Origin of the sequence: Actinobaculum suis (genome assembly GCF_900102025.1) — a bacterium.
GTDB classification, from domain to species: domain Bacteria; phylum Actinomycetota; class Actinomycetes; order Actinomycetales; family Actinomycetaceae; genus Actinobaculum; species Actinobaculum suis.
Map to the genome: position 1 here is coordinate 1 of NZ_FNAU01000013.1, position 57,671 is coordinate 57,671.

A 57,671-nucleotide genomic window follows, 5' to 3' on the forward strand; every position below is an offset into this window, starting at 1 on the left:
AAGGCTACTCGGAATCGGATCCAGTTCACTAACGATGTAGCAGCGGTCAAGGCCTTATGGTTGATGATCGGTCATATCGAGGACCGGCGGGCCAGAAAACGCGAGAAACAAGCAGCTAAGCTGAGAAAGGGCAAACCCCGGGTCACTACCGGGTACATTGAAGGAGCACGAGCTAGTGGCTGGGGACAGGCAATCAACCAAATGATGGTAGCCTATCCCGAGCGCTTTGAAAAATATCAATAACCATCCCCCATACACAAAAATCTTGACACTCCCGTGTCCAATGGCGTATGGAACTTAGTAGCTACTTATTTCCGAAGTGTGCGCGAAACGCCCTGCGCTCATCCTCTGACGTGGTCTTCACAGAGAGAAAGCGTAGACGCAAGTAGCAAAGCTACCGGCGAGGAGTAATGGATCTCCTCGCCGGCGATAGTCAACACGGAATTACGTGCAAATCAGACCCATTTACGCAAGGACTTGATATCGAATAGGACTACAATGAATCCAACGAGCGCTAACACGCCAAGCAAGGGTCCATAAAACTTGAGTACATATATGTATGAAATATCCCGAAGTTTCGCGTAAATCCACGTCAACGAAAAGATAAGAACAACCTCTATGCCAAGTCCCAGGAAAGCTGATTTCCACCTCAACGGCCGTCGTTTACGATCGTGTTTTTCAGTCATGGTTCCTCCCCTCACGTTCGGACGAGCCTACTTACCTGCCGATGCATCGAACTCCGTACCACGCAAGTGAAACGGCTAGGTTGATGCCTCCGCTACGCAAGGCCGCTCGGCCCCCGAATTGTATGAAAGCGTTGGAGTTATAGGTTTTGAAATTTCCAACTGCCCCAATTGGGATATATCCAGGGTAAAGTGCAGGGTTGAGGAAGCTGTATCGACGAATGTTGGTTTTCGGTACTGATTTTGGTGGGTATAGGGAGCAAGACCGGGTGCAGGAAACTCGTCACAGAGTGGGTATTGTTAGGCCACCCCGGATTTTACGGCAGTGATAGCCAGTTCTGTACGACTCTGGCAGCGGGTAATCTCCAGCAGTTCGCTCACGTACGACCGCACTGTAGTCTCTGCTAGGCCGAGTTCGCGAGCAATATTTTTATTGGGCATGCCCTCCAGTAGGAGAGTGAAGATGGGCTCGAGGCGCGAAGGTAGATTTTCTACGGCAGCTACAAAATCGGCGTATTTTTTACGGTTCTCCAATGATCCTTGGTAGACCTCAGATAGTAGTTGTGTGGGAATTGCGGCCACTACGTTCTTTCCTTGCTTAGCACGTCGAATAGCGTATAAAACCTCTTCGGGATCCGAATCTTTGGTAAGGAATCCGTTTACGCCGGCTTTTAGAGCTCGGTCGAGAGCATCTTCTTCTAGGAAGGCTGTGAGTATCACGATCGGCAACTCTGGATGTAGGGCGCGAACGGCGCGTGCGGTTTCAATTCCATCCATCCCAGGCATGTCCACATCGAGAAGTAACACATCAACCATTTGTGGCTGCAGAAGCTCGAGCGCTTGCTTCCCGCTTGCCGCTGCCCACGAAACGCTGATGCCCTCAAGAGTGTTCAAAAATAGAGAGAAACTAATGCGGACGAGCTGGTCGTCATCTACAAGTGCAACCCTAATTTTGCTGCTCATTGCACCTCTCTTCCGACTCTAGTCTTCCGACTCTTGGTTCGTTCGGCTTTAACATACGGCTTACTTGTCACCGGGAATTGTGACGTGTGTGAACCATTGATTTGTTGGAGTGGTTCCCACGGCAAACTCTCCCCCTTGAGATTCCACACGCACCTTCAAGTTTGCTAGCCCGAAGCCACCACCAATATCGGGGGTAGATCCCTCGCTACATATGTCATTACTCATCAGAATCGTGAGTTCGCGGCTAGGCTCATTGAATCCTATGACGAGCCTAGCCTGACTGTTTTCAGGTGAATACTTTAGGACGTTGGATGCGCATTCGCGAAGCATGAAGTTTCCCGTCGCTAGCTGCCCGGTACTTAGTAGGCTCTCATCCAAATTAGGCATGGAGATTCGCAAGGTAATGTGCCGCGTGAGAAGCATTCCCTGGATTTGCTCAATAACGGTTGCCATAGGTTCCGTCTGGTCGGGTATGTTCATCGTTGCGATAAGTGCGCGGATGCGGCGCGAAGCATTGCGGGCAATATCTATTTGCACTTGAGATGCTTCTGCAAATTCGGGGTGGCGGATAGCAAAATCGCGAGCCAGCAGAATGATGTGGGCGAGGTCCTTCGCCGTGTTGTCGTGCAATTCCTGGGCAAGGGCGCGGCTCTTTGCAGCGCTCGTTTCCTGCGCTTTCCGAGCCGTATTTTCGGCATAAATCCGACGCTGTTTCTGCCACTTTAACGCCAGACTGAGGGCGAGTACTGTTACGCCTAGGAGCAGGGAGCTAGAAGTTTGTGGTTCGGAATCAGGTGTCTGTAGGAATATCGTTGTTTCGACGGCGAATAGAACGAAAATAGCAGCCACGACCCACGCCCGCATAACCCAGATGGCTATGGCCAGATAGATCGCCAAATCAAGCATTCTCTCCCCACGTAAACTGAGGAGTTGACCGAGAAGGAAGATCGAAATAAAAACTAGCTCAAAGCGCGGTGATTTGGCTGAGAGCGCCAACGATCCGGCGAGTAGCATCGCCAAAATAACCCGTGGCGCCGAAAATGCCGCCATTCCAGTACTTGTGCTGTAAATATCAAAGAAAAGCAAGAACAAAGTTACTATCGCGTGTGCACGTGCGGAGGCAGGCGATGTAGGCTTTGCCAATTTCCCGACCATGTCCACATTGTTGCACGATCGCGCCAAATGTGCATCTAAGGTTTAAATGGATGCGCAAGGCAGAAGTAAGGGCTGCAGTATTGGCGGTGCTGCGGTGCTGCGGTGCTGCGGTGTTGGCGGCGTTGCGGTCGTTTTTGCGGTCGGTGTTGCTGGAGGTGTTGCATGCGGCGGGTTAGTCGAAGGAAATGGGGATACCGTATTCGTGCCAGCGTGCGGGGTGGTTGAGAATCTCCGCGAAGCCGGCTAGGCAGCCGCCGCGGGAAGCGGCGAAATCCCCGAAGGCACTGGTTTCGATCTGCACGTCCTCCCAGCGCCGGCCAAGTACACGGTACTCAATTTCGGCCTTCATAATTATTTCAAGCCGGTGGTAGAGGCGCGCGAAATTCCCGCCCAAAACTACCAGGCGCAAATCCAATAGGTTCAAAACGTTGGCGATCGTCGTACCTAAAGCTTGGGCGCAAGCATCGATAGCGGCACGGGCGCCCGGATCACCCGCATCGAAAAGACGCGACAGCTTCGCCAGGCTCATTTCCTTTCCGCCTTCCGTGCCCGCCGCATAGCCAGCATTCCGCACAATCGAATCAAAACCTGCATACTGTTCCAAACAACCATTGGAACCGCAACGGCATTTCGGGCCGGAACGGTCTACGCACATGTGGCCGATTTCGCCGGCCCAACCGTGGTCGCCAGAAAAGAGCTGACCCTCGAAAAAGATCGCCGCACCCACGCCGACCTCCGCGGAAACGTACAAGAAACTCGAGTAGCCGGCGCGCACGCCGGGGCGGGAAAAGAACACCGAAAAAGCGGCCGCATCTGCCTCATTAATCACCCGGAAATGCCCCGCATCAAACCCTGGAAAATCCAGCAAAACACCTGCGTCCACATTCTGCCAACCCAGGTTTGGTGCGGTAACGATCGTGCGCCTATCCGTATCTACCAGCCCGGGCACGCACAACACCGTGCTTAGCAACTGCCCGGCCGGCAACTTGCTCGCTTCTTCGCCCGCTAGCCGAGAAATCCAGGCCAATACCACCGCCGGATCCGAACCGCGTGAATCAGACCGTTCGAGGCGCGATGTGAGCACATTTCCCGCCAAGTCGAGGGCGTAAATCGCTACGTATTCCAGGTTGATTTCCAAGGCCAGCACGATGTTCTTGCCCGGCTGGGCGGCTAGTGGCGCTGCCGGCCGCCCCACCTGTGGCCGCACCGGTTCCAACTCCTCAATCATGCCTGCCGAAATCAACTCGTCAGTAAGGCGGGAAACCGTTGCCCGCGTGAGTCCGGTACTTTGTGCCAACTTCGCGCGGGAAAGGCCAGTAGCAGTTTCCGGGGCGGGTAAATTGGAGGGCCCTGCGGGAGCTTCATCAGGGGTTTCGTTAGTGCCCGCTACGGGGGTGGGTAAATCGGGTGAACCTTCGGGAGTCTCGTGGGGAGTTTCGTGGGGAGACGCTAGGGGAGCCGCGTTGGGAGATTCGTTAGTGCCCGTTACCGGTGCGGCGCTCGCCTTGGCTGCTTCGCGTAACTCGGAGGCTTCCTCCGGTAGTGTCGCGTGAGCCTCTCCGGCCGAAGGCACAGAAGTAATAGTGGGATCGGCAGTAGCAGAACCGGCCGCGAGGATATTACAAAGAATGAGACGCAAATTGTCTTGACGAATCGACGTCGCATTCTTGCCGGGTTTCATGCTGTGATCCTTTCCAGGCCTCGCACACTGTACATATGTATGACTTCTAGATATGTGACTTCTAGATGAAAAAACCGCCGTAGACAGGCTCACCGAGCCGTCAGTATTTCAGCATAAACGAAAAGAACTAAGACCATCCAATTACCTGCCACAATAGGACGTGGCGGCAAACCTTTTGTAGCGGAGAATACTGCGGCGGGCACCTTGGTAACGATATAGCGGGCGCCTTGGTAACTGTGGCCAGCCGCGCCCTGATTTCAGCTCCGCATGGCATTGAAAAACGCGGCTCAATTGGTTAGTTTTACTTAAGAACAAAGTCCCGTTGCGGGGTAGTCTGCCGCGTGTTGGCTTGCCGGTTTGCTGCACTGTTGGGGTGCCGTACTACCCCGGTTGCCAGCTCACCGGCTTGTCAGCTTGCCGGCGGCCGTCCTATCGGTTTGCGCGGTGCGTGCTATGTATTTGCGCGCACCAAGTAAACAGCGCCTAGCAAGTGGTGCCTGCCAAACGGCACCACGCAAACGGCACCTAGCAAAGGCGCCTAGTGAACGGCGTCAGGTAAGCGGCGTCAGGCAAGCGGCACGTTGTATACAGCACGTTGTAAACAGCGAACAGCGTAGCCGCAGGTGCCCTCGCATGCGGTACGGCCCGAAGGAGCGCCATGCAAGAAGCCAAACATTCCAAACAATCCCCGCAACTAGTGGCCGGGGTTGATTCTTCCACGCAGTCCACCAAGATTCTGATTGTGGACGCCCGCACGGGTGCCACGGTTCGCGAAGGCCGGGCCGCGCATCCGACCGGTACGGAGGTAGACCCGCAGGCCTGGCTCACCGCTTTCCGCGAGGCCGCTGCCCAGGCGGGCGGTCTGGCCGATATTAGCGGCCTTTCCATAGCCGGCCAACAACATGGCATGGTGCTTTTGGACGCCGCGGGCGAAGTAATCCGCCCCGCCCAATTATGGAATGACACGAAGTCAGCGGCCGCTGCGCGCGCTCTTACCGCCGAGCTGGGCGCCGAATTTTGGGCCCAAGCTGTGGGTTCCGTGCCGGTTGCCTCGCTCACGGTAACGAAACTGCGCTGGATTGCCGATAACGAACCAGAAAACGCGGCCCGCATCGCCGCGATCTGCCTCCCGCACGATTGGCTCACCTGGAAACTGCGCGGCACCACCGATATTCGCGCTCTCACCACAGACCGTTCGGACGCTTCCGGCACCGGTTACATGGATTGTGAAACTGACGAATACCGGTATGACATCCTCGCCCACGCCCTGCGGATTACCGAAGCCCAAGCCCGGCAGCTCGTGTTGCCGCGCATCGCCGCCCCCTACGAATCCGTGGGGTGCGTACATCCACAGTTTTTGGGGGAGAAAAGCACAGCTACGGCGTCGGGAACTGAACCGGCGCCGAAAGCTGAAGCTACGGCGTCGGGAACTGAGGCGAACTTGCCGGGAACTGCTCAGCCGAAAACCAGTGTGCCGGTGTTGCTGGGCCCGGGGGCTGGCGATAATGCGGGGGCGGCTTTGGGGCTGAATTTGCGGCCCGGGCAGGCATCGATTTCGATCGGAACTTCCGGGGTGGTGGCAGCGATTGCCGAACATCCGGTGCGTGACGCGCATTCCGGGGTCACCGGTTTTGCGGACGCGAACGGAGCATGGTTGCCGCTCGCCTGCACGCTCAATGGCGCGCTGATTCAGGATTACTTCTGCGAACTTTTGGGCGTGAGTTTCGAGCGTTTGGGGGAGTTGGCGGAGCAGGCCGCGCCCGGTGCCGGTGGGGTCACGTTGGTTCCTTATTTTGCGGGGGAGCGTACGCCCAATTTGCCGCGCGCTACCGCGAGTTTGCATGGTCTTACCCCAGATTCGACGACGCCGCACAACTTCGCCCGGGCCGCCTACGAAGGTCTGGCATGTTTGCTCCGCGGGGCTTTGGAAGCTTTGCGGGATGGCGGTTTGCATATCGAGCGGGCGATGCTGATTGGCGGGGCCACCCGCTCGGCAGTTTTGGCGCAGATCATGGCGGACGTGTTACAGATTCCTTTGGATATACCCCGCCCGGGTGAATATGTGGCGCGCGGGGCGGCTCGCCAGGCCGCGCTGGTATGCGGGTTCGACGTGAGCGCTCCCGGCTGGGAACCGGAGATCACGGAAACTATTACGCCCGGTCCGGCAAACCCGGCTTGGCCGCGCTACCAAAAACTCGCTGCCGCTATTGCCCACGCGCAGGCGGAGTAACACGCGCAGGCGGAGCAATTGGCGCAGGTGGAGCAATAGGCGCAGGCGGAGCAATAGGTACCTGGCGGAGCAATATGCGCAGGCGGAAGAGTAGGCGCGCTCCCCTCCGCGAAGCCGTATCGCCGGCGCTATGGCCCGCACTCGCGGGCAGGCGGTGGCGAGCAGCAGGCTCTTAAACGGTTCCAGCCGGTAAACGGGTAGTGCCTGCGTGCTGGTAATGGGTAATTGCATATGGATGCGAGGTAGGGGCCGGTTTAGTCCGAACTAAACCGGCCCCTACCTGTCGTTGTGTGTAACCGCGAAGAGCTTGGCTAGCCGTTCAGCGTTTGCCTAGTAGCAAGCCCAGCGCGTTGAGCGGCGGCTTCTTCGATTTCTTCGAGACTCTTGCCGCGAGTTTCAGGAACACGCAAGCGCACGAATGCCACGCCCAGTGCACACACCACGGTAATGGTTAGTGGCATAAACACGCTATGTTTTAGTTGCCTCGACATAAAACGGTAGAAAACAATCTCAGGCGTGAGACTAGGAATATGCGTGTGCGCCCGATCGTTTAAAAATTCTGCGCGGCGGGACGATTCGCCCGAAGAATCTTGTAGAAATGCCCCGTTCGTGGGTTGGATGAGAAGCCGTTCGGCCATTTACGAATTCCGGGGCTATCCTCTTTGAACACGTGGAGTAAGAGCGATAGGCAGACTGCGTCGAAGTTATTGGGACTAGACTTCGCCACGAGCGCATGTTATCGTTAACATTACCACGGATCAAAGATGATCTTCGCAGTAGGTGGGCAGTATGTCGGCTCGCCTCTTAAATTTCTATGGGAGGCTTCAATGGCGAAACTGCATGTAGATCCTAAATATGTGAACGCTACCATTAACGAGCTAATTTGGGGGTCGTTTACTGAGCACTTAGGCCGATGCATTTATGGAGGGCTTTTCCAGCCCGATCACAAAACTGCGGATGAGAAAGGCCTGCGTCAGGATGTGATTGATGAAATTAACGAACTCGGGATAAGTCTAGTGCGCTATCCAGGCGGGAACTTTGTTTCAAACTACAACTGGAAGGACGGTATTGGACCAAAGGAAGATCGCCCGCGAAGGCTTGAGTTTGCCTGGGCAACCATCGAGCCCAATCAGTTTGGTATTGACGAGTTTATTGACTGGGCTCGAAAGGCAAACGTTGAGCCTATGATCGCCGTAAATCTTGGTACGGGCACTCCCAAGGAAGCGGCGGAACTTGTCGAGTACTGCAACCATCCGGGTGGGACGTACTGGAGCGATCTTCGGCGAAAGAACGGCCATGAGGAGCCATACGGCATCAAGTACTGGTGTCTTGGGAATGAAATGGAGGGAGATTGGCAAGCCGGGCATCTTAGCGCTGAGAACTATGCGGACAAGGCGCTCGAAGCTGCGAAGATGATGAGATGGGTTGACCGAGACATTAAGCTCGTCGCCTGCGGTAGTTCCTACCATGTACTTCCTGAATACCTGGAGTGGGATAGGATTGTTCTGAATAAGCTTTATTCGCAAATTGACTATCTTTCCACTCATTTTTATGCCTCGCGTGGAGGGAGCGAGGCTTCTGAATTTATCTACGCATGGCACGCTCTAGACGAGCATCTCAGTAATTCCGAGGCTGTTCTCGATTTCGTGAAGGGGAAGCGAGGCGAGACAAAAGACATTCCGGTATGTCTCGACGAATGGAACGTCTGGAACTTCTCTGATCTCAAGATTGATGGACCAGATGATCTGCTTGGTGCTACAGAGTTGGAGGTTACATCAGCGGAAAGGTGGGAGGAAGCCCCGCCTATTCTGCAGGAAAAATACACGCTTCTAGATGCATTGACGTTTGCAGGTTTAGGGATGACCCTGATCAACCATGCAGACCGCGTAGAGATTGCATGTCTAGCCCAGTTGGTAAATGCTATCGCTCCAATTACTACGAGCGAGGAGGGTGGAATCCTACGGCAAGCGATCTGGTATCCGCTCCGTGAGTTTACGCAGCGTGGACGCGGAGAGGTGCTGGATTACAGGCTGGAATGTACGAAAGTTACGGTCAATGAACGGGAAATTCCAACTGTGTATGCAGCAGTAGTGCGAAATCCGGAGACTCGCGAATTGACTATCTTCGTATTGAACGCAAATCTTGACGAATCTGTTCCGCTTGAAATACAAGTAAGTGGGCACGATTTCAAGATTACGGGCGTGCGTAGGCTAGAAGGCGAAAAGCTAAATAGTGTTAATACGTTTGAGAATCCAAACGAAATCTCTATGAAGGAAATGGGCTCTCGCGATCAATCTGGTGTGGATTTGCCGCCGGCGTCCTTCTCGGTTGTAACTGTGGGGGTAGCAGAATGAGCGAGACCAAACCAGGCCCAGAAGCGAAAATATACGGTTTCAAGGGTGAGATTAAAACTTGGAACCGGATAGCATACGGCGCTGGCGATATGGCTGTCAATATTACCTGGGCCGCGCTGGGAATGTTTATTGTATTCTTCTATACCGATGTAGCTTTCATTCCCGCGACGGCTGTTGGAACTCTGATGCTACTCGGCAGGGTTTTTGATGGCATTACAGATGTAATTGTGGGAGCTCTGGTAGATAAAACCGATACCAGGTGGGGGAAAGCAAGGCCTTGGGTCTTGTTCGGCGCGATCCCGTTTGCAGCGTTTTCCACCTTACTCTTCGCAGTTCCGAATACGTCTGTTTCGGGGAAACTGCTATATGCGTATGTAACTTATCTCCTGATGACTCTTGCATTCACTGCGGTCTGTATTCCATATGGAACCATTAATACACTGATGACGCGTGACATCAACGAAAGAGCAAAATTGAACGTTTACAGAATGTTCATGGCTCAAATCGGGTTCTTGCTAGTAACTACTGTCACTCTGCCGCTGGTGAAGCGGCTGGGGAACGATCAGCGTGCGTGGGTTATTGCGTTTGCTATATTGACGAGTTTATCTGTCATTCTATTCTGGTTCACAGTCGCCGGCACCCGGGAAATCAGAGCGGCTCGAGACGAAGGGCAAGAGAACTTACCCCTTAAAACTAGACTGAAAGCAATGTTCGCTAATAAGTACTGGATTTTAGCGACAGTTTTCTTCCTTGTGTTTAGTGTGGGTTACGCGTTAAATCAATCTGCTTTGGTTTACTACTGTAAGTGGATATTGGGGAATGAACAACTCGTGTCTGTACTCACGTGGGCATTCCTGGTTCCGGTTATGGTTGGATTTCTATTTTTGCCGCAACTTATTAGGCGTTACGGTAAAACGAAGCTAATGATGGTGGGGGTCGTCATTTCATTGATAGGTCTTATCGTGATGGCGGTTGCCCCTGCGAGCTTCACTGTTGCCGTGACCGCTCAGATTCTCAAGGGGTTGGGGCAAGTCCCACTACTGGGGATTGTGTGGGCTCTTTTCCCGGACACGATCGAATACGGAGAATGGAAAACCGGTATTCGATCTGAAGGCTTGCTATACAGCTCGGGAAGTTTTGCGCAGAAGCTTGGTATTGGAATCGGAACCGCCCTGATGAGCTGGATCTTAGGCATGGGCGGATACGATGGGGCGGCTTCTGTACAGACCGATGGTGCTATAAGCGCGATTTTATGGTCGTTTATTTACATACCGATGATCATGTTTGTCCTACAGGCAGTAATCTTGTACTTCTACGATATTGACAAGAAGCTTCCAACAATTATGAAGGAGTTGAGCGAGAGGCAGTAACGCAATCCTATCCACATTTTCCGACTGTAGAATGGTGAAATGCTTTCGCCATTTAGTGTTTCTCCCGCAAGGAGTAACCAGGCTACGGATTTTAGTAACCACACCCCAACTGCCCGATTACGGTTAGTCGTGGCGCATGGAAACGGGGAATAGGGGAGCTCTTTAGCGAGCTAGGGATCTATGTTTATCAGCCCTGTTCGCATAGAGCTCCCCAAATTCGTCTTCTGCTCCGCAACCCGAGGTGCCATTCGGGGCTACCATTAGCACATCTAGGCGTTGCTGGGTCAGACCTTCTTACGGGCGGTGGACTGCCGTACTACAAGATTTGCAGGGATCGGTGTGACATCTGGGTCCTTTCCTTCTAACAAAGCGAGGGTGGCTTCGAGGACGCGATGACCGAGCTCCGTGAAGTCTTGAGTAATAGTGGTGAGGGCCGGGCTGTAGAATTCAGATTCAGGCACATTATCGAAACCGATCACGGAAATGTCCCCAGGCACATCAATGCCAGTGGCTAGAAAAGCCGCTAGTAGCCCGAGTGCCATTTGGTCATTAGCGGAAAAAACAGCGGTAGGACGGTCTTCCGGAGCGAGCGAAGAAATCCAAACGCCAGTATCGTAACCGGCGCGGGGACTCCAGTCACCTTCGATAATGCGCGGAGTAATGCTAGCAGTTTCGCATTCCGCAATTGCGGCTTTTCTACGCCACTGTGCGTCGGTCCAGTTATGCGGTCCGGCCAAAAGGAGAATATCAGTATGGCCCAGCTGAATGAGGTGGCGGATGGCTGTGCGGGCTCCGCTACCCTGGTCTACCGAAACACTTGGTAGATTAGGTACGGAATCCACGGGTGGCCCAACCATAATGATCGGCGTATCGGTGTCGAGATGACCGGCGTAGCGCGATAACGATTCGCGGGCGCCGATAACGATAATGGCCGCGACCGCTCCGTTCAAAAGATCGTCAATGGATGCGGCAAATTCTTCCTCTGCGGCTTCTCGAATCGACGCGATGAGAACCGCATATCCGTGAGATCTAGCTACTTCCGAAATAGTCGCGAGCGTACGAGAAGGTCCATACAAGAAAGAACCAACGGCAATAACGCCGATCGTTCTAGACTGCGCCGTAACTAAAGCTCGGGCAGCCAGATTAGGGCGGTAGCCAAGTTGTTCAATGGCAGCCTCGACCTTTTGTCGGGTGGTTGGGCGCACACCTTCAAAACCATTGATAACTCGGGAAACTGTCTGATGGGAGACTCCGGCAACCTTAGCAACTTCGGCCATGGAAGGCCGCCGGTGTTTCCGCATTTGTGTCTCCTACTGGATCTAGCCCTCAAGTTCCTGCTCCAGAAACCAAAGGAAATATTTGTTATGGAAGTACAGCATCTGGATAGTAGCTACATGTAACTACCCTTTGAAACTTACGATATTCCAGGTAGCTGTATGCCGTGAACCGGGCCCGAGCTGTACGAGTCCAATTTTACTATTGAACGCATTTGCCGGGCATGTCATTGCCTCAATAGCAATTCCGGTCCGATCGGGGAAGCCTGGCTTGCCAAGATCCGCCGTAAAAACTTGCACCCATGGTAATGCACTGACATCCCAGGACACCTGACAACCCTGACCATGTGGGTCTATGATGCGGGCGCTTGCGATGGCCGGTGCGTTGCGATCAGGGGTACCGGGCTTAGCTTTTGAACTATTTTCGAGTGCAGCTGCGGCCGTTTCCGAGCCGTTGGCAAACAGAGCGGTAAAGGCGTGGTCGATCTTGGAACCTCCTAGGGCTTTGCCAGCACGGAAATCAAAGGCTCCGCCAGCAAAACTTGCCGCATCATGCAGAGCCCGTGGCAAAAGCCGGTCCGGGGTAGTTTCTAGAACCTGGCTGGCTGGAAGTTCCAACTTCCAATCGTCTACCGTCCCCGTACCGCCGCGCACGTACGGATGTGTAGCAATTCCATAAGGAACAGCCTTGGTCCCAATATTGGTGGCCGTAACTTGCCACGTAAGGCCGGAAGTCGCATCGAGTGTGAAAGTTGCTAGTAGCTCCAAAGCGGAAGGATAAGCCTCTTGCGCGGAGACCACTGCCCGCCAGACCATATGGCTTTTCGCCGGATTCACAACCGCGCTGTTAGTTGGGGTACCAGTAGGAGAGGTGTCAGCAGGCGTTGCCGTAGCACCGCGATCGCCGCCCGGTTCTACGAATCCACGTAGCTCATAGTTACCACTAATCTCCATGAGTTCCCAGTTCAGCCAGCAAGCTAGGCCGTGGCTGGCGTTATTGCGTTCTGGTTCGTTGATTGCCGCCTGGTAGTGCTGGCCGGCAAATTCGTAGCGGCCGGCATCGATACGGTTTGGCCACGGGGCCAAGATGGCGCCATGAAAAGCGGGCGGCACTAAATCAAGCGGCACGGGCACAATCAAATCCCGTTCCCCATAGCAAAGCTCGCGCAAAGTGGCGCCTACGCTCCCAACCGTGGTTTTATACTCCCCAGCAAAAATCGTGGCCGCACTCCCGCCGGCAGGTATACCAACCGAGGCTTGCCGCATAGGGCCGGCAACGGCCGGCGAAATGAAACCGGCTGAATCGTGCGCTGTACGCTCCGTAGTGGCCGAATTACCAGCGTCCACAACGGCTGGATTGCCTCCTCCGGACGCGGAATTACGAGAACCGGCGTGCGGCGTCGGACCTTGAATGTGCATGGAGCCTCCTGGCGCTGATTTGGGCACAAATGTGCCTCCATTCTTTCACGCGAAGCACCATGAGTGTGTAGCAAGAGCGAGTTGCCTATGCCTCGAAACCATATGCTCCTAAATGCTGTCTCACCGCAGCTCGCCCGGCACAGCTCGGTGTAGAAGATGGCCGTTTGGTTGGAGTGAAAGCTTTGGGCCACTACGGCAGGAAAACCTGAGGTAATTCCAAGGGCAGCTTTCGCGAAATCTCCGCGCCGTAAAACCGGTTTTCGTGGTGCTCAAAATCTATTCTAGTGTTAGCGCTGCGCAAATCGGACGGAAATGAGCGCTTGCATTTTTCTAGATCCTGGTGCATCATCGGTTAAAACCGAGGTGTGAGCGCTAACAAACAGGCGGGTGTGCGGGATTAAAAATCCTGCATAGTGCCCCGCCAGCCGCGATTTCTAATCGAATCGCTGGTAAGCGCAGTTTCACGTGGCCTGCCGCCAGGCAATAACCACGCCAAGAGGGGTGTATGCGCAACGGTCTATTGCGCCGGCCCTGGATTTTAGAACGCGGGAACTCGAAGGGGAGTTTCAGGGAGTTTCAATGGTGAAAGAAATACAAAGGCCTGGCCCGGCCGCAGAAATTAGCGCCGGGCAAGCCTCGCTGGGAATCGAATTTGGTTCCACCCGAATTAAAGCCTGCATTGTAAGCCAAAGTGGCACGCCACTGGCCACCGGTGCCCATGAATGGGAAAACGAAATAGTTGACGGGCACTGGAGTTACCCGTTAGCCAGCGTACAAACCGGTATGCAAGCTGCATATGCGGATCTATTGGCCAGTTGTGAGGAACGTTATGGGGTGGCCCCGCGAAGTTTTGCCGGGATCGGTGTTTCGGCGATGATGCACGGCTATCTTGCTTTCGACGCTGCCGGCGAACTGCTGGTGCCTTTCCGTACTTGGCGCGATACAACGACGGCGCAGGCCGCGGCAGCGCTGACCGAAAGATTCGGGGTGAATATCCCGATGCGGTGGTCGGTGGCACATCTCTATCAAGCAATGTTGGACGGTGAAGAACACGTTTCCCGCATTGACTTCCTAACCACATTGGCCGGTTACGTGCACTGGCAACTCACGGGCCGCAAGGTACTCGGGGTGGGAGACGCTTCCGGAATGTTTCCGATCGCGGCAAACGGCGCCGGCTACGATCCAAAGCTATTAGCAAGCTTCCAGGAGCTGATAACAGACCTTGCTGGTAGCGCGCCGGTAACAGTGCCACGCAAGCCCCTGGGCGAGTTACTTCCGCAAGTTCTGTTGGCTGGGGAGGAAGCCGGCCGGCTTACTGCCTCAGGAGCTGCCTTCCTGGATCCGAGTGGCACTTTGGAGCCGGGGGTGTTATGTGCACCGCCGGAAGGCGATGCGGGTACCGGGATGGTGGTAACAAATGCGGTACGGCCACGTACTGGCAATGTTTCGGTAGGTACTTCGATTTTCCTCATGGCCGTACTGGAACGTCCCTTGCGTCAGGTTCACCGCGAAATCGACCCGGTCACCACGCCTACTGGAGAACCGGTAGCAATGGTGCATTGTAATAACGGTGCCGATGAGTTGGCAATGTGGATGGATCTTTTCCGAGAAGTAGGTGAGGCCCTCGGTGGAGAGATAGCAGATCCTGACGCCGTCTACCGGCGTATCTTGCCACTCGCGTTGGAGGGTGCACCTGATGGGGGCGGGTTGCTTGCCTTCAACAATATCTCGGGCGAGCCAGTAACTGGTTTGGAATCGGGCCGCCCGGGTGTACTCCGCGCTCCCGGATGCGTGTTTACCTTACCGAATTTCATGCGCTCGCAAGTGTTTTCGACTTTTGCCGCACTGGCGCTGGGTTTAGAAGTGTTGGCTACGGAAGACGTGGAGTTAGATGTGCTTTCCGCCCATGGCGGGGTGTTTAGAACGCCCGGAGTAGCGCAAAGGCTTCTCGCGGCGGCGGCCGATACTCCGATCACGGTTGCTGAAGGTGCCGCCGAAGGCGGGGCCTGGGGTATGGCCATTTTGGCTGCCTTTGCCGCCCGGGAAAATGCGACAGTGCGGGGCAGTACCTCTGCGCTTGGTGCAGATCCGGGGCAGAGCGATGCCGGCCAACGTTTGCAAGAGTTCCTTTCTGGGACGGTATTTGCGGCCTCTTCGGCCACGACGATTACTCCCTCTGCCACTGATCGGGAAGGTTTCGCGCAGTTTTTGGAGACCTATCGGCAGGCTTTGCCGGTGCAAGAAGCCGCGGTTAACGCAATCGCGGAACGGGTAATAGCAGCCTAGATGTGGAGGAATTGAATATGAGCGCGAAGGCGCAAGGGTATACCGCGAGCAAAAGCCTTACCGCATTTTCGCCCGCGGTACAAGAAAAAGTTGCAGTGGCCCGCCAGCAGGTGGCAGAACTTCACGGGGAACTTACTCGATATGACCTAGTGGTGTGGACGGCAGGGAATGTTTCGCAGAGGGTCGTCGTCGGGAGCGAACCGAGTTCCGCGGATTTACTGGTAATCAAACCTTCCGGGGTGCGGTATCACGAACTTGCGGCAAGCAATATGGTGGTGTGCGATTTATATGGGCAGTTGGTGGATGGCCAATACGCACCCTCGTCGGACACCGCGGCGCACGCGTACGTATACCGGCATATGCCGGAAGTAGGCGGGGTCGTACACACGCACTCCACTTATGCCACGGCGTGGGCGGCGCGCGGGGAGGAGATTCCCTGTGTGCTCACCATGATGGCTGATGAGTTTGGTGGGTCCATTCCGGTGGGGCCGTTTGCGGTGATTGGTGACGATTCGATTGGGCGGGGAATTGTGCAGACGTTACGCGATTCGCGTTCGCCGGCGGTGCTGATGCAAAACCACGGGCCGTTTACCATTGGCGCGGATGCGACGGCGGCGGTGAAAGCGGCGGCCATGGTGGAAGAAGTGGCACGCACTGTGCATATAGCCCGCCAAGGTGGGGAACTGATCCCGATCGACTCCGAAAAAATTACACAACTCTATAACCGATACCAAAATGTCTACGGGCAATAGTAGGGAGACGGTAGCTATGCGGGTAGCTGTGCAGTGCGAGGCTACCTGCCATCTTTACCCGGACAAAACTTCCAAGGGAAAACCTGCTGGTATGCAGGGTGTACACGCAACTAACTCTGTAGCAAATCCTAAAACCTACTAAAAACCCGCACCGAAACTAACAACAAAAGGAGCGAAAAATGCGCAACCCATTTGCGGAGAAGGAAATTTGGTTCCTCACCGGATCCCAGTTTCTTTACGGACCGGAAACCTTAGAAGAAGTGGCGGCGCAATCGCAGACGATCGCCCGCACCTTAGACGAATCTTCACACACCCCGATCCGTATAGTGTGGAAGCCGGTACTTACTACTTCCGAGGCGATTTTGCGGACCATGCTAGAAGCTGGCACGAATGAGAAAGTGGTGGGCGTGATTGCATGGATGCATACATTCAGCCCAGCGAAGATGTGGATCCGCGGCTTGGAATCTTTGCGTAAACCGCTATTGCATCTGCATACCCAGATTGATGAAAAGATGCCCTGGGAACGCATGGATATGGACTTCATGAACCTCAACCAAGCAGCGCATGGAGACCGAGAATTTGCATATATCTTGACCCGCATGGGCGTGCGACGCAGCACTGTAGTGGGTCACTACACGCATGAAAAAGTGCAGCGCGAAGTGGGCGTGTGGATGCGCGCCGCAGCCGGTTGGGATGCAGCCCAGAACATGAATCTGGTACGTTTTGGCGACAATATGCGTAATGTTGCCGTGACGGAAGGTGATAAAACCGAGGCCGAAATTCGCTTGGGTGTTTCCGTTAATACTTGGGGTGTAAATGACCTGGTTGAGGCCGTGAGCAGGGTGGACGACGCCGCAGCGGAAGCGCTGTGTGCCGAGTACGAAGAACTGTACGAGGTGCAACCGGAATTGCGGCGAGGTGGGGAACGGCATGATTCTCTGGTTTACGGTGCCAAACTCGAGATCGCAATGCGTGGCTTCTTGGAAGCTCACGATGCCGGTGCCTTCACGGATACTTTCGAAGATCTCGGCGCCTTACGCCAGCTTCCGGGGTTGGCAGTGCAAAGGCTCATGGCCGATGGGTATGGCTTTGGGGCGGAAGGTGATTGGAAGACGGCTGTACTGATCCGCATTGCCAAGATTATGGGTTACGGCCTGCCCGGTGGAGCTTCCTTGATGGAAGACTATTCCTACAATTTGGTGCCCGGGGAAGAAAAGATCCTCGGCGCGCACATGCTGGAAGTATGCCCGACCATTACGCAGGAAAAGCCGCGCCTGGAGATCCACGAGCTCGGAATCGGCGACCGGGAAGATCCGGTGCGTCTGGTATTTACCGCCACTCCAGCTGAAGGCGTGGTAGTGGCGATGAGCGATATGCGGGACCGTTTCCGGTTGGTTGCAAACAAAGTACAAGTGGTGGATCCGGATGAGCCGCTTCCGAATCTGCCCGTGGCACGGGCCGTGTGGCGCCCGCTTCCCAATTTTGAAACCTCGGTGAAGTGCTGGCTTTCCTCCGGCGCCGCCCACCACACGGTGCTCACCACCCAAGTGGGTATTGAAGCCTGGCGAGCCTTCGCAAATATTGCGGGGATCGAACTAGCAGAGATTGATGAAAACACCGAAGTGAAGCAATACCAGGATGCCCTGCGGTGGAACCAGGTGTACTACCGGATTGAACAGGGATTTTAGCCGATTGGTGAGCGCGGCTACCCGCACCGCTAGTAGGTTATAAATACAACGCAACCGGCCAGTTTCGCTGTCATTGGAAACAATGACGCCGAAACTGGCCGGTTTGCTGTGGTAGGTAAGCCAATTTGTTTTGCTACCTCAAGGGGCCCTGCGCGCTAACCCGCGCGTCCGGATTTGTGATTTGTTGCGTTTCCACAACCTCGTTCAATCAGTCAATTGATTCGCGTAGTCTTTTCGGGTACGCTCGAGCCATAACGGTCAGAGTTCTTAGATTCTGCGTGTCCCGAAGGTCTGCGTGCGCGGTTGCGAGGTCGGATTGTAGGCGCGGTTTGCAGTCGCGTTTGGGGAAACATGACTTGTAGGTCCGTTTGTGCAGTCATGTTTTTCCGTGCGGGGTTTGCAGGCCTGCCGAGCCGGGTTTGCAAACCGGGGTCGCCTGCTTGGTTTGTACACTCAGCTTGCGAGCGCTATTCGCAAGCGTGCCACGCGGTAGATTTTCGAGAGTCTGGGAACTCGCGTTGCGTTAGAGCACTCCGGGTATTGGCACCGGGCACGGGGATCCGGTGCCAATACCCGGTATGCAAAAGCTGGATTGTAACCATACAAAACAGATAACCGCGGCCGGGGCTCCAAAACACGTGGGGCCCCTCGCCAGCTTTCTGCCTTCCAGCAACTCGTACCACTTTTCGCACCACTTTCTAGTCCACGATCGCCCCACTTACCAGTAGAAAATCGACGACGAGGATTCCATGCACAATGATTACCTCGCGGCATCGCCGCACGCTGCGCTGCCCACTGGGCCGCAGAATTCGCCGCACACTTTTTCATCAAGCTCATTTTCACCAAGCTCACCCCCACCCACCACACCATGGGACGGTTTGGCAGACTCTTTCTTGGCACGCCTGGAAGCCCGCGAACGCGACCATTTACTCGAATCGCTGGCAAACCTGCAGATTATCCAAGGCGGGGAAAGCGTGCTCGATATTTGTTGCGGCCCCGGCTGGCATCTCAAACAGCTCGCCGGCGGTAAAAATTCCACGCGCAACGAACGTTTCCCGCAGGAGCCGATTTCTCGCGGGGTAGGGATAGATTCCTCCGCGCAAATGATTGCCCTCGCTCGCCGTGACTGCCCGCCCAACCTCGAGTTCATTCACCAAGACTGGGCCGCGCCCCAGGTTTCAAGTGCCGATGCAGCTTCTCAAAGTGCCGATGCAGATTCTCAAAGTGAGGATGCCGGGGCATATAGTGCCGGGGCGCAAAGTGAGGATGCCGGGGCGCTGGGCGCGAGGAAGTTCGACGTCGTAATCGCTAACCGGTGCCCGGCCATCCAAAGTAGTGACGACGCCGTTCGCATGGAAGCGCTCTCCACCCGCTGGTGCGTGTACGCCACTCCCATATACAAGCATGTGGATATCTTGGAAACGATATTGGAACACCTGCCTACCCCGGTTCCACAAGATACCTCCGCGGGGCAGGCACGATTCGCCCAGGTAGTGGGCGATCTCTTGGCGCGCGGCCGGCGCCCCCAACTGACTTACTGGCACGATGTTTCCACGCGCCACCACACGCGGGAAGAAATCAAACGCGAACTGGCTATGCACGCCAAACAGTACGGCCCGGGCTTTAATGCCGCGATTGATGCCGCATTTAGCCCTACCGAAACCGTAGAAATTCACCACGAAATGCGCTTCGCACTCGCGGCCTGGCGGGTTGATGGCAAAGCAGCCACCGCGCACCTAATGGAGGAATAAAAGACGCACGTAACGAGGCGCACCTAACGGAGGACTAAAGAAATGAAACGAAAAACCTGGAATGGTCTACTTGCACTGTTGTGCGGGCTAGCGCTCGCAATAACCGGCTGTGGACAATCCACAAACGATACCGCGGGTACGGCCACAAATGGTGCGGAATCCGCGCAAACAAGCGATTCGCAAACCGCGGAGAGCGGTACGCGCACCGTCGTCGACAATGTGGGACGCACGGTGGAAGTGCCAACAAAAGCTGAAAATATAGTTGCGGTTGGTTCCATGGGGCCGCGCATGATCTCCTACATGGAACTTGTGGATAACTTAGTGGGCTCCGAAGACTGCGATCAGGAAGGAGCCAAAGCGCTTCGCGACTATTCCGTGGTCTACCACGAAAAATTGGGCGCCCTACCGTCAATTGGCAAGGGCGGCGGCAGCGGAGTGAATAATGCTTACGCCGAACCAATTATTGAGCTACAACCGGATGTTATTTTTGCGGGTTTCGATAAGGAAGCCGCTGACGAATTGCAAAGGCAAACCGGTATCCCGGTAGTGAGTATCCGCTACAAGACGGTCGGATTCTTTGAAGATACTGCATTTGAAGATTCTTTGCGCCTAATCGGGGAGATCACGGATCGGGAAGAACGGGCGGAAGAAATCGCCGATTATATTGCGGAAATCAAAGCAGACCTTGCCGGCCGCGTAAAAGATGTACCGGAAGAAAAGAAAAAGCGGGCCTATACGGGTGCCGTAACCTGGAGCGGCCAACACGGATTTGCCTACACCTATCTTGATTTCCCGCCCTTCAATGCCGTCCAAGCAAATAATGTGGCCGATGTACTCAAAGAACAAGAAGAGTACAAGCAAGGTGCGATGGGCGTGGAACTCGATTGGGAGCAAATCCCAGAATGGGATCCGGAAGTTATTTTCCTGGATCCGGGGAGTATGCACCTGGTGAACGAAGAATACAGCGCGCGCCCAGAATACTTTGAATCCTTGCGAGCCGTACAAAACGACGAGGTTTACACCATGCCCTCCAGTAACCACATGGGGCCAAATGTTACCTACCACCTGATCAATGCTTATCATGCGGGCAAGGTGCTTTACCCCGAACAGTTCGCGGACGTAGAGCTAGCCGAAAAGGCCGGCGAAATTATGGAGAAAATGCTCGGCCAAGATTTCTTCACCGAAATGCAAGAAGCCGGGCTTACCTACGGCAAACTGAAGATCGGTGCATAAAATGGCGCCGGAAAACCAGCCCGCCGCACAGCCTGGTGCCGCGCGGCGCCGCTCCGGGCGCAAACACCACCCAGAAGATTGGTGTAAGCCCGCGGAAAACCGGGCACCAGCTTGCGGCGGCGCTGCGCCCACCGAAGCGGCCGAACTTGCCCACGCCGTGCAAGTAGCAGAAGCGGCACAGAATCCTGCCGCGCGGGTAGCAACCCGTTCCGAAGCAGTTTCGCCCGCCGCCCACCCGCACGCCGATATTCGCCGCTATTTTGCCCGCAAAGTGGTAGTGCTAATCGGCATGGCCATAGCGGTCTTATTAGCGGCCGGCCTCGTGCTCAAGGCGGGCTCTTCGGGCTTGAGCATCGCCGAAATTTGGGAGGGGATAACCAACCGAGATAGTGGCCGCGAAGCCACGATTATGTGGAACCTGCGTTTACCGCGCACGGCCTTGGCGATCGTCGTCGGCGCCTCTTTGGCAGTTGCCGGAGTGATCATGCAGAGCGTGCTCCGCAATCCGCTGGCCTCCGCTTCCACCCTGGGTGTTTCCCAGGGGGCCGGGTTTGGCGCAGCGGTAGCAATCATCTACTTCGGAGCCGGCAGTCAGATTAATTCGCCAAGCGGCGCCGCGGTTTCCGTGGGTAATTCCTACGTGGTGGCCACTTTCGCCTTTCTGGGCGGGATTGGCACCACGGCGATCATCCTCGCCATTTCGCGAATGCGCCGCGTTTCGCCCACCGCCATGGTCTTAGCGGGCGTGGCCCTGAGCGCGGTTTTCAACGCCGGCACCTCCCTGGTGCAATATTTTGCCGACGAAGTACAGGTAGCCTCCGTGGTCTACTGGACTTTCGGGAGCCTAGGCCGGGCCAGTTGGAACCAAATCGGGCTCATCGCCGCCCTGCTCGCCGCAGCACTCATATTCTTTATGGCAAACATGTGGAATTACAACGCGCTAGAAAGCGGAACCGCCACCGCGAAAAGCCTCGGCGTAAATGTTGACGTACTCATCCCCGTAAGCCTGGCGATTTGTGCGCTCATTTCTGCAATCTCCGTGGCATTTTGCGGAGTGATCGGGTTTATTGGGCTGATTGCGCCGCATATGATGCGCCGCCTGGTAGGTAACGATTTCCGTTTCCTCATCCCGGCGACGGCGCTATGCGGGGCCGCCTTACTCTTGCTGGCCGATGTAGCTTCGCGCACGCTGATCGCTCCTACGGTTTTGCCAATCGGCGCGATTACTTCAATTGTGGGCGCCCCGATTTTCCTGTATCTGCTGCTACGGCGAGGTTTCAACGAATGACGAACGTAATGATCGAAGCTGAAAATATTCGTTTTGCCTACGGCCGCCACCAAGTATTACGCGGAGTTTCACTAAGCGCCGGAAGTGGGGAATGCGTGGCCGTGCTCGGGCCAAACGGCGCCGGTAAAAGCACTTTCGTAACCTGCCTGAACGGCCTGCGCACGCCCGCACCCGGCAGCGGTAAAATCCGGATCGCCGGGAAAGACGTAGCCGCGCTCAACCGCGCCGAAATCGCCCGCACCATTGCCTACGTAGCGCAAGACACCCCAATCTCCCGGATGACGGTATACGACTGGGTAATGCTCGGCCGCAAACCATACATTCGCTGGGCCGTATCCGAAAAAGATACACAACTATGCCTAGACATGATCGACCGAGTGGGAATGACCGCTATGCGCCTACGCCGCTTGGCCGAACTCTCCGGCGGCGAGAGACAAAAAGTATTATTGGCCCGCGCGCTCGTACAAGAACCAAAAGTGCTCATCCTGGACGAACCCACCAGCAATCTCGACCCCAAAAACCAATACGAAATGATGGGATTGGTACGCCGGCTCGCCCAAGAGCGGGGGTTTACGGCCGTCGTCGTACTACATGATTTGAACCTCGCGCTACGTTACTGCAACCGGTTTCTGTTTTTGCGCGAAGGGCGCGAGTTCGCTTACGTGGACGCGGCCGGCGTGACCGGGAAAATCATTTCCACCGTGTATGACGTGCAGGCACGCATACTTTTCGACGACGCCGCCACCCCCGCCGGCGGCGAACCACGCCGCCTCGTGAGTATTGACGAAGTGACGCAACCGTAGCGGCCCCTCCTAACAGTTCCGCAGTCTTTTCTGAACGGAGGCGAGCAAGTGACCTGAGCTTAGACGAGCAAGTGACTAAGCTGTACTTCGCCGGGAGTTGTGCGGCGTCGGGATGTGACATCATGGAGCTCATGACAAAGCAACCCGATGCCGCACCGGGTTTTAACCCGGCGCAAAACGCGGAACCGGAACCTCACGGCTACGAGGAACCGCAACCTGAAGAGCCGCTTGTTTAAGACCGCGTGGAAGCACGGATCAGGCGCGGCGGTGCAGTGGATTTACGGACCACGAGCTGCGGCATAAGGGTGCGATGTTCTATTTTTTCCTCCGCAGTGAGGAGCATATCTGCGGCTTCGTAGCCAAGCTTCTCCGTATCTTGGCGGACGGTGGTGAGTGGGATCGAAGTCTGCGCGGCGATAGGAATATCGTCGAAACCCACGAGTGAAACCTGTTCCGGGATACGCACTCCGGCGTCGCGCAGGGCCGTCATAGCGCCGAAAGCTATCTGATCGCTAGCACAGAAGAAAGCTGTGGGGAAATTTGCTGGTAACTGCGCGAAACCGTCCGCGGAGCTGGGCGTAGAAGCGTCCCAGAAGGGAAGCAAGCCGCATTTTTTGAGCAGATCTTGCACAGCCACGCGGGCTTCAGCGGCGTCGAACCGGGGAATCTCCAGATGCGAAAGTCTCACTTGTCTACTTTGGGAACTCCGTGAATGCCCGGAAGATTCGATTGCGGATAAAGCGCCACTGAGCCGGTCACGGGTTTGCCGCAAAGACTTCGGTCCTGAAATAAACAGGATATTGCGATGCTCAAGCTCAACCAAATGCTCGACCGCAAGGTATGCACCCTGAAAGTCATCTACCGCAATAGAAGGGATTTCGGGATTCTTCAGACGCGAATCTAGGAGCAAAACAGGGATGCCAGAATCGCGCAGCGAGCGTATATGATCCGTCATAGAACTCGTGGGCGTGAGAATAATACCGCGCGGCTTATAAGTGGCAAATGTTTTGAGAACTTCCTGCTCGCGCCGGGAATCCTCCCCAGTAGAAGAGACAGCTACCAGAAGCCTCTCGGGGGACAAACGGTTTTCGATGCCAGCAACCACGCCAGAGAAGAAGGGGTTTGTAATATCAAGTACGATCACTCCGACCATATTTCCAACCCCGCGGCGCAATGATTGCGCCGCCACATTAGGCTGATAGTGCAGATCCGCCATCGCCTCTTCCACGCGTTGGGCGAGTTCCGGATCTACCGACTCGCGCTTATTTATCACGTTTGAAACGGTGCCCACGGAAACCCCGGCTAGCTTCGCAACATCTTTGATACGTGGTTTGTTAATACTGGGCCCACGGCGTTTACGTGTTTTTCCGGAACTCATATTCTCCCCAATCACGCGCAACCAGCTGTGGCGCGGAGGCTAAACCGCGGCTTGCACGGAATGTACCGCGCCAATTCGAGGCGCGATTGATAAATCCGCACCCGTGCAGGTCACGTCTAGATGTTCTGCTAATCCAATAATTCTAGCCTTGACAGTTCTTGATCGCGGCTCCTATAGTTCAAATGAATCGATTCACGTGAAACGATTCATCGGGCAGGAAAATCTAAGAGGTGAATGCCATGGGCAAAGATGCCGTGGAAAAACGCGCCCGCCAGATTCTTGATAGTACATCTCAAAAATCTTCGCACCGCCGGTGTTTCCTTTTGCGAGTGAAACCGGAGCGTTTGGATGAATACCTAGATGTCCATCAGGCAGTGTGGGCGGAAATGCGCCAGGCCCTCACGGAGGCGGGATGGCGGAATTATTCGCTATTCGTGCAGGTAGAAACAGGCATGGTAGTGGGATATTACGAAGCTGAAGACGTAGCTGAGGCAGACCGCGCGATGGCGGCAAAGGAAGTTAACACGCGCTGGCAGGCAGAAATGGCGCAGTACTTTGTGCAACCCAATGGCGGTACCAACAAAGTACTGCCCCAATATTTCTATCTTCCCTAACTGGCAATCACTAAGAAAAAGATAAGGGAGGCGATGGTGTCTCTAACTAAGAAGAAACCGCTTCGTGGGTGGAAAGCTACCGCCGCGGTTTCAATGTCAAACTACATTGATTCGGGATCGATTATTGCGATCGCGACCTCGCTAGGTTTCTGGCAGGCCGCGTATTTTCCGGGAGATGATGGAACAATTGCGGGCTGGCTCGCGGCAGTAAGTTCCAACGCCTTCGGGGCAGCCGTAGGTGCCCTGATTGGCGGACCCCTATGCGATAAATATGGTCGGAAGGTGATTTACACCTGGGATTTACTTATTTATGCCCTAGGTGGCTTGATTATTACTTTCGCGAGTAACCTTGGCATGCTTTTTGCTGGGTTCATCATTATTGGCTTGGCTGTAGGCGCATCAGTGCCGGCCGGTTGGACATATGTAGCCGAGTTCGCGCCCACGGGGCAACGCGGGCGGCATATTGGCGCTACTCAGCTGGCTTGGTCGGTGGGGCCGTTTATCGGCTTTGGCTTGGCTGCGGCCTTGGCCCCGCTGGGGCTGCTAGGAAGCCGGATTATCTTCGCGCATCTCGTAGTAATTGCGCTAATTACTTGGTATATCCGGCAGGGGCTCGAGGAATCTGCAGCTTGGCAGAAGTCTAAGGGTGGTGAGGAAGCCAAATCACCATCGGTATTCCGCTCTATGCGCCTGCTTTTCTCGCACCGAGCTAATGTTACGGCGCTGCTTTTCCTCGCAGTCATCTATACCTGCTGGAACCAAGCAGCATCACAGAATGGTATTTTCCTGCCCACTATTTTGAACTCGATGGGCTATAACACTATCCAGGCGGACCTCTTCTCTATGCTCAGCTGGGGAGTAGTGGTTATATCTACGGGAATCTTTATGCTCCTGGTGGATCGAATTCCTTACCGTATCCACTACTTCATTGGTGGAATTTTGGCGATTATCGCCTGGATCGGGCTCGTATTCGGCCCTTCGGATCAAGGCTGGGTAGCCTTCTTCTACGCGATCGTATGGGGCCTTTCCGCTGGCCCCTCGGCACAAGCTTTCTACGCAGTATGGTCCCCAGAACTCTTTGCCACGCCTTACCGGGCCGGCGCACAGGGGATCGTGTTCTTCTTGGTCCGGCTCGCTTCCGGACTGATTTCCTTGATCTTCCCGGTCATTCTTCTCAAGCCGAATGGTCTCATGATCAATGGCCTCATTCTTATTGGTTTCCTCTTGGTCTCCTTGCTTGTCGGCACAATTGGCGCCCCGAAGACGCAAGGCAAGCCGCTCCGCCAGATCGAAATTGAGCGCTACGGCCACGTTGTATCTGAAGAACTGCTACAGCACGAGGAAACCGAGCTACCGGCATCAGCAGGAGCCAAAGAAGGTTCCGCGTCCGGGCAAGAAAAATAAGGCCGGAAGGCCAGAAAGGTTAGATAAAAATGGTGGCATTGCGAGATCTGAGCGCCGAACAACGGCGTCTCCTAGATGAACAAACAATTGAATTGCCGAGCTGGGCGTTTGGAAACTCGGGAACGCGATTCAAAGTCTATGGCACCCCGGGAACGCCGCGTGATCCGTACGAAAAAATTGCGGATGCGGCGCAGGTGCACAAGTACACGGGCATCACTCCCCGGGTATCCCTGCATATTCCGTGGGATTTGGTTGATGATTACGAAGATCTCCAAAACTATGCAAAAGAGCAGGGAGTGTCAATCGGCACCATCAACTCGAATGTTTTCCAAGACGACGCCTACAAATTTGGATCCCTCACCAACAGTGACGAAAGTGTACGGCAAAAGGCGGTAGACGCGCATCGTAAGTGCATCGACGTCATGAATAAAACGGGTTCTTCCACCTTGAAGATTTGGTTGGGAGATGGCACGAATTACCCGGGCCAAGATTCGATGCGGCGCCGGCAAGATACACTCGCGCGGTCCCTGGAAGAAATTTACGCGGATCTTTCTGACTCCCAGTATCTGTTACTCGAATACAAGTTCTTTGAACCGGCCTTCTACCACACGGACGTACCGGATTGGGGAACCGCGTTAGTACAGGTGCAGGCTTTAGGTGAACGCGCCGTGGTCTGCCTTGATACCGGGCATCATGCACCGAACACCAATGTGGAGTTCATTGTGATGCAACTTTTGCGGGCGGGACGTTTGGGCGCCTTTGATTTCAATTCGCGTTTCTATGCCGACGACGATCTCATAGTCGGTTTGGCAGATCCGTTCCAGCTCTTCCGGATTATGCACGAAATCGTCAGCCAAGGTGCTTTGGATAAGGATTCAGGCGTCAACTTCATGCTCGACCAGTGCCATAACGTCGAGGAGAAAATCCCGGGTGAGATCCTTTCGGCTCTCACTGTGCAGGAGATGTCCGCGAAAGCTTTGCTGGTGGATCACAAGTTGCTCCGCCAGAAGCAAGCGGAACACGACGTGTTGGGTGCTAACCAGGTACTCATGGATGCTTTCTACACGGATGTGCGGCCCATGCTCGCGCAGTGGCGGGAAGAGCGCGGGCTGAACCCCGATCCAATGCGTGCTTTCCAAGAGTCCGGGTATCTGGAGAAGATCGCGCAAGAACGCGTTGGTGGCACCCAGGCCAGCTGGGGAGCCTAAAGCACCGCAAAAGCGCGAAGAAATGGGGAGTGAAAGACTTATGACAACGTGGCGCGTGGCCGGAATTGATCTGGGCGCATCCAGTGGGCGCGTGATGGTAGGGGTTTATGACGGTACACGCATCCACCTGGAAGAATGCCATCGATTTCCGAACCGAGCCGTGCCCATGCGCGTACCGGAAACAGATAGCAACCGGGAAAATTACCAGGATGCGGATCCGCGGAGGGGTACGCAAGCCGTAAGTAATAACACCGAACTGTTTTGGGATGTGCTCTATCTGTGGGCGCAAGTGGGCCGCGGGCTTAAGCTTGCGGCCCAGGCGGGGCCCATTCATGCCGTGGGCATAGATACTTGGGGCGTGGATTACGGCAGGTTTGGGGCAGATTCCCGGTTATTGAGTTACCCCTACAGCTACCGTAGTGATCGCACGGAAGCTGCCGTGAAACAGGTACATGAGGCGCTTGACGAAGTAGCTTTGTATCGCGAAACTGGCACCCAATTCCAGCCGTTCAACACTATTTACCAGCTGGTAGCAGATACCGAACTGGCTACGGCAGATGCCTCCCAATGGGCGGCTTTGTTGCCAGATCTGTTGGCGTATTTGCTAACCGGTACGCGCGGCTGTGAAGTAACAAATGCTTCTACAACCGGGATGATAGATCCGCGGACGCGGAACTGGAACCAGCGAGTTGCTACGAAGGTACAAGAGCTGACCGGGAAGAACATCGGCCAATATTTTGGGGAACTGGTAGAGCCGGGCTCCATTATTGGGAATATTCCTGATGGGCTCGGTGGTGGCGAGAAGACCGGTTCGAAACAGGTACCGGTGGTGGCCGTGGCAAGCCACGATACAGCTTCCGCGGTAGCCGCAATCCCTGTCACACAGCGCTATGAGACCGGGGAAACCTTTGGATTTATCTCCAGCGGGACTTGGTCTTTGGTCGGATGCGAATTAGAAGAGCCGGTTTTGAGTGAAGCTTCCCGCGCTGCGAATTTCACCAATGAGTTGGGGGTTGATAAGACCGTCCGGTATCTCAAGAACATTATGGGCTTGTGGGTGGCACAAGAATGTGCCCGTGAATGGGAAGTTACCAATAACTGGGAGGAACTAACAGTCGAAGCTCGCCGGGCTCCTGCCGGGCGCACCATCCTCGATATGAGCGATCAGCGTCTGCTCGCCCCGGGCCCGATGGTGCGCAGGCTTGCGGCCATGGCCGAGGAAACCGGGCAACCAGTGCCGGTTACCCGCGGGGAGATTTTCCGTTGTGTATGTGAGTCCCTAGCGGCGTCGTACAAAGAAACGTTCCAGCAGGCAGAAAAGCTAACTGGAAAGAGAATAAGGGAGATCTACATCGTTGGTGGAGGTTCCAAGAATAGCTTCCTCAACCAACTCACCGCGGAAGTAACGGGAATACCCGTAATCGCCGGGCCTGCCGAAGCCACGGTGATGGGGAATATAGCGGTGCAACTACAGGCCATTGGAGCGCTGCCACCAGGCTCGGAAACGCGGCGGGATCTGATTGCCCGCTCGGTACCAACTATTCGTTACGAACCATAGTTTCGTAAAAGCGCAGGTCGGTTAATCACACCAAAGTGTGATCATGATGGACGATTATCCACGACGGCGGCATGGTCTCGTTGGCTGATTGTTCATGCGATAGGCGACACCGTTTACCGGCTAGAAAACCGACCGTCAGAAGGCTACGTGGTCACAAAACTAACTGATACCTACTACAACCGACACCTACTAAATAAACAAATAGAAAGCAATAGAAAATGACGTACACATCCACAACGAGTGAGATTTTGGAACAAATGGGGGCGGCTGGTGCACGGCTGGACCATTTGGCGGCAGTAGAAGCGGGTGCAGGAAACATATCGGTTGCCTGCAAGAAACAACCAGAAGGGGTGGAAGAAATATTTCCCGTAGTGGGCGAGTTGGAATTGCCGGTGGCAGTTCCAGAGCTGGCTGGCTGGACGGTGTTTGTTACCGGCTCGGGGTGCCGTTTGCGGGAGATTAAAGACCGCCCGAAGGAGATCGTTTCGGCGGTGATTCCGGATGCAACGGGCAGGCGCGCGGTGTGGCGCCGCGCTCCGCAAGCAACTTTCACCAAGCCGACCTCGGAATTCAATTCGCATTTGGGGGTACACGCAGATCAGGTTGCCCGCCGGAAAGTGGAGCATCATGTGCTGGTGCATGGGCAGCCGCCGTATTTAACACTTCTCTCTCACCTGCCGGAACTCTCGAATGACAAGGCATATAACGAGGCAATTTTCCGGTGGGAGGCGGAAACTATTATTCAGGTGCCGACGGGCGTAAAATTCTTGCCCTTTATGATCCCGGGCGGGGAAGAACTCGGGCAAGCGAATATTGCGGGGCTGCGGAAACATACTATGACCATCTGGGCCAAACACGGGCTTATGGTGCGTTCTGATATTTCCCCTATGGATGCGGTGGATAAGGTTGAGTATTTGGAAGCTGGGGCTACCTATTATTACCGGCACCGTTTGCTTGGTGAAAACGCCGGGGGAGGTTTGACGAAGGAGGAGCTACGCGGAGTGGTTACAGCCTTCAATATTGACACTACTTTAGTGTAGAACCCCGCCCGGCTGACGTTTTGAAGCTTCGGGTTGGCGCGGGACTTGGATCCGTAACGGTAGCATGTAGGCGCATAAACATAGTGGCGTCCTTCCGTAACCGATCCGGAGCTTAGGCGAGCAGGTGACGAAGCTGTACTTCGCCGGGAGTTGTGCGGCGTCGGGATGTGACATCATGGAGCTCATGACAAGGCAACCCGATGCCGCACCGGGTTTTAACCCGGCACAGAACGCGGAACCGCACGGCTACACGGAACCTCATGGCTACGCGGAACCGGAACCTCACCGTTCTGGCGGAACAAGAAACCTTCCCGAAGGTAGCGCGCCTGCCCCGAAGGGCGATGCTACTGAACGGGGAGACCTTCCTGAAGGCACCCCTTCACCAATGTGGGAGCGGATGGTGGCCGGCAAACTTTACAACGCCGATGATCCTTTTATGGCCCGGGTGCGCCAGCGGACCCTCGCGCATCAAGAACAGCTGAATCTGCTGAGCCCGCATCGCGAAGAGGAAGTGTATGCGCAAGCTTCGCAGTTGTTTGGGCATCTGCCGCGGTCTTCGCGGGTCTGCCCGCCTACCTACTGCGATTATGGGCAAAATACGAGTTTCGGGGAGAACTGTTTTGTGAACGTCGGCTCGGTGTTCCTGGACGTAGCTCCGATAACCATTGGGGATAACGTGATGATCGGCCCGCGGGTCACGCTTACAACGGCTTCTCATCCGATTCATCCGGCGATTCGTAACCGCGGGCTCGAATATGGTGCGCCGATCACCATCAAGAATGGGGTGTGGCTGGGTGCTTCGGTAACGGTAGGCCCGGGCGTGACGATCGGAGAGAACTCGATCATTGGCGCTGGCGCGGTAGTAATGCGCGACGTTCCGGCGAATGTAATTATGGTGGGAGTGCCGGCGCGCGTGCTCCGGCACATAGACGATTCTGATTACGAACAAGCCCTCGCCGACCTAGCCGCATATGAAGAAGAAGTGGGCCCGGTACCGGGCTGGCGCGAAGAAGCTAAAGAGCGGGGATATGATCTCGCGTAATCTCGCATAATCCCACACCGAAGGTCTCGGGACTCCCACCCTTCTTTCTTAGTACGATAGATAAGGTAACCAACCGGGAATGTTCCACCTCGCGATTGATTGTGTTAACAAGCGGTAAGCTTGTATGTAGTCCTGCGGCCGCCGCGGGGCACCTGCCGGTTTACGTGCGCGGAAATTCCTAGGGTAGCTTCAGGGAGATAAGAAGGAATACGGTGGCATCGGAAAGCCTAGAAAAAATTGATCTACAGGGCGAAAATGTTGCCCTGCGTGACAAGGTTTATGACGAGTTGCTCAAACTCCTTATCGCCGGCAGGTTCGCCCCTGGGGATTCGCTAAGTATTGACGGCCTCTCGCGCGTTTTCGGGATTTCGCAAACGCCCGTGCGGGAAGCGTTGGTGGAAGTGGAGCGGACTGGGCTGGTGCGTCGGGAAGCTCGGCGCGGATATCGGGTGGCTGAACAGCTCACCAAGAAAGAAGTAAACGACCTGGTGGAAACCAGGTTGCTCCTAGAAATACCGGCCGCGAAAAAGGCGCTGAATAGCGAAGGCCCGCTAATTGCGGATCTGAACGAGGCATTAAAGGCGCACCGGGAAACAGTGGATCTCATGGAAAAGTACGGCGACGATGCGGATCTCGAGCTCATCTTGCGGTATTTTGACGCGGACTGGAAATTTCATGAAGTGATTTTGCAACATGCCGATAATCGCTACCTGGAAGCGGCAGTAAATTCGCTTTCTTTCCAAGTGCATCGAATGCGGCAGACTGTGGGAAGCGGCATTTCGGATGGGCGCTACGCGGTGAAAGAACACGCGCGTATCGTGAAAGCTTTCGAAAGCGGCAATGAAAGCGCCGTGGCGGATGCTATGTGTACCCACTTGCAGAACGTTTTATTGCGTTCCGAGCACGACGCCGAAATCATAGACGAAGAAGAATAAAAACCAGCCGGCCCGCGTACTGAAGCACGCAGACCGGCTGGCTTGGTTTTGCGTAGTACCCAGCGGCCTAGTCAACTAGGCCCACTAGGATAACTAGGTCCCGTTTGTTTCCTTGGCCCTCTACTTTTGATCGCGGAAAGTGCGCAGAGCACCGCGCAATACTTGGCGAATATAGTCGCGGTTGGCGGCGCCGACGGCAAGCCAATCCGAACCGTAGTGTTCTACCATGAAGGGCCCGTTGAAGCCGAGCTGGATAGCGCGGCGAATGAGCTGACGGTAGTTCATGGTGCCGATTTCGAGCGGAACCGGGGCAGACATATAACTTCCGGTAGCCGGATCTTCATCGCGAATGTAGTTCTTGGCATGCCAGTAGTTTGCGTACGGGAACACTTTTTCATGCATTACGTCGTACTTTTCCATCGGGCGATGTAGCCGGATCAAGTTCCCAATATCGGGGTTGAGGCCCACTGCCGGATGGTCCACATCCTTGTAGAAAGAAACCGCATCGTCCGGGGTTCCCACATAAGTATCCTCATACATTTCGAGAGATACCTGCATGCCAACTTTTTGGGCATGATCGGCGACTTCGCGCACGCGTTCGATAGCGAGGTCACGAAGCTTCGGATCATCCTTGTGCCCATCGGCAAGCCAGAACCACAGTGCATCTTTTTGTGCCTGGGTGAGAGCCTGCTGGAACCCAATATTGATAATGGTGGCACCCAGCTCGGCTGCGCGTTCTATGGTCCGGTGGATCATTTGCACGTTCTCCGCGCCACGATCCACATCTACCACGCTCTGCCGGCCGATAGACACCGCGGGTACCGACAGGCCGTTATCCTTGGCAACCTTCTGGAAAAGTGCGAACTGTTGGTCGTCAAGATCTGCGAGCGGAATCCAGTCATCCATCGGGTCCATGGCGTCAAAACCAAATTCAGCTACTTGTAGCATTTGGTCTTGCCATACCCGCTCTCCGGCATCAACCGTAAGCGTTCCCTCTTCCGTGAGGGGCCCAAAATTCATCTTGGCCGCAATTGGCCACGTATCGGCGGTGTAAGAAGTCACAATAAACCTTCAATCGTCAAAACATTATGTACAAAAATCAGTTGTGGAGCATCTGTTAGCGCATGTGCTTGCCGCCATCAACATTGATGGTGGCCCCATTTACGAACGATGCCTCTTCGGAGAGCAGGAAGTTGACTACAGCTGCGATTTCCTCGGGCTGGCCAACACGGCCGAGCGGAATATTTGAAGACATTCCTGCCTTGCGCTCATCAGTGAGCTTTCCACCCATGATTTCGGTGTCGATAGGTCCGGGGCAGAGCACGTTGCAGGTAATGTTATCTGGGCCGAGTTCGCGAGCGCCGCCACGGGTTAATCCGATAACGCCTGCCTTGGCCGCGGCGTAGGCGATCTTGGAGAACGTGCCGCCGCCATCGAATGCAGTAATCGAGGAGAAGTTGACGATTCGGCCCACCCCGGTCTTGCGCATCAGGTTTGCCGCATAGCGCATCATCAGCATCGTACCGGTGATGTTTACGGTGAGGGTGCGGTTGAAACCTTCCACCGTCGTTTCCACTAGCGGTGTGGGGTCGGCAATCCCGGCGGGGCTGGCGAGTCCGGTTAGAGGCGGGAAGTTTTCGTCAACGTAGTCGAAGAGAGCTTTTACTGCTTCTTCATCCGTAATATCAAGGGTGCGTCCTTCGATTTTTAGGTCCGGGAACTCCTTTTGTAGTTCTTTTCCAAATTCGACGACGTCGTCAAGGATATCCACGACCACCAAATTGGCGCCTTCTTGTGCAAGTCGCTTAGCAATCCTGCGTCCGATTCCTGCGGGTGCTCCGCATCCGGAAACTACTGCGGTGTACTTTTCCGGAAATGTACTAGCGATGGCTGTCATTTCAGTTCTACTCCTACTTAATGGTGTTTTCTTTATCGGTTCTCGCCCGGTTGGGGCGAAGCTGGGGCTGTTTCAGGTTGTGAATCAGCGAATTGGGTTGTGGGCGTAGCGCTGGATTGCGTTTCCACTGCGGGTGTCTCGTGATCGACCAGAGATTGTGCGATCTTCTGTGCTTCGATTTCTTGTGGGGAAGCCTTGAATAGCCGCAGGCCCAGCACGAGCAGGGCGCCAATGAATCCAGCGGCCGCCAGAACTAGAAGCCCAGCGGTTTCGTTTGGAGCATCAGGAGTGCCCCATACGGATTCAGAGGCCCATACGCGCAGATTCGGTGCAGCCCAGCCGCCCAGATTTCCAATGGCATTGATAAGCCCGACTGCGCCGGCGAGTGCCGCTCCCGAAAGATAACGGGTTGGCAGCTGCCAGAAGATTGGCTGGGCGGATACGAAGCCGATAGCTGCAATCGAGAGCCCGATAAGGGATGGGATTGCATTGTGAATATTGAAGGCGGATATGGCAATGCCAAAGCCAGAAAGGAAAAGCATGGTTCCTGTTGCGAGCGCGTAACGGCCCGTGCGGTCTGCTAATCCGGGAATAATAAGCACGCCGATGAGTGCAACTGCCCAGGGAATAGCGGTAATCAGGGAAGCAACAAATCCTACGCTTTGGCCGGTAAACGTGGTTACTTGCTGGGGCAAGAAGAAGGTTAGCCCGTAGACGGAAGCCTGGATGCAGAAATAGATAAGGCAGAAGTAGATAATCCGTGGGTGGATCAAAGCCTTCGTCCAGTGTAATGGCTCAGCTTCTTCCTTCGACGCCTCTTCGAGTTCAATTTGCCGTGTTAGCGCGTTGCGCTCCTCGGGTGTAAGCCACTTCGCGTCCTTCGGACGGTCTGTTAGAAGGAAAGGCACAAAGAAGCCGAAGACGACGGCTAGAGCGCCTTCGACAATAAACATCCATTGGTGACCCTGCAGATTCAGGAAGCCATGCATTTCTAGCAAGCCTCCCGAGAGTGGATTGCCGATCATGTTTGCCAGGGGTAACCCCATGTAAAACAGGCCGGTGGCCCAACCTCGTCTGGCGGCGGGGAACCAATAAGTCATATATGCGATTGCACCCGGGAAGAACCCTGCTTCTGTTACGCCCAGCAGGAATCGCAGAATGTAGTAGCTGGTGACGCCATTAACCAGGGAGAATCCCATCGCGACAATGCCCCAACTGATCATGATCCGAGTCATCCACCAGCGCGCTCCGACCCTATGCATAATCAGATTGGAAGGCACTTCAAATACGGCGTACCCAATGAAGAATAATGTGGCACCGAAAGCATAGGCAGCCGTGGAAATGCCGGCATCTGCTTCCCAAGCTTTTTGTGCCCAGCCAATATTTGTCCGGTCGATAAACGCAATAACGTACATTATCAACAGGACGGGGATAAGTCTTTTACTTGCCTTGGATACAGCGGAAGAGACTAAACGCGGATCTGGTGTTTTTGTCGCCGAGGCAGTTTTTTGAGTCATTTTGTACCTCCCAAACCTGAAATCGTCAGGCTACGTACGAAAGTCTTTGAAGAGCGAGCGAGAGAAATACTGTAAACCCTAAGTAAAAACGAGTTTTAATCTCCACGCCCTAGTGATGTGCATGAGCGCCGTCGCTCACATTGAAATATATCCTATAGGATCTACGATTTTACGCAAGCAGGCAATGTGAACGAAAGTTAAGAAAGGGGGTTTTAGTGGCGGTTTGCTGTGAATTTGCACCGTTATGCATAACCAGCCTGCCTTTCTAACAGTGCTATCAGAGTGGGTGCCAGAACGCACGGGAGTATAGGGCAAGGAATCTCAACACCTGAGTTTTGTACATGTTTGCAATTTCCCCCAGTCGCGGGTAGTCCGGGAAGGATCTAATTTCGAAAGACGGATTGCTGGGAAGAGGGAAATCGGTGTACCAGTGGGAAAATTTATGTAAAACAAAAACGCGGGGTCTACCAGTGCATAACACACTGGTAGACCCCGCATCTTTGGCAGGAGTTTATATTTCCTTAGTAGCTGCTAGCTACTTAGCGTTCAATCTTTTCTAGACCAAGCATCTTGGCAAGCACGTTATCTAGATCTTCGTCCTTGAAAATGTCCTTCCAGTTCGGGTTGATAACGGTTTCACGTCCATAGTCCATTGCCAGCAAACATGCATCGGAGAAGGGGTTCGAACCACGCAGGCCGTTGGTCAAAGCGATCCAAATATGTCCGTAAGCCATGGCTTCTACCATTTCGGTGCTCATATCCGTCTGCTCAACCGTGTAGTCAATGGCATCCCGCAGGAATTGGCCAAGCATGCAACCCAAGGTTTCAGCCAAAGTGGGTTCGAGAACTGCGAGGTCATGTACGGAACCCCAGTGCACTTTAATTACCGGCGCGAACTGGTTGGCAATTACCTCTTCAGCAATTGGTTGCCACTTTTCGGACGGTGTGTGCATGGCTGCCACTACGTGTTGTGCGGCGGCCTGGCCACCGAAGGTATCAGCCCATTCTTCCTTCGTGGTGCGTTCCAGGAAGAGAGAAGGATGGCAGGGGTGGCAAACTACGTAGGTGATTCCCTCCCGCATATACAAAAGATTTGCGTAGGCGGCGGCCGGATCAAGGGTGAGAACTACAGAGTCTTCCTTCTGCAGCGGCACGTATTGTTCCGTGATCTTGCCGAGCAGCTTATCCGGTACCGCATACACAACTACATCTGCAGTTGGCAATACCTCTGCCGGTTCGGAAAGCGTGCGGCCGGCTTCTTCGACGTTCTTACGGCCCTGCTCGCCAGAATCTACGAAGCTTACGGTGTACTCCGGAATGTTCTGCAGATTCGGAGATACACGCATGCCCATCTTGCCACCGGCACCTACAACGACGATGTTGAGTTTAGTTGCCATAATTACTGATTGCTCCTTATGTAATCGAGTGTTTGTTGGGTCCACCGGCGCTCCTCGGCGACGGTCGTTTCTGCGTCTTCTTGCCAGACGAGCCAATGCTCAACAATCTGGCTAATTCCTCGCTTTTCGGGTTGCACCTGTTGCACCTCGTAGGCGTAATCAAGTAACCCTTCGCCCATAGGCGCCCCTGCATAGGTGAATCCAACCCATCCCTGCTGCCGGGAGAAGGCAAAATCCTTCACATGTAGATTCAGCGTGTAGGGGGCACATAGATCGATAACATCGCGAGGATGTTCCAGCCCGGCCACGCAGTTTGCCGGGTCCAGAGCGATTCCCACCCGAGGGTGATCAACTTCTTGAATGATTGACACCAGGTCTTGAGTGGAAACCTGCTCGTAGGTTTCAATAGCTAGATCCACACCTTGGCTATCTAGCCGCGGGATGAGAGAACGCAGGTTTTGTACCACCTGCGCACGATCCAGAGTCCCTTCCGGATTCTTCTGCACCATCGTTCGCACCACCCGCGCCTCTAGGGCCTGGGCGATATCTAGATATTTCTCCAGGTGCGCGCGATCAGTGCCTCGAGTTCCAATCTCCAGCTCCACCTCTTGTGCCGCCGCATCATCATGCAAGCGGGTGAGTTCTGCGGAGGAGAGCGCTTCAAGTTTCGGATAGTCGCATATTTGCAGTACCCCGCAATCAAGTTCGCGGGTACGCGCAACCATGCCAGATAAATCCAGAGGATTGGGAACCCGATCTGATATTTCCCAGAAAAGTGCGTATGTAGAAATGCCTACACCGGCCATAATTCGCTCCATTGCGTTTGCTAGCGGCACCTGAGTGCCCGATTATTAGCGGTGCTGATGCCGCTCCAGCGCGACCCCGCCAAAGTGGTTGACCACTTCCGAGTGTAGGGCGGAAATTTTTTCTTCGCAAGAGCGAACCTGAAACGGATCCGGAGTGCGAAAGTTGCAGAAAAGAGCCGCGTTTCGATACGGATTTGGGGTGCGGGGCGATTCTTCGACTGGGGCCCGGTTTTCAAAAAGTGGTTGACCAAATCTTTCTCGCTCGCTACATTTGCCTTATTGAGCAACGAGGCTCACACCCGCGTCGGGACCTACGGCCCGAGATGCGGCTCGAATTCAAGGACACTCATGGCTACAAATAAAGATTTAGACGCGCAAAGCAGAGAAGCTAGCGTTGAAAAGTCCACTATGAATCAAGTGGCAAAACATTTAATGCCGTTTTTGGCGCTGATGTTCTTCATTAACTTCCTCGACCGGACGGCGATCTCCTTCGCCGCACCGCACGGAATGAATCAAGACCTCGGCCTCACCGCCGCACAGTTCGGCTTCGCCTCCGGCATCTTCTTCATTGGGTACATTATTCTCGAAGTTCCATCCAACCTGGCCCTGCACAAATTCGGGGCTAGGAAATGGTTGGCGCGAATCATGATTTCTTGGGGCATTGTGGCTGTGCTCTTCACCTTCGTGCAGTCCGCTACCCAGCTGTACTGGTTACGCTTCCTCCTCGGCGTGGCAGAAGCCGGATTCTTCCCGGGTGCAATTCTCTGCCTTTCGATGTGGGCGCCCGCCTGCCACCGGGCGCGGATGCTCGGCCTGTTCTACATTGCGCAACCGCTCACTACCGCCATTGGTGCGCCCCTGGCAGGTGGGTTGATCCAGCTGCATGGGCTCTTCGGCCTCGAAGGTTGGCGCGTCATGTTCCTCTTTGTGGGTTTGCCCGCAGTGGTCGTGGGGATCGCCGCTTTGTACGTACTCAAGGATGATCCGCATCAAGCCCGGTGGCTCACCACAGAACAAGCGGATTGGTTGGTAGCCGAACTTAAGCAGGAAGACGAACAAAAAGAGGAGACCTACAAGGTTTCCACCCGGCAGACCTTCACGAATGGCCGGGTCTGGGCACTTTCGCTTGTTTATTTCGGCTTTATCTACGGGTTGTATGCGCTGGGCTTCTTCCTGCCGACGATTGTTTCGGGCTTCGAAGCGCAACTGGGCGAACTCAATAATTTCCAAGAAGGTCTCATTACTGCAATCCCTTATGTGGTTGCGGCAGTGGGTCTGTGGCAGTGGTCGAAGATGGTGCAGAAGCGCGGCTTAAAGACCTGGCATATCGCCCTTCCCGCGGTGATCGGCGGAATCTCAATTCCGGCAGCCTTGCTGGTACAAGATCAACCGGTGGCCTGCATCCTCCTGGTTACGGTAACCGCCTGCTCGATCTTCGCGGTGCTACCGAACTTCTGGACTCTTCCCACTATGTTCTTGACTGGCGCTGCCGCCGCTGCGGGTACCGCACTCATTAATACTGTCGGCAACATTGCCGGGTTCTCTGCCGGCTACATCACCGGTTGGTTGCATGACTTGACGGGCGGTTACCTGTTGCCGATGTGCGTCGTCGGAGGAGTGATGCTCCTTTCCGCACTCATTTTGGGTGGCTTGCGTGCCTCTATGAAGAGCCCCGAAGCCCTAGCTGCTGAGGACGAGCGTGAACAAGCCGAACTTGCAAAGTTCGAATCCTAGGATGCTGGAACGTTCGTGTGTAGCTACTACTTCGCCACCACCTCGCCCTAAGACACAGCTCTTTTTGGGTGATTGGTACGTAAGATACAGGTATTGATTTGTTGGCTAGAGGTGCGGGTGATCGTGCTTCCTGCTGGATCACCCGGCCTTTCACCCGCGAGGTTGTGCGCGGCGAGGAAAGCAAGGGGATATGGCTTATGGCTGAGAGAGCGAAGGTGCTCGAAGCGGAGCACGAAGAAACTAGTTCGGCGGCCAGAAAGCTCAGCCTTGAACGCGGCGAAGTTGCACCCTTGAACGTGACGGCGAGGTCGAATACGGAAGTTTCGCGTACGGCCCAGTCGATCCTTAACGATATCGCCGCCGGAAAATATGAAGTTGACGGCCGTTTGCCGGCGGAACGGCAACTGGCTGCCATGATGGGAGTTTCGCGTGCAACGATTCGGGAGGCGCTCAGTGTGTTGGAAGTGCTGGGCGTGGTAGAAGTGCAACACGGATCAGGTGCCTATGTGCGCATGGGCACGGGTGGGATGGTGCGTAACGTGATTCGCTGGCAACTCGAACTGGGGTACAACGAATACGTGGATGTGCTCCAGGTGCGTTCCTCCCTGGAGGTGCTTGCCGCGCGCCTTGCCGCCACGGCGGTACATCAATCCAAAGAGCCGATGCGTCTGCTGGAACCGCTTTCGCAAACCTTGCTCGGCCAAGAAACCGCCTTGCGGGAGGAAAACCAGGCCGATTTCGTGCGGTACGACGCCGCCTACCACGTGGAATTAGGGGAGCTGAGCGGCAATCGCACGCTGGCAGAGCTCCTCTCCACTTTGCGGGGCTTGCTGAAAGTGTGGCTGGAACATTCCGCGAAAGAACGCGAAGATCAGGAGTTGGCATATAAGGAACACCTTGCCGTGTACCGCGAAATCCAAATGGGACGCTCCAACGCGGCCGCCAAACTCATGTGGAACCACATGGTTTCGGGATCTGACCGGCTCATCGCCGCAAACCTGCAGGCTACGGACCGGCATCTCTTTGACGAATCTTTGGACGCGCCAGAACCGCCCGTGGGCAACGGCGAAATCCCAGACTAAAGGAAATCGGTTCCAAATAACCGGACCCAGCAAATCATATATCCTATATTGTAGGTGTAGGCGTAACGGCAAAAGCCGAAACATCATGATGCAACGGAGCATAAATTGACATACATATATAACGACCCGAAGCGTTTCGCGCGGGATTCTTTGGCGGGTTTTGTGCAAGCTCATTCCCGATATGTAACGGCCGTGCACGGCGGCGTCGTGCGCGCTACCGCCTCTCCGGAAAACGAGGTGGCGCTAGTAATCGGCGGCGGGTCCGGGCACTACCCGGCCTTTTCCGGGTGGACGGGCCCGGGCATGGCACACGGCACGGTGTGCGGCAACGTTTTTGCTTCACCTTCCGAATCCCAAGTGCTTTCCGTGGCCCGCGCGGCCGATAATGGCGGCGGAGTATTGATCGTCTTCGGCAACTATGCCGGGGACGTGCTGCACTTCGGTGCCGCCGCGAAAGACCTGCGGGAAGACTACGGAATCGACGCCCGCATCGTCACGATTAGCGACGATATTGCTTCCGCCCCGCCCGAAAAACATCGGGAGCGGCGCGGCATCGGAGGCGATCTTTTCGTAGTAAAAACAACCGGGGCAGCAATTGCTGCCGGTGCCGATCTCGACGCCGCCGAAAAACTCGCCTGGCACGCCAACGATTCCGTGCGCACGCTCGGCGTGGCCTTCAGTGGCTGCACGCTTCCCGGCGCCAGCGAACCGCTCTTCACCGTGCCGGAAGGGAAAGTGGCGCTCGGCCTGGGCATTCACGGCGAACCCGGGATTTCCGAACACGACCACATGACGGCCACCGAACTTGCCCAACTACTAGTTTCGCGGGTCATGGCCGAAGAACCTGCGCGCGTGCCGGGCGGTTACGAAGGCAAAGTAGCGGTGATCCTCAACGGGCTGGGCGCCACCAAATACGAAGAACTGTTCCTCCTGTACGGCGAAGTAACCGCGCAACTAGCCGCGTACGACGTCGAAATTATCGCCCCGGAAGTGGGTGAACAGGTGACCTCCCTCGATATGGCCGGCGCTTCCCTTTCGCTCGCCTTCCTCGATCCCGAACTGGAAAAGTACTGGCTCGCGCCCGCCGATACGCCCGCCTTCAAAGTGGGGCAAGGGCAGATCGGGCAAGCACCGCGCCGCACCAAACCCCTGGTAGGTACCGGCGCGGATGCGGGGGCCGACGCCGAAAGCCCCGGCGATGTTACCCAGCTCCCCAAGGGAAGTGCGGAATCGGTGGCGCAAGGAGCACAGGCCGCGGAAATCTTCCAGGCCCTCGCGCAGGCCGCGATCGACGCCGAAGAATCCCTGGGCAAATTGGATTCCATTGCCGGGGACGGCGACCACGGGCAAGGTATGGTGCTCGGTTCAGTGGCGGCGCGCGATATTGCGCAAGCGGCGGCCACGGCCGGGTGCGGGGCACGCACGGTAATCGACCAGGCCGGCCGGGCGTGGTCGGAAGGAGCCGGCGGCACTTCAGGTGCCCTGTGGGGCGGTGCGATCCGCGAAGTGGCGCGCGCTTTTGATGATAAGGAGCGCCTGGCCGGGCCGGCCGTGGGCGCGGCCATTGTGGCCGGGGCGCGGCACGTGGCCCTCCAAGGTGGGGCCAAAGTGGGCCAAAAAACCATGGTAGACGCCACCGAACCTTTCGCCGATGCTCTCGAAACCGCGCTGGAAAGCGGGAAAGACCTCGCCGCGGCCTGGGCGCAGGCAGCTGCTACCGCACAAGAAGCCGCCCAAGCCACCAGCGAGATTGTGGCCACCAAGGGGCGGGCAAAAACTCATGGCGATGCTTCCCTCGGCCATCCCGATCCGGGCGCAGTATCATTTGCGCTCCTCATGGAAACCGCGGCCGCCACGCTCGCCAAGTAGCGCGCACAGGAGCAGTAGCGGAGAGCCCGCCGCGTTAGCGGAAAACGCGGCGAGCACGAGCGGCCCCGAAAACCGGAATCGTAGACGGGGACCGTAAACCTAAACAAAAATCTTGAAGCAGGCAAAAATAGAGGAAGGAAACCAATGGCATACCGCGTTATTTTGATTGGCGATTCGGCTGGTTATGGGTATAAGAACATGATCAAGGAAATGTTGACGGGTGATCCGCGCGTGAGCGAAGTGATCGACGCCGGCATGAACGAAGGGGAAACCCCGGATCTATACCCAAATTTGGCTACGGCCGCGGCGGAGCGGATTGCGCGCGGGGAAGCGGACCGCGGGATCTTCGTGTGTGGCACGGGGATGGGCGTGGCGATGTCTGCCTGCAAGGTGAAGGGCATTCGCGCGTCGGTAGCGCATGATTCGTATTCGGTGGAAAGGCTAGTGAAGTCGAATAACGCGCAGATTCTGTGTTTGGGGCAGCGCGTGATTGGGCCGGAGCTAGCCAAGCGGCTCGCCTCGGAATTCTTGGACTACGAATTTGATCCGGCTTCGCATTCGAAAGCCAATGTAGACGCCATCTGCGCTTACGACGGCTCACTCGAAAAGTAGCTGCGCAAAGCACACCGAAACAACCGAAACCGGGAGGTCGGGAACATGATCTGGGTGGGAACCAGTTGGAAAATGAATGGCACGCTCAGCTTTGCGCGTGAGTACGCGGAAAGTTTGGCGGGCGCGGGCATGGAAGCATACGTGCGGGCAGGAGTTCAGCCTTTTGTGATCCCGCCTTTCACCGCGCTCAACACCGCTGCGAAGGCGCTTGCCGAAACCCCGGTTTTGGTGGGCGCACAAAACGCTCACTGGGAAGATGCGGGTGCGTGGACGGGTGAGGTTTCCATGCCGCAAGCTGCCGACGCCGGGGCACGCATTATCGAAATGGGACATTCGGAACGCCGCGAATGGTTTGGCGAAACCGACGAAACCGTGAACCTCAAGGCCAAAGCCGCCCTACGCCACGGCCTCATCCCGCTCATCTGTTTCGGGGAACCCGCCGAAGTTTTCGAAGCCGGGGAAACCTTGCCTTTCATTTGTTCCCAGATCGACGCCGCCCTCGCCGGCTTGCCCGCAGTTGGCGAAGGTGAAACCGGGCCGCGTATTTTGCTCGCATATGAACCTATTTGGGCGATTGGTGAGCACGGCCGCCCGCCGGCCCGCGAAGATTTAGTGACAACTTTCGCCGCGCTGGCCGAACGGTACGGCGAACGGGTAACCGCGATCCTCTACGGCGGTTCGGTTAACCACGCCAATAACCAGGACATTCTGAGCATCCCGGGCGTAGGCGGACTATTCATTGGGCGTTCTGCGTGGACCGCGGAAGGCTATTTGAAGAACCTCGAACTGGCCCGCGAATACCAAGAACAGCGCGGGTAGCCGGCTCCGTGCCGGCTGGGCTGGGGCGGCTCGCGCCGGTTCGGCTGGGATGGTTCGCGCCGGTTCGGCCGGGATGGTTCGCGCCGGTCTGGCTGGGGCCAGAGAAGCGGTGCCGCTTGGGGCACGGGTTTAGTCAGCAATAACGATTTCGGTGGCGCCGGCGCCGCGTAATTCTTTGAGCGCGGCGGCCGACGCCGCATCCGTTGTAATCAAAGTCCACGATTCTGGAAAACTCGCCCAGTGCTCGGCCGGTGGATACTGGGCAGCGGCCGGTCCGTCTGCGAGCCCAGGGGAGTTGAGGGTGCAGGCATCGGCGAGGATGAAGATCTTTTCAGCATGTGCCAACAAGAGGGACTTCATGCGGGCCTCGGCCGCGCTTTTACAGGCAATCCCGCGTGCCGGATCCAGATGGACGGCGTCGATAAACGCATAACGAGGCCGCTTGCGCGTGCTCCGCGCGTTATCGAGCCGCCGCAAAATTTGGGCGAACTCGCGTTCGGCACCAGCACCGTACAGGAAAGCGAAAGCGAGGCGCGGGAAGCGGCGTAACACCGGGCCACCGCTGTTTGTTATTACATAGACGCGGAAGCGGAGCTTTTGGCGCAGTTCAATTGCTACTTGCTGGGTGGCGGCATTCGTATCTAGAAAAACTATGGCATTGTCCCGCACGTAGGCAACGGCCGCGCGCGCCATTGTGCGCCGCCGCGCCCAAATCCCTGGCCGAGCCGCGAGGGCAGAGTGCATAGCTGATGCCATCGCATCCTTTCGGTCGGGAACGGACTAAAAACTTCCGCACGTATATTATCGCGGGCCAGCCTGGCGCGTGGGCTGGATAGGCTGGATTGGCAGTGCGGGCCAGGTAGCCGGGGCTAAGCCACCGGGGCCAAGTCACCGGGGCCGGGCGCCCAGTGCGGGAGGGCTGGATTCGCGGTGCGGGCCAAGTAGCCGGGGTTTGCCGGCGTCGCCCTGCACTCGCAAGCAACCAACCTCGGGCAAAACCAACACCAAATGGCCAATACGCTGCCAATACGCCTAAATGGCCTATACGCAGCAAAACACGCGAGCGAAAACAAGTTTCGAAAACTTGGATCCGCTCGCGTGCTCGCCACAAATGCTGGCTACCGAAAACCTTAGTTTCGCGCCGCAACGTTAGTCTTGTGAAACCTCGATATCGTTTCGCTGCGATATCGTTTCGCTGCGGCGGTACTTTCGTGGCGCGCAGCTTGCTTTGCGCCACGACTGCTACGGTTTTACTGTTTTGCTGTTCTGCTGCTTTGCTGTTTTGCGGTTTTATTTAGCGTGCGTTTTCGAGCACGAGGTCGCTGAAACGGGCAATGTAATCGCGCAGGAACTTTTCGGTGCGTTCCACCAGTGTGCCGTCCTCATTGAAGAGCGTGGGCGATTGGCCGAGGAACACTTCCGGCTGGCCCGGGAACTTCATGTCGAAGTAGGAGAGCGCCAACCGCAGGTTCTTCTGCGCGCTGTAACCACCCATGCGGCCCACGGAATGGCTGATCAACCCGGCCGGAAGGTTCTTCCACGCAACGTCACTATTTGGCTTGGAGCCGATATCCACAGCGTTCTTCAGGCACGCGGGAATCGTCCGGTTGTTTTCCGGGGTTACGAACAAGACGCCGTCAGACGCCTTGATGGTCTCGCGGAACTCGGTATATTCCGCAGGTAGTTCGACGTCGGTTACCTCCGGATCGTCGTATTCGAAGTTATACAGGGGAAGATTGCCAATCTCCACGATCGAAGCTTCCACGCCTTCCGGGAAGTAATCGAGAACGATATTAGCAATGCGGCGCGCATACGAGGCACGGCGCAGACTTCCTACCAGAACACTGACCTTGGCCATTGACGTTCCCTCCATCAGTCAATTTTTCATTTATCCCGACTCTAGCAACAACGCGAGCCGGCGTTAAGAGGGCAAAGCGAGCAGAGAAATTAGCGGGCTGTTGCACTCTGGTGAACGGCGCTAAATTCTCGCACGCCCAATAAGGTCACGCGCGCTTAGTAGAAGCTCGCGCCGCTTTCGAAAACTGCAATCTCTTCAGAAGTGGGGCGCAAAGCGGCGTGCCGAGCAGTGGTGCTGCTTAGTGCGCCCGCGATCACAGTGCGCATCTAAACCCATTAGTGAAGTATTTTGACGCGACGACTGTAGATCCGGTGTCGGTGTTTAGGGAGGGATAAGCGGTGGCGGTGCGTGTTTGCATGAATGCTTGCTAGAAAAATTATGTGGGGTGTACCATAAGGCAACCTGTAAGTTTCATATTTTATTGGAGGGCTTATAATGGGTTGGAAAATTTGGACCACGGCCTTTAGTGCCGTCGCTTTTATTTTGGCGCCGATCCCCATTCCCGAGGCGCCTCCCCCTCAGGGTGGACAGGCGGAGCAGTCGTACACTAATGCAGTTAGTTCGGGTGTTGGTTATGAAGAGTATGCCGAGGCTTTGCATCTTCGTTTGGATGGTGAAACCGTAGCTACCGCGCCGGAAGAGTATGCCTTGAGCCTGCCTGCCACTATTAGTGCCGACAACGGTGTTGGGAAAGTGGTTCTAAAGGACTGGCAAGGCTACGTTTATGCTCTAGATGAAGCGTCTCAAGCGTTGTATATCTCAAACTCCGATAAAAGTTTGGTGGGGGTGGCTGAAGGCTTCTACGCGAAAACCGAAGATGGTGCTTCTTGGCCAGCCAATGTCGAGTTGGAAGATGGGGTCTTAATCCTAACTACGGATGAGGAAAAACCCATTTCTTTCAGTTATGAGTACGTGGACGCTACGATTCCGACGAGTGCGCTTCCGCAGGGAACTGATAGGGCCAGTCTTGTAAGGGTTCCACGTGGGTATGTATATAATCCGAGTCTTGGTTCTTTGCATGACTACTGCACGAATTCGCCAGATGAATTCCCGAACCCCTTTGGACCCAATGCCGACTTCAGAGGGCCGTGCGCGATTCATGATATGTGTTATGAGAGTAAGGGGTGCGCTTCTAAACGGTGCGATTCGGCATTGCTGGCAAATATGCGAAACAACTGTCGGGTGACCTACGCCGGGGGAGCAACTCTGGCATCCTGCCTGGCGACGGCAAGGGTTTACTACGGTGCGGTCACCGTCGTACATACCTTTAATAGCTGTGCTTAGTTGGAGGTAGAGATGTGTAAGAAGCAAACTCCTCTCGTCTGTGTAGTTTTATTAATCCTTTGCTTTGTAGCTCTTGAAGTGTACGCGGCTTCGTCGCAGGGTACGTACAGTACGCGGTATTGGTTAGCGTTTGTGGTCGGGGCGGTTTTGGTAAGTATCTGCCTGTTGAGCCTGCTGTCCGGGTGGAAAGTCCGAGGTAAAAGTGCTACGGGAGTACTTCACGTGCTCGGTAATGTTCTAATCATTTGCGGAGTGGTAGAGTTTATCTTTACTGCGCTCACTAAGCCTACTGCTATCGATTTGGTAGGCCTGGCGTTGATCACGGTCGGGGTGGTCGTGACGCTAGTTACGGCTGTGGTTATAGTGAGGGGGCCAGGCGCGGTTTAATTTCATCAGGTGTTTTGTAGGTTGAGTGGGTTGACTGACGAATTGCGCTTCAACCCACTCAACCATTTTGTGGGGGTAATAATAAGGTTAGGACCTAACCCCAGTAGGAGTTAACGTTGTTTATTCCAATGAAAAAGACTTGAGGACCTGACCCCCTGTTGGTGGACATAGGCTAGCCCCGGCGTTCAGCCGGAGAAAGGTACTCTTCTACCATGTCCTGTAAAATATAATCCGCGCAGTTCAAGAAAGACGCGGTAGCCGCGTATGAGTCCAGCGAGGCTTGGGTGGCGCAGGTTGCTTTTGATCTGGGAATTAATCGTAATTCGCTGCCAAACTGGGTAAACCAGTTTGGCACCGGGGTGCGGGCCAGGCGGCGCAAAGAAGCAGAGGCGGCGCGGGTTTTATCTGAAGCAGAGAGAATCCGACAACTCGAAAAGGAAAACGCGCTTTTGAAAGAAGAACGCGATATTTTGCGCAAGGCGGCGCAGTATTTCGCGAAGGAGATGGGCTTGTGATCCGCTTCAAGTTCATCGAGGACCACCGTACTGAGTTCTCAGTCAAGCGGATGTGTACCGTACTGAAAGTAAGGCGTTCTTCCTACTACAAGTGGGCCGCAAATGCGGCCCGGCGCGAGCAACAGATATACGCTGACGGGCTGTTAGAAGACGAGATGTTCGACGACCCTGCCCACGCGTCGCACTGCCTGCGACTGTGGTCAAAGCGTTACAAAACGCATCATCCTCAATCAAGCCTAGGATTTATCCCACCGACTGAGTACGCCAACCAATGACACCAAACCCAGCAAGGCACTCAAACCGACCGGTCCTAGAAACTAGCCCGGCCCACCTAAACGCCCCAAAGGGATCATATTAGCCGCTTGGTAAAACAAAAGGGGCGCCTCACGCCAGCCAGCAGAGGCGGTAGTGCGGCATCAGGTTTGTTGTCAAATTGTTGCAACCCTGGCTGGATTTAGTGAGTTTCGCAACATACAATTTACGAACAGGTGGTTTCCGGTGGGAGGAATGTTACTCCCAGACGATGAGGTCTAGAAACATGAAAAAATTTGGTTCCATTATTCTAAGTTTGGTGATTTCCGCAATGCTGTTTCCCCCTTGGTCGAAAGCAAGTGCTGAAGAGCGAGGAGACGGGACAGCGAATCGGATAGCTGAGCATGTGATTGTGCCGGATCCTGCGGTGCTAAACGATCCGATCGCATATTACATGGAAGGTCGTGGGGGTAGCAGGAAGGAGGTGTCCCGTATGAAGCGATTGCCATGGCATTCATGCACAGCGCCTCCCGGTGTCTGGGTTACCTGCAGCGATCGTATCGGGCATTTCGGGTACCACGGGAAGGTTATGAGTTTTAGCTGGAATGTCCATTGGACATCTAGTTCCAGCGCAACGGTTCAGGTCCAGGGGTTCAATTCTGCGGGAAAGGCCGTCTGGTATGGGGCGGGGATTGGTAAAAGTGGTAGTGCAAGTGTTCCTTGGGGAAATGTGCTTGCGAATAAGAAAGTGAAGGTGCGGTCAATTCACGTGCCAGCCGGCGTTACAGTCCAGTGGCAGTAGGGCAATGAGAAGGGGTGTCGAGTTCGGGGATGGTCAAGCGTGGTACTTTGCGGTTATCGCAATTTCCGCGATCTTGGTTTTTGCTACAGGCTGTATGCGGCAGGAGTCTGTCGATTCGGAGGCGTTGTATTCATATGTTGAAGACACTCGTGAATGTGCGGGCTTTTTGAAGGTGGAGTCGGAACTTGGTGTTCGGGGTCCTATTGTGGGCTTTGACTGCTTTGATGAGAGTGGCCGGTTATTGTATGTTTTCAGGCAAACAGATGATGCTATTGCCCTTTCTGAGTCAGGAATCCAGTGGGCGTTGGATGATGATAAGAAAGTTCTCTTTCACTCTGACGGTTGGTATCTACTGACGACAGAGCGACTGTCTGGAGAACTTTCCAATGCGTTTCCGGCTTTGGGTGATGCTAGGAAGCTGAAACCGTTCGGCGAGTCCTTCGATAAAGCGGCCATTGATGGTTCGGAAATGGATTGCTTGGCCGATGTTGCTGGGATGGTCTTCGACTATGCCTATTACGAAGCACCAATGGACGTCGGGATAACCGATGAGGTAAAGCGCGCATTAGAAAAAAGTTATCCTAAAGAGATTCGCGAAGTTCTTCAAAAAGAATACGGCGAGGCAGATTCGCTACTCTTTACAGAGCTCGGGAACCGGGCAAGTGAGCTTAATTGCATATGTAAAGACGGGAGAGGTCTCTATGAATAAGCCATCTACATATCGTTCTTTGGCGAAGGCGCTGGCCGTTATCGCCGTGGTACTTTTCGTGCTCTACATTGTGATACAGATGTATCAGGCTAACTGGTGGATTGCCATCGATCGCCCGGGCGACCCGATCGGCGCGTGGCTCCTAACCGCGTTGTTCTTCTTGGTAACGGGGATCGCCTCACCCACAGCGGCGGTGCTTAGCGGCATTGGGGCTTTCGTGTTCATACGTCTCGCCGCTGCGCATGAGTACGCCGCCGTCAGCAAATCCGTCACCAAAGGATCGGCTGTCGTCAACGAACCGGCCACCAACCCGTCTGCAAGCTGAGCCAGAGACGCAGGAACCCTTGGCCTCATCTACAATCTCGGCATGAATGTCATCATGCCAATCGCAGAAGTGGCGCGCCAGGCAGGCGTGCCCGAAGAAGCTTTTCTGCCATATGGGCGCGGGCGCGCCAAAGTCGATAGAACTTGGGTGGAGTCCGCGCAGCCGCGCGGCAAACTGATCTTGGTTACGGCTGTGAATCCCACTCCGCCCGGAGAGGGGAAAACCACCACGTCCATTGGCCTTGCCGATGGGTTGCGGCAGATCGGCAAGAGCGCCGCGCTTGCTTTGCGTGAACCATCCCTGGGCCCCGTGTTCGGGATTAAGGGTGGTGCTATTGGGGGCGGAAAATCCCAAGTTGTACCCGCCACGCAGATTAATCTGCATTTCAACGGGGACTTTGCGGCTATTGCCGCGGCCCAGAACCTGCTGGCCGCTATTACCGAAAACGCGGCCCATTTTGGTACGCACGATCTAGATCCGCGCACGCTCAATGTACGCCGGGCCCTAGACGTCAACGACCGCACCCTGCGCCAAGTAGTGACCGGCTTGGGCGGGCGCACCGGCGGCATCCCGCGCGAAACCGGTTTCGATATCACCGCTGCCTCGGAAGTCATGGCCGCCTTCTGCATGGCTTCTGACCTGGCCGATCTGCGCCGCCGCATCGGGGGAATCGTCGTCGGAGCAGACCGTTCCGGCAACCCCGTAACCGCAGATACGCTGCAGGCAACGGGCGCGATGCTCGCCCTACTCGTAGAAGCATTCTCCCCGAACCTCGTACAAACCATGGAAGGTACCCCCGCGTTTGTGCACGGCGGGCCTTTCGCAAATATTGCGCACGGCTGCAATTCCGTGATGGCCACGCGAGCCGCCCTGGCCACTGCCGATTACGCGGTAACCGAAGCAGGTTTCGGGGCAGACCTCGGCGCCGAAAAATTCATGGACATCAAGTGCCGCGAAACTGGGCTGCGCCCGGCCGCCGCCGTGTGCGTGGCTACCGTGCGCGCCCTCAAATACCACGGCGGGGTGGCGCTCGCGGACCTCGAAACCGAAAACGTGGAGGCCGTGCGCCGCGGGCTCGCCAACCTGCGCCGCCACATTCAGATTCTGCGTAACGTTTTGGGGCTCAACGTGGTGGTCGCGATCAACCGTTTCAGTGCCGATACGGAAGCGGAAATGGCTGTTATCGCGGAGACGACGGCGCAGCTCGGCGTCAAATCGGTAGCGGCCGAACACTTCACCCACGGCGGCAAGGGAGCGGTCGCTTTGGCCGAAGCCGTGGTAGAAGCAGCAGAAAACCCCTCCACGCCTACCTTTACCTACGCCGCCGAAGCCACGCTGGAAGAAAAGATCGACGCCGTGGTCCGTAAGATTTACGGCGGAGATGGTGCTACCTTCACGCGGGCCGCACAAAGAGAACTCGACCGCTTGCAAGCCAGCGGTTATGGTTCCTGGCCGGTATGCATCGCCAAAACCCCGGCGAGCTTGACGGCCGATCCGAACGTGCTCGGCGCGCCTACTGACTTCAAAATTCCCGTCCGCGAAGTCCGGCTTTCTACCGGCGGCGGCTTCGTTGTCGTAATCGCAGGATCCGTAATGCTCATGCCTGGCCTGCCCAAACGTCCTTCGGCCGCGGATGTAGACGTGACCGCTGAAGGCGAAATCGTAGGTTTGCACTAGAGTCCATTTCTTGGTGTAGAGTCTCTCGCTATTGGTGACTACGGTGCGATTTGTTCCAAAAAACGGGACTTCCCGCGGTGCTGACGCCGCAAGCTAGCGCTGACGCCGCAAGCTAGCGCTGACGCCGCAAGCTAGCGCTGACGCCGCAAGCTAGCGCTGACGCCGCAAGCTAGCGCTGACGCCGCAAGCTAGCGGTGCCTGTGCGGTGCCGGGTGTACCTGCGCGGTACTAGTGCGGCGCCTGCGCGGTGCGGTCACAGCTTAGGGTGGCGGCACCGGTGCAGCATTTGCGCCGCGGGAAGTCTTTCCGGGAGTCTTACAGGAAGTTCGGAAAATCCCGAGCGTGCACGGCCAAAAAGATCCCATTCAAGTGGATTACTTGAAACGAAAAAGAGGGGGTGTTTTTCGCCACTTCGGTGCTAGCCTGAGAGACGGTGGTAACGCCACGGCGCACGTAGCGCTCCAAACCAAAAATTGCAGAAGGCAATAAGGATGTTGCTGAAAGTGGAGGCGGGAATGACTAAGTACATTTACTCTTTCACTGAGGGGAACAAGGACATGAAGGACCTCCTCGGTGGAAAAGGTGCGAACCTTGCGGAAATGGTCGGGTTGGGAATGCCCGTGCCTCCCGGGTTTACGATTACTACGGAGGCTTGCCGGTACTACCTGGAAAACGGGTTGGAACCGCATGAGCTGGCGGAACAGGTGACGGAATACCTCACCGCAATTGAAGAGCAGATGGGCCGCAAACTTGGCGACCCGGACGATCCGCTCCTCTTCTCCGTACGTTCGGGCGCCAAATTCTCCATGCCCGGCATGATGGATACCGTGCTCAATATTGGTCTTACCGATGAATCCGTGCGGGGCTTGGCCAAACAGTCCGGAGATGAGCGTTTCGCTTGGGATTCCTACCGACGCCTGATCCAAATGTTTGGTAAGACCGTGCTCGATATCGACGGCGAACTATTCTCCCAAGCCCTTTCTGATTTGCAGCACGCTCACGGCTATTCCGGGGATCTGGATATGACCACGGACGATCTGCGCGAAATCACCTCGATTTTCAAGGGCATCGTGCGGCGTACCACCGGGCGTAACTTCCCGCAAAATCCGCGGTCGCAAATGAACCTGGCCATTACGGCCGTGTTCCGTTCCTGGAATACGGAACGGGCCCGGATCTACCGCCGCCGCGAACACATTCCAGATGATTTGGGCACGGCCGTAAACATCCAAACCATGGTCTTCGGCAACCTGGGTGAAACTTCTGCTACCGGTGTGTGCTTCACCCGTGATCCTTCCACCGGTCATTCCGGCGTGTACGGCGATTTCCTGCCCAATGCCCAAGGGGAAGACGTTGTTGCCGGTATTCGCAATACCCAGCCCCTGGCCGAACTACAAGACTTCAATAAGCCGGCTTACGATCAGCTCGTCGATATTATGCAACGCCTGGAAAACCACTACCGGGATCTGTGCGATATCGAGTTCACGATCGAAGAAGGTAAGCTCTGGATGCTTCAAACCAGAGTTGGTAAGCGTACCCCGGCCGCCGCTTTCCGCGTGGCGGGCCAACTGGTAGAAGAAGGCCTGATCGATAAGCGCGAAGCTGTTACCCGGGTTACGGGCGAACAGCTCACTTCGCTGCTCTTCCCCCAGTTCCGCCGCGAAAATGTGGAAGAACCGGTAACCGTAGGCACACCTGCTTCGCCGGGCGCAGCCGTGGGCAAGATCGTTTTCGATAATGCTTCGGCTACGCGGCGCGCCGCCGAAGGCGAAGACGTAATCCTGGTGCGCCGGGAAACCAATCCGGATGACCTCGAAGGCATGGTGGCCGCCCAAGGCGTGCTCACGGCCCGCGGCGGCAAAACTTCCCACGCGGCCGTGGTAGCCCGCGGGATGGGCCGCACCGCCGTCGTCGGCGCGGAAGACCTAGTAATTAACGAAAACTCGCGCACCGTGTTCGTAAAGTCCAAGCACCTTACCTTGCGCGAAGGCGACGTTATTTCCATCGACGGCACCACCGGGGAAGTTTTCACCGGCTCGGTACCGGTAGAAGATTCGCCCGTGATGGTATACGTAACCCAAGGTTTGGAAGCCGCCCTTGAGGTGGCGAACGACGCCGATGCACGCGAACTCGTGAACTCCGTGCACAATATTTTGACCGAGGCAGATTCAATCTCCCGTATGAAGGTCCGCGCGAACGCGGATAACCCGGAAGATGCGGCCAAGGCACGGACGATGGGCGCACAGGGCATCGGCCTGGTACGTACCGAACACATGTTCCTCGGGGAGCGGCGCGAACTGATCGAACACGTAATCCTTGCCGAAACCCGCGAACAGCAAGAGGCCGCACTGGCTGCGCTATTACCCCTGCAGAAGAACGATTTCTTAGGGATTTTCGAAGCCATGGATGGGCTGCCCGTGGTGGTACGGCTCATCGACCCACCGCTACACGAATTCTTGCCGGATCTGACCAAACTTTCGGTAGAAATCGCGGTGGCAGACGCCCTTGGCAAGCAAGTACCGGAACGCAAGCGGCAGCTTTTGCATGCCGCCCAGGAACGCAGCGAAGCCAATCCGATGCTCGGCTTGCGCGGGGTACGGCTTTCCATTGAGATTCCCGGGTTTGTGGATACCCAGGTGCGGGCGGTTGCGGAAGCGGCAGCGGAGCTGCGCCTCAAGGGTAAGGACCCGCATCCGGAAATCATGATCCCGCTGGTCGGCTCCGAAAAGGAACTGCACCTGGTGGCAGATCAAGCGCGCGAAATCGTGCGGGAAGTGGAACGCCAGTACGCGATGGATACGGGCGCTCTGGATATCGAAATCGGTACCATGATCGAATTGCCGCGCGCCGCGATCGTGGCCGATAAGATCGCCCACGAAGCCGAATTCTTCAGCTTCGGCACGAACGATTTGACGCAAACCACGCTCGGTTTCTCCCGCGACGATGTAGAACACGAATTCATTCCGCTCTACATTGAAAAGGGCATTTTCCAAGAATCGCCCTTCGGCACCATCGACCAAGAAGGTGTGGGCGAACTCGTCCGCATCGGCGTGGAACGCGGGCGGGAAGGCCGGCCGGGTATCAAGATCGGCGTTTGCGGCGAACACGGTGGGGACCCGCAGTCCATCCACTTCTTCGACGCTTGTGGGATTGACTACGTATCCTGCTCGCCCTTCCGAGTGCCGATCGCGCGGCTCGAAGCGGGCCGGGCCACGGTCCACAACGAATCCTCGCTCGCTCAAAACGGCGCTACCGACGCCACGGCGTAAACTCGCGGCCGTGCAAACTCGCGGCAGCGTGAAGCTGCGCCGGTGTGAACCCGGGGCAGTAAGCACTCGCGGCGGTGCAAACCTGCCGTAGCGTGAACCTGCGAGGGCGTAAGCTCCGGGTTGCGCAAGTTCGCGACGGCGTAAACTAGCATTTTGCGTGGGATGTATGACAGCGCAGGCGGGAGGTTTTCCTCCGCGCCTGCGCTGTTCAACATAGAATGGCATGCATAGTAAAGGCGGGCGGGAGAGGAGAATAGATGGCGGTCTTTTCGTTTGAAGGCGGCGAGCTTCGGCCCGCAGCTCCCCAAACAGATCTGCCGGATTCCGTGGTAGGGCCGATTTTGGCGGCTTTGCGCGAAAACGCTCTAGAAATCCTACCTTCTCCGCTTTTCGCAATCGCCTGGACCCGCGATCCAGAAACACCTTCCTACCTGATTTGTTTGGACGCAACCGGGCAGATTTGTACGGTCGCGGTAATGCCAAGCCTCGATACGGAGAGCCTGGTGGCCGCACTCACGGTTTCAGGACGGCAGTCTAATTTAGACCGCGAAGAAATCGTGCGCATGTACCCGGGCGGGGAAGAAGAATTTTCCCGAAAATGGAATGCGTTCCGGGCTATTAATCCGCCGGTGGCAAGTGCCGGGCCGAAACTTTTTGTAATCACTTTGCGCGTGGCCGATAGCGTGCGGGACGCAATTACCGCGCTCGCGGGCGGCGGCGTCGCAGTGTATGCGGCGAGCGTGTATGAGGCCGGGGGCCGGGCCCTCGTTAATATCGACGAAGTTTCGGTAGCCCCGAGCCTCCGGTATGCGTTGACCAGTCCGGCGGCCGCGGCGCGGCCGGGGATCGGGGAATCCGCTTCCACGCCCGCCACCGAAAGTCTCCGCGAGGTTTACGTGGAACTACCGGCGGAACCTTCCGCCGGAACGCCGGCGGAGACGTACGTGGGTACACCGGCTAAGACTTACGCGGGAATGCCCGATGAAACTTACCCCGGCACGCCGGCAGAAACCCCCGCCGATGCTCCGGCTGAAACGACCGCTCCAACATACGCGGGAACTGCGAGCGAAATGCCTGGAGAAACATACCCTGAAACTTATAGCGGAACGCCCGCCGAAACATACGGAGGAACGCCCGCCGAAACATACGGAGGGACGCCTGCCGAAACATACGGAGGAACGCCCGCCGAAACATACAGCGGAACATCGGCTAGAACTTCTGCCCAATATTCCGGCCAAGTTCCGCGCGAAAGCACACCTCTAAACTTTTCCGAAAGTGCGGCCAAAACTACCCCGGAAAGCGCGGCTTGGAAAGCTTCGGCCGCGGCTACGGCAGCGGCCAGAAGTACGCGGGAAAACGCTGGCCAAGAAACCTGGGCCGCCGGTCCGGGACGAAGCGTGCAGGAAAGCGCGGCCTGGGAAGCATCAGCCCCGGCGGCAGACCCAGCTCTAGCCGCAGATCTACCCGCGGCTGCGGATCTCTCCCCGGCGGCGGATCTATCCTCGCCGGCGACGCAGCTATCCTCTTCAGGTGCGGGTTCGGCGAGGAGTACATGGGAGAGCGCAGCTTGGGAAGCCTCAGCTACCGCGTCGGCAAGCACCTGGGAAAGCGCGGCCTGGGAGGCCTCGGCCAGGGCCGAAACTCATGCTGAAACTCCGGCTGAGATTCCTGCCGAACCACGCGCGGAAACCCGCGCCGAACCGTGGGTACCGCCGCTGCGGCAAAATATTGTTGACGCCCACAGTGTGTCTTCACCCGAGCGGCTTCCGGTCACGCCCGCCCAGTCGGAAACCGGTTCAGCGCATTCTGCACCAAAACTCGTGCAAACCGCGTGGGTAGCGCCTTCGGCCGCGGAAGTCGGGGTCCGGCCGACCGATAGCTTGCCGGAACACGAACGGGCAATTCCGGATCCCTTACGGGCCGGGCCCGAACCGGCCGCGGCAACTTTCACGGTAGATGTAGATCCGGATATAGAGATCGCGCGTGCCCGGCGGCGGGCGCGCCGCGCCGCGGTAGAAAGCGCATCGGAAGCGGCTTCTTCCCGGTACAATTCCGAGCCTTCCCGCCCGCCCACGGTTGGTTCCCCGGCGCGGCCGGAACCTTCGCGGCACCAGGAAAACCAGGAGCACCAACCGGTAACCATCGCAGATTTGGCGCAGCGAGCCAAAGGCCGGGGTGAAAGATCCCGGCGAACCACCGACCACGTGGCGCTCGCGGAAGGCCCGATCGCGGAAAAGTTCGGTATTATCCCGCTCACCGATAGCAAACAGGCTGCCGAACAGGCCCGTGAACGCAACCGGAAAGCAATTGCCCGGCTCGCCCGGATTTCTCAAAACGGGCCGGTACGCGTGTATTGGGTGTTCCGCCGCCGCGGTATAGACCTGCAAGCAAATGTGGAATGGCCCGGCGTGCTCCGGGTGGCAGGCCACGGAAACTACACCGATCCCACGGCCGCGGCCGAAGAAATCGGCGGAGTGGAAAACGTAGACGGCTGGGATCTGTGGCGCACCGCGGATGGGCGTAGCCTCGCCGATCTCGACCCAGAATAAAAGCACGGCCCGCCGCCGCGGGTAGCTCTCCCGCGGCCAGTTCGCTCGCGCTCAGCTAGTTCGCCCTTGCACAACCAGTTCGCTAGATGCGGTTAGTTTGCGCGGAACTAGGTCACCCGGGGGCGTGGGCAGTTCGCCTAAGCACGGTGAGCTTACTGTTGCTGCCCGCAGCGCGATTACTATTGTTCGCCAAGCACCCCGGTGA

43 protein-coding genes and 2 pseudogenes (1 of these 45 running past the window's edge) are annotated in these 57,671 nt (G+C 56.1%); 30 read left to right on the forward strand and 15 right to left on the reverse strand.

From position 1 onward, the window contains the following. Positions 1-243, forward strand: a pseudogene (locus tag BLT47_RS09450) (IS256 family transposase); the annotation flags it as partial. Positions 244-983: 740 nt separating this feature from the next. Here the strand turns inward: BLT47_RS09450 and BLT47_RS07125 are convergent. From BLT47_RS07125 to BLT47_RS07135, 3 genes are all read right to left on the reverse strand, one after another. After that, entirely contained in the window at positions 984-1,646 is a 663-nt protein-coding gene (locus BLT47_RS07125; protein ID WP_074663236.1) for a response regulator, read from the reverse strand. Positions 1,647-1,706: 60 nt separating this feature from the next. Beyond that, entirely contained in the window at positions 1,707-2,732 is a 1,026-nt protein-coding gene (locus tag BLT47_RS07130) for a sensor histidine kinase (RefSeq protein WP_143021809.1), read from the reverse strand. Positions 2,733-2,973: 241 nt separating this feature from the next. Then, positions 2,974-4,482: an ROK family protein gene (locus tag BLT47_RS07135; protein ID WP_074663242.1), complete on the reverse strand. Its 1,509-nt coding sequence runs from the start codon at positions 4,480-4,482 to the stop codon at positions 2,974-2,976. A gap of 658 nt (positions 4,483-5,140) precedes the next feature. On the opposite strand from BLT47_RS07135, the gene BLT47_RS07140 reads away from it, so the two are divergent. Continuing rightward, positions 5,141-6,712, forward strand: coding sequence for a xylulokinase (locus BLT47_RS07140; protein WP_074663245.1), 1,572 nt, complete (start codon positions 5,141-5,143; stop codon positions 6,710-6,712). A 311-nt stretch (positions 6,713-7,023) separates the two neighbouring features. Here BLT47_RS07140 and BLT47_RS09350 read toward each other — a convergent pair whose 3' ends face one another. Next, complete coding sequence (locus BLT47_RS09350; protein ID WP_074663249.1) at positions 7,024-7,350, reverse strand: hypothetical protein; 327 nt, start codon at positions 7,348-7,350, stop codon at positions 7,024-7,026. Between the two features lie 189 nt (positions 7,351-7,539). Between BLT47_RS09350 and BLT47_RS07150 the strand changes: the two genes are divergently transcribed. Both BLT47_RS07150 and BLT47_RS07155 read left to right on the forward strand, forming a co-directional pair. Further along, the gene (locus BLT47_RS07150) at positions 7,540-9,066 is read left to right on the forward strand and encodes an alpha-N-arabinofuranosidase (protein WP_049620419.1); all 1,527 of its coding nucleotides are present in this window, start codon (positions 7,540-7,542) and stop codon (positions 9,064-9,066) included. Continuing rightward, complete coding sequence (locus tag BLT47_RS07155) at positions 9,063-10,436, forward strand: MFS transporter (protein WP_049620420.1); 1,374 nt, start codon at positions 9,063-9,065, stop codon at positions 10,434-10,436. Before BLT47_RS07150 ends, BLT47_RS07155 begins: the two co-directional genes overlap by 4 nt. A gap of 284 nt (positions 10,437-10,720) precedes the next feature. Here BLT47_RS07155 and BLT47_RS07160 read toward each other — a convergent pair whose 3' ends face one another. Both BLT47_RS07160 and BLT47_RS07165 read right to left on the reverse strand, forming a co-directional pair. After that, positions 10,721-11,737, reverse strand: a complete 1,017-nt coding sequence (locus BLT47_RS07160; RefSeq protein ID WP_049620421.1) for a LacI family DNA-binding transcriptional regulator — start codon at positions 11,735-11,737, stop codon at positions 10,721-10,723. Positions 11,738-11,836: 99 nt separating this feature from the next. Beyond that, a complete protein-coding gene (locus tag BLT47_RS07165) occupies positions 11,837-13,129 on the reverse strand; it encodes an aldose epimerase family protein (RefSeq protein WP_074663252.1) in 1,293 nt (430 codons plus the stop codon). 579 nt (positions 13,130-13,708) lie between these two features. Between BLT47_RS07165 and BLT47_RS07170 the strand changes: the two genes are divergently transcribed. The 7 genes from BLT47_RS07170 (at position 13,709) to BLT47_RS07200 (ending at position 22,930) form a co-directional block, all read left to right on the forward strand. Next, the gene (locus BLT47_RS07170; protein ID WP_074663318.1) at positions 13,709-15,415 is read left to right on the forward strand and encodes an FGGY-family carbohydrate kinase; all 1,707 of its coding nucleotides are present in this window, start codon (positions 13,709-13,711) and stop codon (positions 15,413-15,415) included. Positions 15,416-15,432: 17 nt separating this feature from the next. Further along, on the forward strand, positions 15,433-16,167 hold the full coding sequence (locus tag BLT47_RS07175; protein WP_065415469.1) for an L-ribulose-5-phosphate 4-epimerase: 735 nt from the start codon (positions 15,433-15,435) through the stop codon (positions 16,165-16,167). A 179-nt stretch (positions 16,168-16,346) separates the two neighbouring features. Beyond that, on the forward strand, positions 16,347-17,855 hold the full coding sequence (gene araA / locus BLT47_RS07180; protein ID WP_049620424.1) for an L-arabinose isomerase: 1,509 nt from the start codon (positions 16,347-16,349) through the stop codon (positions 17,853-17,855). An 878-nt stretch (positions 17,856-18,733) separates the two neighbouring features. Beyond that, the gene (locus BLT47_RS07185; protein ID WP_176764504.1) at positions 18,734-19,606 is read left to right on the forward strand and encodes a class I SAM-dependent methyltransferase; all 873 of its coding nucleotides are present in this window, start codon (positions 18,734-18,736) and stop codon (positions 19,604-19,606) included. Between the two features lie 42 nt (positions 19,607-19,648). Next, entirely contained in the window at positions 19,649-20,839 is a 1,191-nt protein-coding gene (locus tag BLT47_RS07190) for an ABC transporter substrate-binding protein (protein WP_074663258.1), read from the forward strand. Between the two features lies 1 nt (position 20,840). Then, positions 20,841-22,127, forward strand: a complete 1,287-nt coding sequence (locus BLT47_RS07195; protein WP_083330157.1) for a FecCD family ABC transporter permease — start codon at positions 20,841-20,843, stop codon at positions 22,125-22,127. Beyond that, positions 22,124-22,930, forward strand: coding sequence for an ABC transporter ATP-binding protein (locus BLT47_RS07200; protein ID WP_218122558.1), 807 nt, complete (start codon positions 22,124-22,126; stop codon positions 22,928-22,930). Before BLT47_RS07195 ends, BLT47_RS07200 begins: the two co-directional genes overlap by 4 nt. A gap of 232 nt (positions 22,931-23,162) precedes the next feature. On the opposite strand, the gene BLT47_RS07205 is transcribed toward BLT47_RS07200, so the two are convergent. Further along, on the reverse strand, positions 23,163-24,308 hold the full coding sequence (locus BLT47_RS07205; protein WP_074663261.1) for a LacI family DNA-binding transcriptional regulator: 1,146 nt from the start codon (positions 24,306-24,308) through the stop codon (positions 23,163-23,165). Between the two features lie 239 nt (positions 24,309-24,547). On the opposite strand from BLT47_RS07205, the gene BLT47_RS07210 reads away from it, so the two are divergent. The 7 genes from BLT47_RS07210 (at position 24,548) to BLT47_RS07240 (ending at position 32,109) form a co-directional block, all read left to right on the forward strand. Continuing rightward, positions 24,548-24,922: an L-rhamnose mutarotase gene (locus tag BLT47_RS07210; RefSeq protein ID WP_049620439.1), complete on the forward strand. Its 375-nt coding sequence runs from the start codon at positions 24,548-24,550 to the stop codon at positions 24,920-24,922. A gap of 33 nt (positions 24,923-24,955) precedes the next feature. Then, positions 24,956-26,326 carry an MFS transporter gene (locus tag BLT47_RS07215; RefSeq protein ID WP_074663263.1) on the forward strand — a complete coding sequence of 457 codons (1,371 nt, stop codon included), beginning with the start codon at positions 24,956-24,958 and terminating at the stop codon, positions 26,324-26,326. Positions 26,327-26,355: 29 nt separating this feature from the next. After that, positions 26,356-27,534 (forward strand): L-rhamnose isomerase, encoded by a 1,179-nt coding sequence (rhaI, locus tag BLT47_RS07220; protein ID WP_065415461.1) that lies wholly within the window; start codon positions 26,356-26,358, stop codon positions 27,532-27,534. Positions 27,535-27,574: 40 nt separating this feature from the next. Beyond that, positions 27,575-29,092, forward strand: coding sequence for a rhamnulokinase (locus BLT47_RS07225; protein WP_074663266.1), 1,518 nt, complete (start codon positions 27,575-27,577; stop codon positions 29,090-29,092). A gap of 218 nt (positions 29,093-29,310) precedes the next feature. Next, entirely contained in the window at positions 29,311-30,132 is an 822-nt protein-coding gene (locus BLT47_RS07230) for a class II aldolase/adducin family protein (RefSeq protein WP_074663269.1), read from the forward strand. Between the two features lie 184 nt (positions 30,133-30,316). After that, on the forward strand, positions 30,317-31,174 hold the full coding sequence (locus tag BLT47_RS07235) for a sugar O-acetyltransferase (protein ID WP_256332577.1): 858 nt from the start codon (positions 30,317-30,319) through the stop codon (positions 31,172-31,174). A gap of 212 nt (positions 31,175-31,386) precedes the next feature. Beyond that, on the forward strand, positions 31,387-32,109 hold the full coding sequence (locus BLT47_RS07240) for a GntR family transcriptional regulator (protein WP_049620433.1): 723 nt from the start codon (positions 31,387-31,389) through the stop codon (positions 32,107-32,109). Positions 32,110-32,229: 120 nt separating this feature from the next. Here the strand turns inward: BLT47_RS07240 and BLT47_RS07245 are convergent, their stop codons facing one another. The 5 genes from BLT47_RS07245 to BLT47_RS07265 all read right to left on the reverse strand — a co-directional run bounded on the left by BLT47_RS07245 (position 32,230) and on the right by BLT47_RS07265 (position 37,738). Beyond that, positions 32,230-33,171 carry a sugar phosphate isomerase/epimerase family protein gene (locus BLT47_RS07245; protein WP_256332578.1) on the reverse strand — a complete coding sequence of 314 codons (942 nt, stop codon included), beginning with the start codon at positions 33,169-33,171 and terminating at the stop codon, positions 32,230-32,232. A 55-nt stretch (positions 33,172-33,226) separates the two neighbouring features. Next, the gene (locus tag BLT47_RS07250; protein WP_074663272.1) at positions 33,227-34,006 is read right to left on the reverse strand and encodes an SDR family NAD(P)-dependent oxidoreductase; all 780 of its coding nucleotides are present in this window, start codon (positions 34,004-34,006) and stop codon (positions 33,227-33,229) included. A gap of 32 nt (positions 34,007-34,038) precedes the next feature. After that, positions 34,039-35,523 carry an MFS transporter gene (locus BLT47_RS07255; protein WP_083330158.1) on the reverse strand — a complete coding sequence of 495 codons (1,485 nt, stop codon included), beginning with the start codon at positions 35,521-35,523 and terminating at the stop codon, positions 34,039-34,041. A gap of 539 nt (positions 35,524-36,062) precedes the next feature. Further along, positions 36,063-36,920, reverse strand: coding sequence for a phosphogluconate dehydrogenase C-terminal domain-containing protein (locus BLT47_RS07260; RefSeq protein WP_074663278.1), 858 nt, complete (start codon positions 36,918-36,920; stop codon positions 36,063-36,065). A gap of 2 nt (positions 36,921-36,922) precedes the next feature. Next, positions 36,923-37,738: a sugar phosphate isomerase/epimerase family protein gene (locus tag BLT47_RS07265; RefSeq protein ID WP_218122559.1), complete on the reverse strand. Its 816-nt coding sequence runs from the start codon at positions 37,736-37,738 to the stop codon at positions 36,923-36,925. A 336-nt stretch (positions 37,739-38,074) separates the two neighbouring features. On the opposite strand from BLT47_RS07265, the gene BLT47_RS07270 reads away from it, so the two are divergent. From BLT47_RS07270 to BLT47_RS07290, 5 genes are all read left to right on the forward strand, one after another. Next, complete coding sequence (locus tag BLT47_RS07270) at positions 38,075-39,460, forward strand: MFS transporter (protein ID WP_074663281.1); 1,386 nt, start codon at positions 38,075-38,077, stop codon at positions 39,458-39,460. Positions 39,461-39,657: 197 nt separating this feature from the next. Then, positions 39,658-40,542 (forward strand): FadR/GntR family transcriptional regulator, encoded by an 885-nt coding sequence (locus BLT47_RS07275; protein ID WP_049620245.1) that lies wholly within the window; start codon positions 39,658-39,660, stop codon positions 40,540-40,542. Between the two features lie 105 nt (positions 40,543-40,647). Continuing rightward, a complete protein-coding gene (locus BLT47_RS07280; RefSeq protein ID WP_074663284.1) occupies positions 40,648-42,411 on the forward strand; it encodes a dihydroxyacetone kinase family protein in 1,764 nt (587 codons plus the stop codon). A 144-nt stretch (positions 42,412-42,555) separates the two neighbouring features. After that, on the forward strand, positions 42,556-43,023 hold the full coding sequence (locus BLT47_RS07285; protein ID WP_049620243.1) for a ribose-5-phosphate isomerase: 468 nt from the start codon (positions 42,556-42,558) through the stop codon (positions 43,021-43,023). Between the two features lie 45 nt (positions 43,024-43,068). Then, complete coding sequence (locus BLT47_RS07290; protein ID WP_074663287.1) at positions 43,069-43,842, forward strand: triose-phosphate isomerase; 774 nt, start codon at positions 43,069-43,071, stop codon at positions 43,840-43,842. 129 nt (positions 43,843-43,971) lie between these two features. On the opposite strand, the gene BLT47_RS07295 is transcribed toward BLT47_RS07290, so the two are convergent. Together BLT47_RS07295 and BLT47_RS07300 are read right to left on the reverse strand one after the other, a co-directional pair. Continuing rightward, positions 43,972-44,598 carry a DeoR/GlpR family DNA-binding transcription regulator gene (locus tag BLT47_RS07295; RefSeq protein WP_074663290.1) on the reverse strand — a complete coding sequence of 209 codons (627 nt, stop codon included), beginning with the start codon at positions 44,596-44,598 and terminating at the stop codon, positions 43,972-43,974. Between the two features lie 538 nt (positions 44,599-45,136). Continuing rightward, a complete protein-coding gene (locus tag BLT47_RS07300; RefSeq protein WP_256332579.1) occupies positions 45,137-45,715 on the reverse strand; it encodes an NADPH-dependent FMN reductase in 579 nt (192 codons plus the stop codon). Positions 45,716-46,135: 420 nt separating this feature from the next. On the opposite strand from BLT47_RS07300, the gene BLT47_RS07305 reads away from it, so the two are divergent. From BLT47_RS07305 to BLT47_RS07350, 7 genes and pseudogenes are all read left to right on the forward strand, one after another. Beyond that, entirely contained in the window at positions 46,136-46,984 is an 849-nt protein-coding gene (locus BLT47_RS07305) for a hypothetical protein (protein WP_065415013.1), read from the forward strand. Positions 46,985-47,613: 629 nt separating this feature from the next. Next, positions 47,614-47,886: pseudogene (locus tag BLT47_RS07315) on the forward strand (transposase); the annotation flags it as partial. Positions 47,887-48,944: 1,058 nt separating this feature from the next. Further along, positions 48,945-49,649, forward strand: a complete 705-nt coding sequence (locus tag BLT47_RS07330) for a hypothetical protein (RefSeq protein WP_074663295.1) — start codon at positions 48,945-48,947, stop codon at positions 49,647-49,649. Further along, the gene (locus BLT47_RS07335) at positions 49,642-49,974 is read left to right on the forward strand and encodes a hypothetical protein (protein WP_049620169.1); all 333 of its coding nucleotides are present in this window, start codon (positions 49,642-49,644) and stop codon (positions 49,972-49,974) included. The genes BLT47_RS07330 and BLT47_RS07335 overlap by 8 nt, the downstream gene beginning before the upstream one ends. A gap of 42 nt (positions 49,975-50,016) precedes the next feature. Then, positions 50,017-51,651 carry a formate--tetrahydrofolate ligase gene (locus tag BLT47_RS07340; protein WP_074663298.1) on the forward strand — a complete coding sequence of 545 codons (1,635 nt, stop codon included), beginning with the start codon at positions 50,017-50,019 and terminating at the stop codon, positions 51,649-51,651. Between the two features lie 515 nt (positions 51,652-52,166). Then, the gene (gene ppdK / locus BLT47_RS07345) at positions 52,167-54,917 is read left to right on the forward strand and encodes a pyruvate, phosphate dikinase (RefSeq protein ID WP_074663348.1); all 2,751 of its coding nucleotides are present in this window, start codon (positions 52,167-52,169) and stop codon (positions 54,915-54,917) included. A 257-nt stretch (positions 54,918-55,174) separates the two neighbouring features. Beyond that, complete coding sequence (locus BLT47_RS07350) at positions 55,175-57,466, forward strand: hypothetical protein (protein WP_074663301.1); 2,292 nt, start codon at positions 55,175-55,177, stop codon at positions 57,464-57,466. 179 nt (positions 57,467-57,645) lie between these two features. Here the strand turns inward: BLT47_RS07350 and BLT47_RS07355 are convergent, their stop codons facing one another. Then, positions 57,646-57,671, reverse strand: partial view of an alpha/beta hydrolase gene (locus BLT47_RS07355; RefSeq protein ID WP_256332580.1) — the final stretch only. It continues 1,180 nt past the right edge of the window; the window shows 26 of its 1,206 coding nt (coding positions 1,181-1,206); its start codon lies off the right edge, out of view — the gene reads right to left on this strand; it ends in the stop codon at positions 57,646-57,648.

Bases quoted from the DNA above. Each gene is read 5' to 3' on its own strand.
- BLT47_RS07140 (WP_074663245.1), top strand. From the start codon at position 5,141: ATGCAAGAAGCCAAACATTCCAAACAATCCCCGCAACTAGTGGCCGGG.
- BLT47_RS07200 (WP_218122558.1), top strand. From the start codon at position 22,124: ATGACGAACGTAATGATCGAAGCTGAAAATATTCGTTTTGCCTACGGC.
- BLT47_RS07205 (WP_074663261.1), bottom strand. From the start codon at position 24,308: ATGAGTTCCGGAAAAACACGTAAACGCCGTGGGCCCAGTATTAACAAA.
- BLT47_RS07285 (WP_049620243.1), top strand. From the start codon at position 42,556: ATGGCATACCGCGTTATTTTGATTGGCGATTCGGCTGGTTATGGGTAT.
- BLT47_RS07270 (WP_074663281.1), top strand. From the start codon at position 38,075: ATGGCTACAAATAAAGATTTAGACGCGCAAAGCAGAGAAGCTAGCGTT.
- BLT47_RS07195 (WP_083330157.1), top strand. From the start codon at position 20,841: ATGGCGCCGGAAAACCAGCCCGCCGCACAGCCTGGTGCCGCGCGGCGC.
- BLT47_RS09350 (WP_074663249.1), bottom strand. From the start codon at position 7,350: ATGGCCGAACGGCTTCTCATCCAACCCACGAACGGGGCATTTCTACAA.
- BLT47_RS07170 (WP_074663318.1), top strand. From the start codon at position 13,709: ATGGTGAAAGAAATACAAAGGCCTGGCCCGGCCGCAGAAATTAGCGCC.
- BLT47_RS07155 (WP_049620420.1), top strand. From the start codon at position 9,063: ATGAGCGAGACCAAACCAGGCCCAGAAGCGAAAATATACGGTTTCAAG.
- BLT47_RS07300 (WP_256332579.1), bottom strand. From the start codon at position 45,715: ATGGAGGGAACGTCAATGGCCAAGGTCAGTGTTCTGGTAGGAAGTCTG.
- BLT47_RS07275 (WP_049620245.1), top strand. From the start codon at position 39,658: ATGGCTGAGAGAGCGAAGGTGCTCGAAGCGGAGCACGAAGAAACTAGT.
- BLT47_RS07335 (WP_049620169.1), top strand. From the start codon at position 49,642: ATGAATAAGCCATCTACATATCGTTCTTTGGCGAAGGCGCTGGCCGTT.
- BLT47_RS07250 (WP_074663272.1), bottom strand. From the start codon at position 34,006: ATGACAGCCATCGCTAGTACATTTCCGGAAAAGTACACCGCAGTAGTT.
- BLT47_RS07330 (WP_074663295.1), top strand. From the start codon at position 48,945: ATGAGAAGGGGTGTCGAGTTCGGGGATGGTCAAGCGTGGTACTTTGCG.
- BLT47_RS07225 (WP_074663266.1), top strand. From the start codon at position 27,575: ATGACAACGTGGCGCGTGGCCGGAATTGATCTGGGCGCATCCAGTGGG.
- BLT47_RS07260 (WP_074663278.1), bottom strand. From the start codon at position 36,920: ATGGCAACTAAACTCAACATCGTCGTTGTAGGTGCCGGTGGCAAGATG.
- rhaI (WP_065415461.1), top strand. From the start codon at position 26,356: ATGGTGGCATTGCGAGATCTGAGCGCCGAACAACGGCGTCTCCTAGAT.
- BLT47_RS07175 (WP_065415469.1), top strand. From the start codon at position 15,433: ATGAGCGCGAAGGCGCAAGGGTATACCGCGAGCAAAAGCCTTACCGCA.
- BLT47_RS07135 (WP_074663242.1), bottom strand. From the start codon at position 4,482: ATGAAACCCGGCAAGAATGCGACGTCGATTCGTCAAGACAATTTGCGT.
- BLT47_RS07255 (WP_083330158.1), bottom strand. From the start codon at position 35,523: ATGACTCAAAAAACTGCCTCGGCGACAAAAACACCAGATCCGCGTTTA.
- BLT47_RS07190 (WP_074663258.1), top strand. From the start codon at position 19,649: ATGAAACGAAAAACCTGGAATGGTCTACTTGCACTGTTGTGCGGGCTA.
- BLT47_RS07165 (WP_074663252.1), bottom strand. From the start codon at position 13,129: ATGCACATTCAAGGTCCGACGCCGCACGCCGGTTCTCGTAATTCCGCG.
- BLT47_RS07340 (WP_074663298.1), top strand. From the start codon at position 50,017: ATGAATGTCATCATGCCAATCGCAGAAGTGGCGCGCCAGGCAGGCGTG.
- BLT47_RS07235 (WP_256332577.1), top strand. From the start codon at position 30,317: ATGACAAGGCAACCCGATGCCGCACCGGGTTTTAACCCGGCACAGAAC.
- BLT47_RS07265 (WP_218122559.1), bottom strand. From the start codon at position 37,738: ATGGAGCGAATTATGGCCGGTGTAGGCATTTCTACATACGCACTTTTC.
- BLT47_RS07215 (WP_074663263.1), top strand. From the start codon at position 24,956: ATGGTGTCTCTAACTAAGAAGAAACCGCTTCGTGGGTGGAAAGCTACC.
- BLT47_RS07125 (WP_074663236.1), bottom strand. From the start codon at position 1,646: ATGAGCAGCAAAATTAGGGTTGCACTTGTAGATGACGACCAGCTCGTC.
- BLT47_RS07210 (WP_049620439.1), top strand. From the start codon at position 24,548: ATGGGCAAAGATGCCGTGGAAAAACGCGCCCGCCAGATTCTTGATAGT.
- BLT47_RS07295 (WP_074663290.1), bottom strand. From the start codon at position 44,598: ATGGCATCAGCTATGCACTCTGCCCTCGCGGCTCGGCCAGGGATTTGG.
- ppdK (WP_074663348.1), top strand. From the start codon at position 52,167: ATGACTAAGTACATTTACTCTTTCACTGAGGGGAACAAGGACATGAAG.
- BLT47_RS07350 (WP_074663301.1), top strand. From the start codon at position 55,175: ATGGCGGTCTTTTCGTTTGAAGGCGGCGAGCTTCGGCCCGCAGCTCCC.
- BLT47_RS07160 (WP_049620421.1), bottom strand. From the start codon at position 11,737: ATGCGGAAACACCGGCGGCCTTCCATGGCCGAAGTTGCTAAGGTTGCC.
- BLT47_RS07305 (WP_065415013.1), top strand. From the start codon at position 46,136: ATGGGTTGGAAAATTTGGACCACGGCCTTTAGTGCCGTCGCTTTTATT.
- araA (WP_049620424.1), top strand. From the start codon at position 16,347: ATGCGCAACCCATTTGCGGAGAAGGAAATTTGGTTCCTCACCGGATCC.
- BLT47_RS07290 (WP_074663287.1), top strand. From the start codon at position 43,069: ATGATCTGGGTGGGAACCAGTTGGAAAATGAATGGCACGCTCAGCTTT.
- BLT47_RS07230 (WP_074663269.1), top strand. From the start codon at position 29,311: ATGACGTACACATCCACAACGAGTGAGATTTTGGAACAAATGGGGGCG.
- BLT47_RS07150 (WP_049620419.1), top strand. From the start codon at position 7,540: ATGGCGAAACTGCATGTAGATCCTAAATATGTGAACGCTACCATTAAC.